Origin of the sequence: Streptomyces nogalater, from assembly GCF_039532885.1 — a bacterium.
In the GTDB taxonomy this organism is placed as follows: Bacteria; Actinomycetota; Actinomycetes; order Streptomycetales; family Streptomycetaceae; genus Streptomyces; species Streptomyces nogalater.
This window is the reverse complement of the sequence record NZ_BAAASM010000059.1, coordinates 1-53,832: the sequence shown is the minus strand read 5'-3', so window position 1 is coordinate 53,832 and position 53,832 is coordinate 1. Positions and strand designations below refer to the sequence as shown.

The 53,832-nt window shown below is 73.1% G+C and carries 50 protein-coding genes and 2 pseudogenes; 21 read left to right on the top strand and 31 right to left on the bottom strand.

Translation table 11 applies throughout. The annotated features are described in order from the left end of the window. Positions 1 to 58: 58 nt before the first annotated feature. From ABD350_RS31555 to ABD350_RS31505, 11 genes are all read right to left on the bottom strand, one after another. The gene (locus tag ABD350_RS31555) at positions 59 to 1,261 is read right to left on the bottom strand and encodes a 3-hydroxybenzoate 6-monooxygenase (RefSeq protein ID WP_344352353.1); all 1,203 of its coding nucleotides are present in this window, start codon (positions 1,259 to 1,261) and stop codon (positions 59 to 61) included. Positions 1,262 to 1,309: 48 nt separating this feature from the next. Next, positions 1,310 to 2,605, bottom strand: coding sequence for a 3-phosphoshikimate 1-carboxyvinyltransferase (aroA, locus tag ABD350_RS31550; RefSeq protein ID WP_344352352.1), 1,296 nt, complete (start codon positions 2,603 to 2,605; stop codon positions 1,310 to 1,312). Positions 2,606 to 2,694: 89 nt separating this feature from the next. Next, positions 2,695 to 3,210, bottom strand: coding sequence for a shikimate kinase (locus ABD350_RS31545; RefSeq protein WP_344352351.1), 516 nt, complete (start codon positions 3,208 to 3,210; stop codon positions 2,695 to 2,697). A gap of 462 nt (positions 3,211 to 3,672) precedes the next feature. Beyond that, complete coding sequence (locus tag ABD350_RS31540) at positions 3,673 to 4,014, bottom strand: hypothetical protein (RefSeq protein WP_344352350.1); 342 nt, start codon at positions 4,012 to 4,014, stop codon at positions 3,673 to 3,675. Next, on the bottom strand, positions 4,002 to 5,894 hold the full coding sequence (locus ABD350_RS31535) for an anthranilate synthase family protein (protein WP_344352349.1): 1,893 nt from the start codon (positions 5,892 to 5,894) through the stop codon (positions 4,002 to 4,004). The genes ABD350_RS31540 and ABD350_RS31535 overlap by 13 nt, the downstream gene beginning before the upstream one ends. A gap of 29 nt (positions 5,895 to 5,923) precedes the next feature. Next, complete coding sequence (locus tag ABD350_RS31530) at positions 5,924 to 6,583, bottom strand: isochorismatase family protein (protein ID WP_344352348.1); 660 nt, start codon at positions 6,581 to 6,583, stop codon at positions 5,924 to 5,926. Between the two features lie 22 nt (positions 6,584 to 6,605). Beyond that, a complete protein-coding gene (locus ABD350_RS31525; protein ID WP_344352347.1) occupies positions 6,606 to 7,376 on the bottom strand; it encodes a 2,3-dihydro-2,3-dihydroxybenzoate dehydrogenase in 771 nt (256 codons plus the stop codon). A 56-nt stretch (positions 7,377 to 7,432) separates the two neighbouring features. Next, a complete protein-coding gene (locus ABD350_RS31520) occupies positions 7,433 to 8,608 on the bottom strand; it encodes a 3-deoxy-7-phosphoheptulonate synthase (protein ID WP_344352346.1) in 1,176 nt (391 codons plus the stop codon). Positions 8,609 to 9,023: 415 nt separating this feature from the next. After that, positions 9,024 to 9,338 carry a response regulator transcription factor gene (locus tag ABD350_RS31515; protein WP_344352345.1) on the bottom strand — a complete coding sequence of 105 codons (315 nt, stop codon included), beginning with the start codon at positions 9,336 to 9,338 and terminating at the stop codon, positions 9,024 to 9,026. A 105-nt stretch (positions 9,339 to 9,443) separates the two neighbouring features. Further along, positions 9,444 to 10,022, bottom strand: a complete 579-nt coding sequence (locus tag ABD350_RS31510) for a TetR/AcrR family transcriptional regulator (protein WP_344352344.1) — start codon at positions 10,020 to 10,022, stop codon at positions 9,444 to 9,446. 124 nt (positions 10,023 to 10,146) lie between these two features. Then, positions 10,147 to 11,367 carry an MFS transporter gene (locus tag ABD350_RS31505; RefSeq protein ID WP_344352343.1) on the bottom strand — a complete coding sequence of 407 codons (1,221 nt, stop codon included), beginning with the start codon at positions 11,365 to 11,367 and terminating at the stop codon, positions 10,147 to 10,149. A 280-nt stretch (positions 11,368 to 11,647) separates the two neighbouring features. On the opposite strand from ABD350_RS31505, the gene ABD350_RS31500 reads away from it, so the two are divergent. From ABD350_RS31500 to ABD350_RS31490, 3 genes and pseudogenes are all read left to right on the top strand, one after another. Continuing rightward, positions 11,648 to 12,448, top strand: a complete 801-nt coding sequence (locus ABD350_RS31500) for an arylamine N-acetyltransferase family protein (RefSeq protein WP_344352342.1) — start codon at positions 11,648 to 11,650, stop codon at positions 12,446 to 12,448. 29 nt (positions 12,449 to 12,477) lie between these two features. Beyond that, positions 12,478 to 13,437, top strand: coding sequence for an amidohydrolase family protein (locus ABD350_RS31495; protein WP_344352341.1), 960 nt, complete (start codon positions 12,478 to 12,480; stop codon positions 13,435 to 13,437). A gap of 190 nt (positions 13,438 to 13,627) precedes the next feature. Then, a pseudogene (locus ABD350_RS31490) lies at positions 13,628 to 13,926 on the top strand (zinc-binding dehydrogenase); the annotation flags it as partial. A gap of 97 nt (positions 13,927 to 14,023) precedes the next feature. Here ABD350_RS31490 and ABD350_RS31485 read toward each other — a convergent pair. From ABD350_RS31485 to ABD350_RS31475, 3 genes are all read right to left on the bottom strand, one after another. Further along, positions 14,024 to 14,602 carry a TetR/AcrR family transcriptional regulator gene (locus tag ABD350_RS31485; RefSeq protein ID WP_344352340.1) on the bottom strand — a complete coding sequence of 193 codons (579 nt, stop codon included), beginning with the start codon at positions 14,600 to 14,602 and terminating at the stop codon, positions 14,024 to 14,026. A 50-nt stretch (positions 14,603 to 14,652) separates the two neighbouring features. Continuing rightward, on the bottom strand, positions 14,653 to 15,063 hold the full coding sequence (locus tag ABD350_RS31480; RefSeq protein ID WP_344352339.1) for a RidA family protein: 411 nt from the start codon (positions 15,061 to 15,063) through the stop codon (positions 14,653 to 14,655). Positions 15,064 to 15,128: 65 nt separating this feature from the next. After that, on the bottom strand, positions 15,129 to 16,100 hold the full coding sequence (locus ABD350_RS31475) for an alpha/beta hydrolase (protein WP_344352338.1): 972 nt from the start codon (positions 16,098 to 16,100) through the stop codon (positions 15,129 to 15,131). 962 nt (positions 16,101 to 17,062) lie between these two features. Between ABD350_RS31475 and ABD350_RS31470 the strand changes: the two genes are divergently transcribed. Further along, positions 17,063 to 17,857 (top strand): helix-turn-helix domain-containing protein, encoded by a 795-nt coding sequence (locus tag ABD350_RS31470; RefSeq protein ID WP_344352337.1) that lies wholly within the window; start codon positions 17,063 to 17,065, stop codon positions 17,855 to 17,857. 141 nt (positions 17,858 to 17,998) lie between these two features. Continuing rightward, positions 17,999 to 19,228, top strand: coding sequence for a Cmx/CmrA family chloramphenicol efflux MFS transporter (locus ABD350_RS31465; protein WP_344352336.1), 1,230 nt, complete (start codon positions 17,999 to 18,001; stop codon positions 19,226 to 19,228). Between the two features lie 154 nt (positions 19,229 to 19,382). Here ABD350_RS31465 and ABD350_RS31460 read toward each other — a convergent pair whose 3' ends face one another. Beyond that, positions 19,383 to 20,144: an SDR family NAD(P)-dependent oxidoreductase gene (locus tag ABD350_RS31460; RefSeq protein WP_344352335.1), complete on the bottom strand. Its 762-nt coding sequence runs from the start codon at positions 20,142 to 20,144 to the stop codon at positions 19,383 to 19,385. Between the two features lie 269 nt (positions 20,145 to 20,413). Here ABD350_RS31460 and ABD350_RS31455 point away from each other — a divergent pair, with 269 nt between their 5' ends. After that, positions 20,414 to 20,896 carry a cupin domain-containing protein gene (locus ABD350_RS31455; protein ID WP_344352334.1) on the top strand — a complete coding sequence of 161 codons (483 nt, stop codon included), beginning with the start codon at positions 20,414 to 20,416 and terminating at the stop codon, positions 20,894 to 20,896. Positions 20,897 to 20,974: 78 nt separating this feature from the next. Here ABD350_RS31455 and ABD350_RS31450 read toward each other — a convergent pair whose 3' ends face one another. After that, positions 20,975 to 21,121, bottom strand: a complete 147-nt coding sequence (locus ABD350_RS31450; protein ID WP_344352333.1) for a hypothetical protein — start codon at positions 21,119 to 21,121, stop codon at positions 20,975 to 20,977. A 147-nt stretch (positions 21,122 to 21,268) separates the two neighbouring features. Between ABD350_RS31450 and ABD350_RS31445 the strand changes: the two genes are divergently transcribed. From ABD350_RS31445 to ABD350_RS31435, 3 genes are all read left to right on the top strand, one after another. Next, on the top strand, positions 21,269 to 21,868 hold the full coding sequence (locus ABD350_RS31445) for a TetR/AcrR family transcriptional regulator (RefSeq protein ID WP_344352332.1): 600 nt from the start codon (positions 21,269 to 21,271) through the stop codon (positions 21,866 to 21,868). Positions 21,869 to 22,677: 809 nt separating this feature from the next. Then, complete coding sequence (locus tag ABD350_RS31440) at positions 22,678 to 23,298, top strand: hypothetical protein (protein ID WP_344352331.1); 621 nt, start codon at positions 22,678 to 22,680, stop codon at positions 23,296 to 23,298. After that, positions 23,295 to 26,714, top strand: a complete 3,420-nt coding sequence (locus ABD350_RS31435; protein ID WP_344352330.1) for a hypothetical protein — start codon at positions 23,295 to 23,297, stop codon at positions 26,712 to 26,714. The genes ABD350_RS31440 and ABD350_RS31435 overlap by 4 nt, the downstream gene beginning before the upstream one ends. Before the next feature lie 285 nt (positions 26,715 to 26,999). On the opposite strand, the gene ABD350_RS31430 is transcribed toward ABD350_RS31435, so the two are convergent. Continuing rightward, positions 27,000 to 27,191 (bottom strand): hypothetical protein, encoded by a 192-nt coding sequence (locus ABD350_RS31430; protein ID WP_344352329.1) that lies wholly within the window; start codon positions 27,189 to 27,191, stop codon positions 27,000 to 27,002. An 83-nt stretch (positions 27,192 to 27,274) separates the two neighbouring features. Between ABD350_RS31430 and ABD350_RS31425 the strand changes: the two genes are divergently transcribed. From ABD350_RS31425 to ABD350_RS31410, 4 genes are all read left to right on the top strand, one after another. Then, positions 27,275 to 28,669, top strand: coding sequence for an ATP-binding protein (locus ABD350_RS31425; protein ID WP_344352328.1), 1,395 nt, complete (start codon positions 27,275 to 27,277; stop codon positions 28,667 to 28,669). Positions 28,670 to 28,758: 89 nt separating this feature from the next. Further along, positions 28,759 to 29,559, top strand: a complete 801-nt coding sequence (locus tag ABD350_RS31420; RefSeq protein WP_344352327.1) for a GNAT family N-acetyltransferase — start codon at positions 28,759 to 28,761, stop codon at positions 29,557 to 29,559. 238 nt (positions 29,560 to 29,797) lie between these two features. Then, positions 29,798 to 30,178, top strand: coding sequence for a hypothetical protein (locus ABD350_RS31415; protein ID WP_344352326.1), 381 nt, complete (start codon positions 29,798 to 29,800; stop codon positions 30,176 to 30,178). A gap of 115 nt (positions 30,179 to 30,293) precedes the next feature. Beyond that, positions 30,294 to 31,262, top strand: a complete 969-nt coding sequence (locus tag ABD350_RS31410; protein WP_344352325.1) for an ATP-grasp domain-containing protein — start codon at positions 30,294 to 30,296, stop codon at positions 31,260 to 31,262. 34 nt (positions 31,263 to 31,296) lie between these two features. On the opposite strand, the gene ABD350_RS31405 is transcribed toward ABD350_RS31410, so the two are convergent. Together ABD350_RS31405 and ABD350_RS31400 are read right to left on the bottom strand one after the other, a co-directional pair. Next, positions 31,297 to 31,905 carry a 2'-5' RNA ligase family protein gene (locus tag ABD350_RS31405; RefSeq protein WP_344352324.1) on the bottom strand — a complete coding sequence of 203 codons (609 nt, stop codon included), beginning with the start codon at positions 31,903 to 31,905 and terminating at the stop codon, positions 31,297 to 31,299. 229 nt (positions 31,906 to 32,134) lie between these two features. After that, positions 32,135 to 32,599, bottom strand: coding sequence for a winged helix-turn-helix transcriptional regulator (locus ABD350_RS31400; RefSeq protein ID WP_344352323.1), 465 nt, complete (start codon positions 32,597 to 32,599; stop codon positions 32,135 to 32,137). Between the two features lie 96 nt (positions 32,600 to 32,695). Between ABD350_RS31400 and ABD350_RS31395 the strand changes: the two genes are divergently transcribed. Further along, on the top strand, positions 32,696 to 33,937 hold the full coding sequence (locus tag ABD350_RS31395) for an MFS transporter (protein WP_344352322.1): 1,242 nt from the start codon (positions 32,696 to 32,698) through the stop codon (positions 33,935 to 33,937). Between the two features lie 354 nt (positions 33,938 to 34,291). After that, positions 34,292 to 35,131: a phenylalanine 4-monooxygenase gene (locus ABD350_RS31390; RefSeq protein ID WP_344352321.1), complete on the top strand. Its 840-nt coding sequence runs from the start codon at positions 34,292 to 34,294 to the stop codon at positions 35,129 to 35,131. 61 nt (positions 35,132 to 35,192) lie between these two features. On the opposite strand, the pseudogene ABD350_RS31385 reads toward ABD350_RS31390, so the two are convergent. Next, positions 35,193 to 35,642, bottom strand: a pseudogene (locus tag ABD350_RS31385) (NADPH:quinone reductase); the annotation flags it as partial. Positions 35,643 to 35,840: 198 nt separating this feature from the next. Continuing rightward, positions 35,841 to 36,272, bottom strand: a complete 432-nt coding sequence (locus ABD350_RS31380; protein ID WP_344352320.1) for a hypothetical protein — start codon at positions 36,270 to 36,272, stop codon at positions 35,841 to 35,843. Positions 36,273 to 36,360: 88 nt separating this feature from the next. Between ABD350_RS31380 and ABD350_RS31375 the strand changes: the two genes are divergently transcribed. After that, positions 36,361 to 37,017 (top strand): HD domain-containing protein, encoded by a 657-nt coding sequence (locus ABD350_RS31375; RefSeq protein ID WP_344352319.1) that lies wholly within the window; start codon positions 36,361 to 36,363, stop codon positions 37,015 to 37,017. A 106-nt stretch (positions 37,018 to 37,123) separates the two neighbouring features. Here ABD350_RS31375 and ABD350_RS31370 read toward each other — a convergent pair whose 3' ends face one another. After that, positions 37,124 to 38,257, bottom strand: coding sequence for an FAD-dependent oxidoreductase (locus ABD350_RS31370; protein WP_344352318.1), 1,134 nt, complete (start codon positions 38,255 to 38,257; stop codon positions 37,124 to 37,126). 152 nt (positions 38,258 to 38,409) lie between these two features. Between ABD350_RS31370 and ABD350_RS31365 the strand changes: the two genes are divergently transcribed. Continuing rightward, the gene (locus tag ABD350_RS31365) at positions 38,410 to 39,096 is read left to right on the top strand and encodes a TetR/AcrR family transcriptional regulator (protein ID WP_344352317.1); all 687 of its coding nucleotides are present in this window, start codon (positions 38,410 to 38,412) and stop codon (positions 39,094 to 39,096) included. Positions 39,097 to 39,264: 168 nt separating this feature from the next. After that, positions 39,265 to 40,101, top strand: coding sequence for a nucleotidyltransferase domain-containing protein (locus ABD350_RS31360; protein ID WP_344352316.1), 837 nt, complete (start codon positions 39,265 to 39,267; stop codon positions 40,099 to 40,101). Positions 40,102 to 40,138: 37 nt separating this feature from the next. Here the strand turns inward: ABD350_RS31360 and ABD350_RS31355 are convergent, their stop codons facing one another. After that, on the bottom strand, positions 40,139 to 42,076 hold the full coding sequence (locus ABD350_RS31355) for an AfsR/SARP family transcriptional regulator (protein WP_344352315.1): 1,938 nt from the start codon (positions 42,074 to 42,076) through the stop codon (positions 40,139 to 40,141). Between the two features lie 137 nt (positions 42,077 to 42,213). Between ABD350_RS31355 and ABD350_RS31350 the strand changes: the two genes are divergently transcribed. Then, positions 42,214 to 43,089: an alpha/beta fold hydrolase gene (locus ABD350_RS31350; protein ID WP_344352314.1), complete on the top strand. Its 876-nt coding sequence runs from the start codon at positions 42,214 to 42,216 to the stop codon at positions 43,087 to 43,089. A 264-nt stretch (positions 43,090 to 43,353) separates the two neighbouring features. Here ABD350_RS31350 and ABD350_RS31345 read toward each other — a convergent pair whose 3' ends face one another. Together ABD350_RS31345 and ABD350_RS31340 are read right to left on the bottom strand one after the other, a co-directional pair. Next, entirely contained in the window at positions 43,354 to 44,046 is a 693-nt protein-coding gene (locus ABD350_RS31345) for a hypothetical protein (protein ID WP_344352313.1), read from the bottom strand. Then, positions 44,043 to 44,567: an RNA polymerase sigma factor gene (locus tag ABD350_RS31340; RefSeq protein WP_344352312.1), complete on the bottom strand. Its 525-nt coding sequence runs from the start codon at positions 44,565 to 44,567 to the stop codon at positions 44,043 to 44,045. The genes ABD350_RS31345 and ABD350_RS31340 overlap by 4 nt, the downstream gene beginning before the upstream one ends. Before the next feature lie 440 nt (positions 44,568 to 45,007). Here ABD350_RS31340 and ABD350_RS31335 point away from each other — a divergent pair, with 440 nt between their 5' ends. Further along, positions 45,008 to 45,208 (top strand): SCO3870 family protein, encoded by a 201-nt coding sequence (locus tag ABD350_RS31335; protein WP_344352311.1) that lies wholly within the window; start codon positions 45,008 to 45,010, stop codon positions 45,206 to 45,208. Between the two features lie 355 nt (positions 45,209 to 45,563). Further along, positions 45,564 to 47,693 carry a cellulose binding domain-containing protein gene (locus ABD350_RS31330; protein ID WP_344352310.1) on the top strand — a complete coding sequence of 710 codons (2,130 nt, stop codon included), beginning with the start codon at positions 45,564 to 45,566 and terminating at the stop codon, positions 47,691 to 47,693. Between the two features lie 53 nt (positions 47,694 to 47,746). Here the strand turns inward: ABD350_RS31330 and ABD350_RS31325 are convergent, their stop codons facing one another. From ABD350_RS31325 to ABD350_RS31300, 6 genes are all read right to left on the bottom strand, one after another. Next, positions 47,747 to 49,021, bottom strand: coding sequence for an NAD(P)/FAD-dependent oxidoreductase (locus tag ABD350_RS31325; protein WP_344352309.1), 1,275 nt, complete (start codon positions 49,019 to 49,021; stop codon positions 47,747 to 47,749). Next, complete coding sequence (locus ABD350_RS31320; protein ID WP_189991444.1) at positions 49,018 to 49,212, bottom strand: ferredoxin; 195 nt, start codon at positions 49,210 to 49,212, stop codon at positions 49,018 to 49,020. The genes ABD350_RS31325 and ABD350_RS31320 overlap by 4 nt, the downstream gene beginning before the upstream one ends. Positions 49,213 to 49,258: 46 nt before the next feature. Then, on the bottom strand, positions 49,259 to 50,482 hold the full coding sequence (locus ABD350_RS31315; RefSeq protein WP_344352308.1) for a cytochrome P450: 1,224 nt from the start codon (positions 50,480 to 50,482) through the stop codon (positions 49,259 to 49,261). Between the two features lie 207 nt (positions 50,483 to 50,689). Further along, the gene (locus ABD350_RS31310) at positions 50,690 to 51,349 is read right to left on the bottom strand and encodes a TetR/AcrR family transcriptional regulator (RefSeq protein ID WP_344352307.1); all 660 of its coding nucleotides are present in this window, start codon (positions 51,347 to 51,349) and stop codon (positions 50,690 to 50,692) included. Positions 51,350 to 51,623: 274 nt separating this feature from the next. Beyond that, complete coding sequence (locus ABD350_RS31305; protein WP_344352306.1) at positions 51,624 to 52,409, bottom strand: alpha/beta fold hydrolase; 786 nt, start codon at positions 52,407 to 52,409, stop codon at positions 51,624 to 51,626. Positions 52,410 to 52,645: 236 nt separating this feature from the next. Next, complete coding sequence (locus tag ABD350_RS31300) at positions 52,646 to 53,776, bottom strand: hypothetical protein (protein ID WP_344352305.1); 1,131 nt, start codon at positions 53,774 to 53,776, stop codon at positions 52,646 to 52,648. Positions 53,777 to 53,832: the final 56 nt, after the last annotated feature.

The following is a 53,832-nucleotide window of genomic DNA, read 5'->3' as shown; positions in this document are numbered from 1 at the left end:
AGCGTCGCGACAAGTGCGGGACCGTGCGATTCCCCCGCGGTCAGCCAACGCAGCCTGCTCAACGCTCTCCTCCGGTGCCGCTGTCGGTGAAGGCCCGGTCGCCGTGCAGCCAGGAGACCTTCTCGTACATGTCCCGCTGGGACAGGGCGGAGAGCATCGCGTTGCGCTCCCTGGCCCGCTCGCCCGCCGGGTGGTACAGCTCGCTGCCCATGCGGCGGGCGACGAGCTGGGTCCGTCCCGCGCGTTCGCGGCGCAGGGCGTTGTACTTCTCCAGGCGCTGCACCAGATCGTCCTCCCGCGCGGTCTCGGTCACCTCGCCGAGGACCACCGCGTCCTCCAGGGCCTGGCAGGCGCCCTGGGCCGCGTACTGGAGCATGGGATGGGCGGCGTCACCGAGCAGCGCGACCCGGCCATCGGTCCAGGTGGGTACGGGGTCACGGTCGCACAGCACCCATTCGCGCCAGCCTTCCCCGAGTTCGAGCAGCCGCCGGGCGGTCGTGCCGATGCCGGGGAACTGGTCGAGCACCTGGGCGCGGTCGGCCTCCCGTCCGGCCACCGGCACCGTGGCGCCGTTGTCGCGGGTGACCGCGAGGTTGAGGTACCGGCCGCCGCCGATGATGTAGTGAACGAAGTGCCACTTGGGGCCGGCCCAGAGGGTGACCGTGTTCCAGCGCAGTTCCTCGGGCACCTTCTCGATCGGTATCACCGAGCGGTAGATGGTGTGTCCGGACACCCGTGGTTCGCCGTCGCCCAGCATCTGCGCGCGCACCGTGGAGCGGATGCCGTCCGCGCCGATCAGCGCCGCGCCGTGGAAGGCCCGCCCGTCGGTGGTGTGTACCGTGACGCCCGCGGCGCTGTGCTCGTAGCGCTTCACCGAGGCGTCGGGGACGAGTTCCACGGCGTCCAGGCCCTGGCAGGCGGTCAGCAGCGGCTGGTATAGGTCGCCGCGGTGCACCACGGCGTAGGGGTTGCCGAACCGGTCGCGGTAGGCCCGGGTCAGCTCCATGCCGGCGACCTTCTCGCCCGTGGTGCCGTCCATGAAGCACAGTTCGTCGGTGAACACGGCCTGTGCGCGCACGCCCTCGCCCACGCCCAGGCGGTCCAGGGCGTGGAAGGCGTTGGGCCCGAGCTGGATGCCGGCACCGATCTCGGCGAAGGTGTCACGGCGTTCGAGCACGGTGACCCGGTGACCGTTACGGGCCAGCGACACAGCCGTGGCCAGCCCGCCGATGCCGCCCCCGGCAATCAGTATGTGTGTCATTGTGATCCTCGAATTCCTTGGAGTGCCAGGTGGTTGGTGTCCTGTGGGCTAGGCGGAGGTGCGGGCCGGGGCGGTCGGCAGCGGATGCCCGGGGAAGAGCCGGTGGAACTCCTCGTGGAAGCCGGGGAAGGTCTTGGCGACACAGCCGGGGTCGTCGAGCGTGAGGTTCCCCGTGCGCAGATTCAGCACCGAGAAGGCCATGGCGATGCGATGGTCACGGTGACAGGCGATCCGCGCGGGCGAGGTGCCGCCGGGGTGCACCGTGATCCGGTCCCGGCCGGTGTCGGTGCGCACGCCCAGCGCGCCCAGGTTCCGGGCGACCGCCTCGATCCGGTCCGACTCCTTGAGCCGGGCATGGCCGATACCGCGGATGGTCAGGGGCGCGTCGGCCAGCGGGGCGATCGCCGCCAAGGTCATGAACGTGTCGGAGATGTCACCCATGTCCACGTCGAAACCGCCCCTGAGCGTGCCGGTTCCGGTGACCGAGACGGCGTCCTCGGTGCGCGTCACCCGGGCTCCGGCCCGCTCCAGCACCTCGGCGAACCGCACATCTCCCTGGAGGCTGCCGTGCCCCAGACCGCGTACGGTCACCGTGTGCCCGGTGACGGCCGCGGCGGCGAGGAAGTACGAGGCGGTGGAGGCGTCCGGCTCGATCCGCAGATCGGCGGCCCGGTAGCCGGTGGGACGCACGGCGAACCCGCCCGGGGCGTCCTCCGCCACGTCGGCGCCGAAGTGCCGCATCAGCGCGAGCGTCATGTCGACGTAGGGACGGCTGACCAGTTCGCCCGCCCTGAGCAGCAGGCCGCCGCGCAGCAGTGGGGCCGCCATCAGCAGCCCGCTCAGGAACTGGCTGCTGAGGCTGGAGTCGACATCCAGCGCGCCGCCGTCCAGCCCCTCGGCGCGCACCCGCAGCGGCAGGGTGCCCCCCGGCCCGGTCTGCACCTCGGCACCCAGGCGGCGCAGTGCGTCGGCGAGCGGTGCCACGGGGCGGGCCGTGAGCTGGTCGCTGCCGGTGAAGAGGAAGTCGCCGTGGCCCGCGGCGGCCAGCGGCGGCAGGAACCGGGCGGCGGTCCCCGCGTCCGCGCACCAGATACGGCCGGTGCCCCGTGGGCCGCGCCCCAGCCCGGTCACCTGCCAGGCGCCGTCGTCCTCCGACGGCCGGATCCGCACGCCCAGGTCGCCGAGCGCCTGGCGGAAGGCCATGGTGTCGTCGCTGATCAGCGGGGCGGTGAGCACACTGGTCCCCTCCGCCGCGGCGGCGAGCAGAAGCGCTCTGTTGGTCAGTGACTTCGAGCCGGGAATACGGGCGTGCAGCGCCTCGGGCGGCGGAGAGACGGTGGTCATGGCTGTCCTTTGTCGAGTGCGGCCGGCATCGGGAGCGGCGCTGATGGTCTGCGACGGCACGGGGACACCGGGAGAGGTGTTCCGTACGGTCAGCGGGCGGCGGTAGCGAGCAGGACGGCGATCTCTTCGGCGATCTCGCGCGGACCGCGGTGTTCGGCGCGCACCGACACGACCGCCAGCCCCTGGTACAGGGGCAGCCGGGCACGCATCAGCTGCGTGAGCCCGGCCCGGGAGTCCCCGTCGAGCAGGGGCCGGTCGCCGTCGGCCCGGACCCGGTCGGCGAGCGTGTCCAGACCGGCCCACAGGTGCACCACACGGCACCCGCGCAGCCGGGCCCGGGTGCCCTCGTGCAGCACCGCGCCGCCGCCCAGCGCGAGCACGCCGTCGTGCTCGGCCAGGGCCGCGGTGACCGCCTGGTGCTCCAGGAGACGGAAGGCCGGCTCGCCCCGCTCCCGCAGCACCTCGGGAGCGGGCTTGCCCGCCAGCCGGGTCACGTCCTCGTCGGTGTCACGGAACGAGACGTCCAGCAGCCCGGCCAGTTCCCGGCCGACGGAGGTCTTTCCCGCTCCGGGCATGCCGATCAGGACGGCCGCGGGTCCGGTCATGGGGTGCTGCCTTTCGGATTGGGGGGCATCGGGCCCACACCGGGGAGGGTGGGCACGGGGCCTGGCCGCGCTGCCGGGGAGGGCTCGCGGGGCCGGGGACCTGCGCGACGGGGCTCGTGGGCCGGGGGACTTGTGCGTGGGCGGCGGGTCATGGGTGTCGGGATGCGGCCACCTGCCGACGGCGCCGCCCGCCGCACAGGGCCCGACTGCGTCCGGCTTTTTTGTGCAACGGGGGCCGGCTCCGCCGGGGTTCCGCCGTAGGGGGACTTCCGGCGCGCCGCGGATCCGTGGCTGGTCGCGGACCTGCGGCGGCAGGAGGTTCCCGCCCGCCGCCGGAGGAGGTGTGGTCCGGCGGTGCGGGCGGGGTCGGGGGACGGGCCTCGCGCGGCCGTGCCGGCGTGGGACCGGGAGGTCCCGGCCCGGGTGCGTCGCGCGGCCCCGCGGGGGTGGAGTCGCGGCCGGTCAGCCGGCGGCCGGGGTGAGCGCCAGGCCCCGGCCGGAGAGCGCGGCGAGGGCGAAGTCCCCCTCGACGGTGGCCTCCACGTCGAAGGCGTGCCGCTCGGTGGGCGGATAACCGATCAGCTCCGCCGCCCGGTTCGGCAGGGGAGCGGTGGCCGCCTCGCGCGACTCCCACAGCAGCACCGCCCCCCACCGGTCGGTGGCCTCGTCCGAGATCCAGAACTTCAGCCGCAGGCCGGGCGTCCGGGAGAAGCGGTCCACCGCCTCGTCGCGGAGGAAGTCGCGCAGGGATTCGATGGTCTGCCGGGAGGGGCCCAGGTCCCACCACACGATCACCGCGTGCATGCGCCGGCCACCTCCGTCAGGAGCGAGCCGATGATGCGCGGCCCGTCCACGGTCAGCACGGACTCGGCGTGGAACTGCATCGAGGCGAAGCCCGGCGCGCGCAGCGCGTGCACCTCGCCCGTCGCCGGGTCCCGGCTCACCTCGACCGTCCCGTACTCCGGGTGCGCGAAGCGGTCGGCGTCGCTGTGGGCGGCGAAGGTGTTGTAGAAACCGACCCGCTCGGGGCGGCCGAAGAGGTCGATCACGTGCTGGGCGCCCTGGTTCGGGGCCGGGCGGCGCCGCAGGTCCAGGCCGAGGAGCATGCTCAGCACCTGGTGGCTCAGGCACACCGCGAGGAACGGCCGCCTCTCCGCCAGGAGCTGGGCCACCGCCGCCCGCAGGTGGGCGATCTTCGGGTGCGCCGTCTCGCGCGGGTCGCCCGGCCCCGGGCCCATCACCACCAGGTCGTGGGCGTCGAAGTCGTACGGCTCGTCGAAGCGCCGTACCGCCACCTCGCACCCCAGCGAGCGGATCTGATGGGAGATCATCTCGGTGAAGGTGTCCTCGGCGTCGACGATCAGCACCTTGCGACCGGCCAGCGGCCCGCCGTGCCCGCCCGGTCCGGCCGGCTCCTGGAGCCAGAACCGCGCGATGCCGTCGTTGCGGGAGTCCAGCGCCTCGCGTACCGCCGGGTGGGAACCGTACCGGGTGGGCTCGGTGTCCCCGAGCGCGGCCAGCAGGCCCGCGGCCTTGGCGCGCGTCTCCTGCACCTCGGAGGCGGGGTCGGAGTGGCGCACCAGGGTCGCTCCCACCCCGATGCGCATCCGTCCGTCCGCGTCGATGTCGGCGGTGCGGATCAGGATCGAGGAGTCCAGCGTGCGACCGCCGGCGGCGTCGCGTCCGATGAGGGCGGCCACACCGCTGTAGTACCCGCGCCCCTGGGGCTCGTAGCGGCTGATGACCCGGGCCGCGCTCTCCAGCGGGGAGCCGGTCACCGTCGGCGCGAACAGGGTCTCGCGCAGGATGTCGCGCACATCGCGGTCGGTGCGGCCCTCGATGAAGTACTCGGTGTGCGCCAGGCGCGCCATCTCCTTCAGGTACGGGCCCCGCACCCGGCCGCCGGCGGGGCAGATCCGGCCCATCATCTTCAGTTCCTCGTCGACGACCATGTACAGCTCGTCGGCTTCCTTCTCGTCGGCGAGGAAGTCCAGTACGCCGTGCAGGTCGGGGCCGGAGGACGGGTAGCGGTAGGTGCCGCTGATGGGGTTCATCACGGCGTTGCCGTCGTGGACGCTGATGTGCCGCTCGGGGGTGGCGCCCACCAGCGTGCGCTCACCGGTGTGGATGAGGAAGGTCCAGTACGCGCCCGCTTCCCGCTCCACCAGCCGGCGGAAGAACGACAGGGCGGCGGCGCTGTCGAAGTCGGGCAGCAGAGCGGTGAAGGATCGTTTCATCACGAAGTTGGCGCCCTCGCCGGAGCCGATCTCGTCGGCGACGACTCGGCGCACGGTCTCGGCGTAGGCGTCGTCGTCCACGTCGAAGCGCTCCTCGGCCATCTTCACCGGATGGTCGGGCAGCAGCGCGAGCGTCGGGCGCAGCGGCAGCGCGGCCTGCTCGCGGACGCGCATCGCCAGCAGCGGGGTGCCGTCGTCGGGGGCGGTGAAACCGCGTTCGGCCAGCTGCCGGTACGGGACGAGGGCCAGCAGCTCCTGGTGGGCGCCGGTGCCCGCCGCCTGCCGGAGCTCCAGGTCGGCGAGCGTATCGGCCCGCGTCACCTCGCCGGTCAGCAGCTCCAGGGTGTCCGGTCCCGCGGTCTCGGGCCGGTGCAGCAGCGCGAACGCCCCCGCCGACCCGTCGAGGATGCGCGCCAGCAGGCGCTGTGCGTCCCCGTTCCTTGCCATGGTGTGGGTCCTTTCGCCGGCGGCGGCCGTCAGTGGGCCGCGGCTCTCGCCGCGTCGAGTTCGGTCAGTACCGCCTGGGATGTGACGACCTTCGCGGCCCGCTCGGCGGCGTAGGTGAGGGCCAGCCGGTGGTAGTGGGCGGAGAAGTCGGCGACCGCGTCGGCCACGAGGAACGTCTCGATGTCGTTCGTGTACGCCTCCACCGCGGTCATCAGCACGCCCACATGCGCGTACACCCCGCAGACGATCAGCTGGTCGCGGTGGTGGGAGCGCATCCGCTCCAGCAGGTCCGACTTGAAGAAGGCGCTGTAGCGCCACTTGGTGAAGGCCCAGTCGTCACCGTCCGGCTCCAGCGGGGAGACCACCTTGCGGTGCTCGGGCGTGGCCCGCATACCGGGGCCCCAGAAGTCCTTGAGCAGACCGCGCTGTTCGGGGGTCATGCTGCCGGGCTGCGCGGTGTAGGCGACGGGGACGCCCAGCGCCTTGCACAGCGCCCGCAGCCGCGCGGTGTTGTCCACCAGGTCCCGGCCGAGCGCGGTGTCGCGGGGGAACGGCTTGAGGAAGTACTCCTGCATGTCGTGCAGGAGCAGTACCGCGCGCCGCGGGTCCACCCGCCAGCCGACGGTGTTCTCGGGCAACTCCTCCGCGGTGGGCATGGGGTAGGGCTCGACAGGGGGGATGCCGGGCATCGTCCGGTGGGTCCTTTCGTCGTCAGACACCGAGGGTGGCTCCGCCGTCCACGGTCAGTTCGTGCAGCGTGATGTGGCCCGCGTCATCGGAGAGCAGGAAGGCGACGGCCCGGGCGACATCCTCGGGAAGGGCGACCTTGCCCAGCGGGATGCCCACCCGGTACTGCTCCGGACGGCCCGCCACGGAGGCCTGGGCGGCGGTCTCGGCGGTGTGCATGCCGCGCAGCATCGGGGTGTCGGTGGAGCCGGGGGCCACCACGTTGCAGCGGATGCCGTACGACGCCACTTCGAGGCCCAGGCACTTGGTGAACGCGGTGGCGGCGGCCTTGGAGGCCGCGTAGGCCGCCATCTCGGCGCGGGCCGTGCCGGCCGCGTTCGAGGCCACGGTGACCACGGCGCCCCGGCGGCGCCCGATCATGCGGTCGACCACGGCCCGCGACACGTGGAACACACCGGTGGCGTTGACGGCGAAGGTGGCGTTCCAGTCCTCGTCGGTCAGGGTGTGCGCCGGGCCGAGGCGCAGCACACCCGCGGCGTTGACCAGCTGGTGCACGGGCCCGAGCCGGGTCTCGACCTCCTCCACGAGCCGTTCCACGGCACTGCTGGAGGTGACATCGGCGGCGAACCCGGTCACCGCGAGGCCTTCCTTGCGCAGCAGGGCGGCCGTCTCGGCCAGCCGCTCGGCGTCGCGGTCCACGGCCGCCACCGTGGTGCCCTGCTCGGCCAGCAGCCGGGTGACGGCCTCTCCGATGCCGCCGGCCGCCCCGGTGACCAGGGCGAGGGTTTCTTGCACGGTAAGAACCTCCGTACGTGGTGTGTGTCGGTGGGTGACGACGGGCGGAGGGGGTCTCAGCCCCGCCAGGCCGAGGCCGCCTCGACGGCCTGGAGCGGGTTCAGCCGCGGGTCGCAGAAGCTGAGGTACTTGTCGCCGATGCGCTCCAGGCTGATGTCGTGCGAGACGCACTCGGTGACCGCCTCGGGCGTGGTCTCCAGGTGCAGGCCGGCCGCGACACCGCCGTGGGCGCGTACCGCCTCCTGGAAGGCCTGGATCTCCTGCACCACGGTCTTGACCAGGCGGGTCTTCAGGCCCTCGGGGCCGGTGACGGTGTTGCCGTGCATCGGGTCCGACAGCCACAGCAGCGGGTACCCCTCGCGGGCGACCGCCTCGACCAGCGCCGGCAGCTTCTCCGCCGCGTTCTGGGCACCCATGCGCGAGATCAGCGTCAGCCGGCCCGGGCGGCGGTGGGGGTCCAGCTTCTCGCACAGGGCGAGGATCTCCTCGGCCGTCATGCTCGGCCCGACCTTGACGGCCACCGGGTTGGACACGGCGGCCAGCAGCGCGATGTGCGCGCCGTCCAGCCGGCGGGTGCGCTCGCCCACCCACGGCCAGTGGGTCGAGGTCAGCAGCAGCGAGCCGTCGGGCTCCCGCCGCAGCAGGGGCAGCTCGTAGTCGAGCAGCAGCGCCTCGTGGCTGGTCCACACGGGTGCGCCGAACTCCGGGCGGCGCCCCGCCGAGCCGAGCCAGCCCAGGTAGTGCATGGTGTCGCTGGCGGCGCGGTAGCCGGTGAGCAGATGGCCGGGGTCGGGGCGGCGCAACTCGGCGTCCGGTTCGGGCCGGTTGACCATGTGGCCGCGGTAGACGGGCAGTTCGACCCCGTGCACGATCTCGGTCGGCTTGGAGCGGGGCTTGCCGAACTGGCCCGCGATCCGGCCGACCCGCAGCACCGGCTTGCCGGAGGCGAGCTTCATCGTCCCCGCCAGCATGTCCAGCAGCGCGGTCTTGCGGGCGACGTCCTCGGGGGTGGCCTCGGCCGGGTCCTCGGCGCAGTCACCGGACTGGACCACCTGGAGGTGGCCCGCGGCGGCCTCGGCCAGCAGCGCGTGCAGACGGCGTACCGACTCCAGGTCCACCAGGGCGGGCATCCGGGCCAGGCACGTACGGACGTCGGCGAGGCGGGGGTGGTCGGACCAGTCGGGCTGCTGGAGAGCGGGCAGGGAACGGAGCTGGGACTCAACGTCGATCATCAGATTCCCTCGGCAGAGCACGCCGGAGCGACTCCGGCTGATGGTGGGCGTGATCGTTCGTGAAACAACACAGAGCGCACGGGCACCGGCCCGGTAGACCGCCCGGTGTTTCATCCGGCAGCGGCTCGTGTACGGCGCTGAGACCGGGATGGTGGGGGTGGGGCGCCGGCATGTGCTCGGTGGCGCCCCCGTCGTGGACACCACTGTCCGGGACATGTGTGCGGTTCGGCAACGCCGCGATGCGTAGTCTGTCACGTACGGGGAAGGGGGCGGGGTTGCCCGTGCTGCCTCTCAACTCCCTTTGTTACGTGGTGAGTTGGGGCGGCCCTGTCCATGGCTGGGATGCCTTCCGGGCTGTCGGCGGGCGCCTCGTCGCGCACGCTGCCCGGAAGGTCCGGGGACTGTCGCGAAAGCTCTAGCGGTCGCTCGGTTCGTCGGCCCTGATGTGGTCGTGGATCAGGGCGAGCCGGGCCAGGGCGACCCGGCTGGAGATGCCCAGCTTGGCGAAGGCGTGCCGCAGATGGCTGTCGACCGTGTGCGGGGAGATGCACAGACGCTGGGCGACGGCACGGTTGGTCAGCCCCTCGGCCACCAGGCGCGCCACCCGCAGCTCGGCGGGGGTCAGGCTCGCCCAGCCGGGGTGGACCGCGGCCGTGCGCCGGGAGGGGCCCACCGCGGTGGCGGGGGAGTTCGGGCGGGTGTACCGGTCGGCTGCGATGGTGTAGGTCACCCGGAAGACTCTTTCCGCCGGACCCGGGGGCGGCAACGCCGCGACGGTCAGTCCGTCAGGTTCCGGTACGGGCGCCCGGACCGGCCCGCCCGCCGGGGACGCGGGTCACAGCTTGGCCAGCAAGGTCTCCACCACGTTCAGCAGGGCCGTACGGTCGGGCTGGACGCGCGCGAGCACCCGCAGACCGTAGTAGCTGGAGAGGACGTGATGGGTCAGTGTGGCAGCGTCCTGGTCGCGGGTGATCTCGCCGGTGCGCTGTCCTTCGGCGAGCGCGGAACGCACCGCCTGTTCGACGGCGGTGAAGTGGCGTCGCACCTCCTGCGCCACCTCGGGGTCGGTGTTGGCCATTTCCATCGAGGCGTTCATGATGAGGCAGCCCGAGGAGGGCGGGTCCGCGAGGTCGATGTCGATCGCCTGCACCATCAGGTTCCGCACCCGGTCCTTGACCGGGCCGGGCTGTTCCAGGAGCTCTGTCTGCACGGCGGTGTTCGTCTCGTAGTAGCGGCGCAGCGCACGCAGGTACAACCGGCGCTTGTCGCCGAAGGCGTTGGACAGGCTCGACAGGCCCATGCCGGTGGATTCGGCCAGGTCACGGGTGGAGGTCGCCTCGTACCCACGCTGCCAGAACGTGTGCATGACCGCGGTGAGGGCGCGCGTCTCGTCGAACTTCCTGGGCCTCCCCATGGAATCAACCTAACCGTATTGGATCGGTTGCGCAAAAATCCGGGGCAGGGCCGTCGGCGACGACCGGGGCGGGCGGAGGGCCGCGGCGTCACCGCCCGCCCCCCGCCGCCGTGGAGGGGCGTGGTCATACACGCGACGCGGACTCCAGCTCCGCCGGGGCGGAGGCGGGGCGGCCGCGCTCCAAGCGGTGCCGGTCGGTGATCCGCGCGAGGAGGAGGGTGGCCAGCGCGCCGAGCGCCAGCAGCGCGCCGGCCCACATCGGGGCGCGGTAGCCGAAGGCGTCGATGCCCACGCCGGCCAGCCAGGTGCCGAGGGTGATGCCCGCGCAGACGGCCGCCGTGTTCATGGTGTTGACCAGAGCACCGCTGTTGGACAGGCTCATGACACGCGAGGCCATGGCCGGGTTGAGCGGCAGCCCGGTGAAGCCCAGCAGGAACAGGGCGACGAGGGAGAGGGCCCGGTCGCCCGCCACGAGCGCGTACCCGCCCAGGAGCGCCACCAGGACCGCGCCGCCCAGCCACAGGATGCGCATCGTGTGCGCGTCGGCCAGACGCCCGAGGACGATGTTGCCGAGGACGGTACCCACGCCGTACAGCACGAACAGCATCGGGACGATGCCCTCGGAGAAGCCCGCCACCTGGGTCAGCACCGGAGAGAGGTAGGCGAAGGTGGCGAACACGCCGCCGATCACCAGGGCGTTGGTGGCGAAGGCGCCCCAGAGCCGGCCGCTGCGGAAGACCGACAGCTCCGACCGGACGTCCAGGCCTTCCGGGGCCGGGGCGCGCTCGATGGTGAACAGGACGAGTACGAGGCACAGGGCGACGAGGATGTCCACGGCCCAGAAGGCGGCCCGCCACCCCATGAGCTGGTCGATGAAGGTCGCGAGGGGCAGACCGAAGACGTTGGCCACCATGAAGCCGCCGAAGACGACGGCCAGTGCCCGGCCGGTCCTGTCCGGGGGGACCAGGCCGGCGCACACCGAGGCGGCGAGCCCGAAGAAGGCCGCGGTGGCCAGGGCCGTGACGACGCGGGCGATCACCATGGCCCAGTAGGCGGTGGCCAGGGCGCCGAGGGTCTGTCCCACCAGGAACAGCACCATCATCAGGACCATCGCCGTCTTGCGGGGCGCCCTCATCAGGGCGAGCGTCAGCAGCGGACCGCCGACGACCATGCCGAGGGCGAAGACGGTGACGAGGTTGCCCGCGGCGGTGATCGAGACGTCGAGGCCGTCCGAGAGCGACGGGAGCAGCCCGGCCACCATGACCTCCGTCGTGTTGAGACAGAAGATCGCGAGGCCGAGGACGAAGACGGCGACGGGCATCAGCGGGCCGCCTTCCGGTCGCATGTGGCTGTCGGCATTGCGGAACCTTTCAAGTCGGCGGGGAGGTACGGACGTTCACTCCCGGATGAACGATACACGTTTTTTAGTTCACGCGATCCAAAAACGATTCGGCGGCCGTTCCCGGAAGCGGCCGGCCGGATCTCGCCCCGGACATCGCGCAGACACGTGATGCGGAATCCGTCCGTGCCCGCTGGAATGTCGGGTGACTCACCTGTCGAGAGGACATCACCTTGCGTACGGCGCCACCGCACAGCACCTCCTACCGTGCACAGGAGCGGGTCTGATGCTCGACTCAGCGACCGTCGACGCCTATCTGGAGCGCATCGGAGCCAAACGCCCCGAGCGTGCCGACGCCAGGGCCCTGGCCCATCTGCACGAGCGGCATGTGCTCAGCGTCCCGTTCGAGAACATCGACTTCGCGTACGGCAGGCCCAGCCCGCCCATCGGCCTCGGTGCCCCCGCCCTGGAAAAGGTCATCGGCCGCAACCGCGGCGGCTGCTGTTACGAACTCAACGGCGCCTTCCACGAGTTGCTGCGCAGCCTCGGTTTCGACGTCGCACCGCTGGCCGCCCGGGTCATGGAGGACCACGGCTTCACCCCGCCGTTCGGGCACATGGCCCTGCGTGTCCTGACCGAGGACGGCGAAGGACCGTACCTGGCCGACGTGGGCTACGGAAACGCCTTCCGACACCCGCTGCGCCTGACCGAGCGGGGCGAACAGACCGACGCGCAGGGCACCTTCCGGCTGGCCGAGGCGGACCACGGCGACCTGGACCTGCTGCGGGACGGTGAACTCCAGTACCGCTTGGAGCCACGGCCGCGCCAACTGGCGGACTTCACCGCCATGACCTGGTGGCTGCGCAGCAGCGAGGACTCCCCGTTCCTCGCCCGGCAGGTGTGCACCCTGCCCACCGCGGACGGCCGCGTCACGCTGGCCGGGCGCACCCTCACCCGGACCACGGGCGACGGCAAGACCAAGGAACACCTCGCCGACGACACCGCGCTGCTGGCCGCCTACCGCACCGTGTTCGGTATCGAGCTGGCCTCCGTCCCGCCGACGGCCGACGCCCACGAGCACTCCTGACGTTCCACCGATCCACGGAGACACCCACCATGACGCAACAGCCGACCGGTCTCATCGACGTCCACCACCACGCGATCCCGCCCGCCTACGCCAAGGCGCTGGGCGACCGTGTCGCCATCCCCGGTGTCGACTACCCCACCTGGAGCGTCGAGGCCAGCCTCGACGTGATGGACCGTCACTCCATCGCGGCCGCCGTGCTGTCCATCACCGCCCCCGGTGTCACCTTCGCCGAAGGCGACGAGGCCCGCCGGCTGGCCCGTCAGGTCAACGAGTTCTTCGCACAGACCGTGGCCGCCCACCCGGACCGCTTCGGCGCCTTCGCCATCCTGCCGCTGCCCGACGTCGCCGCCGCCAAGGACGAACTGGCCTACGCCGTCGACGAACTCGGCCTGGACGGGATCGGGCTGCTGACCAGCTACGGAAACCGTTACCTGGGCGATCCCGAGTTCGAGCCGCTGCTCGCGGAGATCGCCGAGCGGGGCCTGCCGGTCCATGTCCACCCGGGCACCCCGCCCGCCAAGGACCTGGCGACCTTCGATCTGCCGCCGTCGCTGTACGAGTTCACCTTCGAGACCACCCGTACCGTGGTCAGCCTGCTCTTCAACGGTGTGCTCGGGCGCCTTCCCCACCTCAAGCTGATCGTGTCCCACGCGGGCGGCACCCTGCCCTTCCTCGCCCAGCGCCTCACCTACGGGCCCACCATCGGCAAGTACCTCACCGACCGTGCCCCCGCCGACGTGATCGGCCAACTGCGCGGTATCCACTACGACATCGCCATGTCCGCCAACTCCTACGCGCTGCCCGCGCTGACCGAGCTGGCCGCCCCCGACAAGATCCTCTTCGGCAGCGACTACCCGTTCATGCCGGCCTCCCACACCACCGAGAACGTCGAGGGCTTCACCCGCTACCCGGGCTGGAACGACCAGCAGCGCACGGCCATCGGCCGCACCAACGCGCTCGCTCTGTTCCCCCGCCTCGCGGGGGCCTGAGCCCACCGCGGGCCGACGGCCGTACCGCCTGTACGGCGGCGCCCGAGGAGTACGCCCCCGACCCGCGGCGCGCACAGAGCGGCAGGGCCCGCCCCGACGCCGGCACCGCGCCGCGCACAAGGGCACGGGGGAGAGTTCGGCCCGGCAGGCGGAGTGGCACTTGCCGGGCGGTTCGCGGCACGATCAACGCGGCCAGGCCGACGTCGCTGTCGACCTGGCCGCTCCGGCGTACTCCGCGAGTCGGCCGAGCTGACCGGGGAGCCATGGAAGGTGGTGTCCGTCGCGGGCTTCGGCGCGCAGGAGTCCGGTGTCCGGTTCTCCGGCGTGCCCGGCAGCATGCCGGAGGCGCTCGCCGGGACCGTCCGTCTCCTCGCGCGCGGCAGGCGCCGCATCCCGGCCGACAAGTCGTACCCGCTCGCCGAGGCCGCGGCGGCGCACGGCGACAGCCAGGCCGGTCACACGCGCGGGCGCCGCGTCCGGATCGTCTGACGGCAGTCCGACGCGCCGCCCACGAGCGGACTTCCGAGCCTTGGGGTGGCAGAGAGAGGCGCCCCCGGCCGGGAGGGCGGTGCGGTGCGGGCGTCGGTCAGAGGGCGGAGACGGTGCTGTCCACGATGCCGAGCAGCGCGTTCCGGTCCTTCTGGATGCGGGCGAGCACACGCAGGCCGTAGTACGTGCTGAGGATCTGGCGGGCGAGAGTCCCGGCACTCCGCTCCGGGGAGATCTCACCGGAACGCTGCCCCCGCGCGATGGTCTCGGCCAACGCCTGCTCCACCGTGCTGAAGTGCCGGCTGACCTCCTCCCGGACCTCGTCGTCCGAATCGGCTTTCTCCACCGACGCGTTGATGGTGAAGCACCCGGAGGCCTCGGGGTCCGCCAGGTCGGTGTCGATGGCGTGGACCATCAGGTCCCGCAGCCGCTCCTTGACCGGGCCGGGCCGGTCGAGGAGCGCGGTCTGCTCGGCGGTGTGCGTCTCGTAGTAGTGGCGCAGGGCCCGCAGGTACAACTCCCGCTTGTCACCGAACGCGTTGTACAGACTCGACTGGCCGAGGCCGGTCGAGTCGGACAGATCCCGGGTCGAGGTGGCCTCGTACCCCCGCCGCCAGAAGGTTTCCATGGCGGCGGTGAGGGCGTGCGTCTCGTCGAACTTCCTGGGCCTGGCCATACCCGCATTCTACGTATTTTGGAGCGAGCGCACGGAAACTCGGGGGCGGATCATCCCGCCACCGCTACGGCCTCGATCTCGATCAGCCAGTCCGGATCGGCGAGGGAGGAGACCTCGACGAAGGACTCGGCGAACGTGTGCGGGACGAAGTACTCGGCCCTGAGCCGCGCGAAGGCCTCCTGATCCCGGGCGATGTCGGTGACGAACACGGTCGCCTTGACGACCTGGTCGAGACCGGAACCGGCGTTCTTCAGGACGAGCGCGAGGTTGGCCAGCGCCTGCCGGGCCTGGGCCTCGAAGTCACCCTTGCCGACCGTCGTACCGTGCTCGTCGATCGGCCCCTGACCCGAGGTGAACACGAGGTCGCCGACGCGGATGCCGAGCGCGATCCCGGCGGGGGCGTACCAGTCGGGATCGGCGGTGACGCGGACACGCTGCGGGGCACCGGATGCGTCGGACATGGGACTCCTCCTTGGAGCGAGGGAAGCGGGGGAGAGCTGACGGAAGCCGAGTCTAGGCGGACCGGTCAGCCGCCCAACGCCTCCTGGACGGCGAGCACCAGCTCGTCGATCGACCGTTGACCGGACTCGGTGCCGAAGGAGTCGAAGATGTGGAAGGCGCCGGACCACTGGTGGAGCGTCACCTGGACGTCCGCCTCCAGCAGCCGCTGGCCGTAGCGGAGGCCCTCGTCACGCAGCGGGTCGTACTGGGCGGTCACGATGTGCGCGCTCGGCAGTCCGCCGAGGTCGTCGGCGCGGTTCGGCGCCGCGTACGGCGAGGTCTCCCGCTGCTCGTGCCCTTCGCCGAGGTAGTGGCGCCACATCGCCTCGGACTGCGGCGTGGACCAGACGGGGGTGTCGTGGAAGCTCCGCGCGGACGGAGTGTCCATGCGGTCGTCCGTCACGGGGAAGGTGAGCAGCTGGAGGGCGAGCCGCGGGCCGTTGCGGTCGCGCGCCATCAGGGCGACGGAGGCGGCGAGGGCACCGCCCGCGCTGCAGCCCGCGACGCCCAGGCGTCCGGGGTCGACCCCCAGCTCGTCGGTGTGGGCGGCGAGCCACCGCAGGGCCGCGTAGCAGTCCTCCGCGCCCGCGGGGAAGGGGTTCTCGGGCGCCAGCCGGTACTCGACGCTCACGACCACGACGTTCGCGCGCGAGGCGAACCACACGCACTGGTTGTGCTCGGTCTCCAGGCTGCCCATGACGAAGCCGCCGCCGTGGATCCACAACAGGCCGCCGTGCGGACCGGCCGTCCTGGGGATGTAGACGCGCACGGTGACGTCCGGTGCCCCCTCGGGGCCGGGGATGATCCGCTCGGTGACCGTGAGGGCGCTCGTGTCGGCCGGCTCCCACTGGGCCTCAAGGTCCTTCAGGGTGCGGCGGGCGACGTCCGGCTCGGCGACATCGAGGTAGGGGATCTGCTCGACGAGCGGGGCGAGATCGGGGCGGAGCGTCATCCGGGTGGGGGCGGGCGTGGCGTCTCTGCTGGTGGCGTCACTCATGGGGTCATCGTGTCCCGGGGGCAAGGGAGTTCGCCGCCGACACCCGTCGCGATTTGGCGCGTTCGGTCCGCCGATTGGTGTGCCGACCTGACGGAGTGCCGTACGGGCGAAGGTGCCGGTGCGCCCCCCGGATCTAGCCTGCGCGGGTGTACGAACTGACGCCGAACCCCTCACAGCCGCCCGCCGGGCGCTCCGCGGCGAACCCTGAACACGGCTCCCTGCCGGGCTGCGCCGTGGACTCCGGGCGTGGCTCGCTGCCGGGCTCCGCCGTGGGCTACGGGGGTGGCTCGCTGCCGGGCTCCGCCGTGGGCTACGGGGGTGGCTCACTGCCGGGCTCCGCCGTGGGCTCCGGGGATGGCTCGCTGGCGGGCCCCTGCGCCGATATGGATCCTTCTGCCTGCCCGGATTGCCTGCCGGGTCCTTCTGCCGGTCGGGGTTGCCCGCCGGGTCGTTCTGCCGGTCGGAGCTGTTCGTCGGATCCTTCCGGCGGTCGGGGTTGTCCGCCGGGTCGTTCTGCCGGTCGGAGCTGTCCGTCGGATCCTTCCGGCGGTCGGGGTTGTCCGCCGGGACCCGCCTCTGGTCCGGGCTGTCCGCCGGCGCCCTCCGCCCGTCCGGGGCGTGGCTCGCTGCCGGGACTCTCCGAGGATCCCGGGTGGGGCTGGCCGCAAGGATCCTCCACCGGTCCGGGGCGGGACTTCCCGTCGCGATCCTCCGCCCCCGGCTGGGCTGACTCGCCCCGCCACCCGTCCGCCGGACTGCCCGCCGAGCTTTCCGCCGGGCTATCGGCCGGACTGCCCGCCGGGCCAACGGCCGGACCGTCCGTCGGGCTCTCGGCCGGGCCGTCCACCGCGCCGTCCGTCGGGGGGTCGGCGGACGCCGTATGGGGTCTGGCGGCCGGGCCCGTGTCCGGGCGCGTCGTGGATCCCGTGCGGGGCCGGGGGGCCGGCGCCGGGGTGGGAGCAGTGGCCGGCGGTCCGTCCGGTACCGGGCTGGACGACGATCTCTGGCGGCCGGGCGGGCTCGGGGACCCGGCGCTCGTCCAGGCGGTGCTCTCGTCGGCGATGCCCGAGGCCCAGCGGTCCCGCGCGCTGTACCTGCTCGGTCTTTCCCTGGGCGGCCCGCTGCGGGCCGCCGCCGTGGTCGTCGCCGAACCCGCCGCCCTGCCCGAGGCGTTGCGCGCCTGCGCGGCGGGTCTGCTCGCGCCGTCGACCCGGGCGGGCGGCCCGGCACCCCAGGCGGCGCTGTGGCCCAGGGTGGGCGTCCTCCTGATGCCCGCGGCCGGCACCGCCCGGCGGCCGGCCTCGGTGCCTTGCGGCGTGGCCGTCGGCCTGGGCCCGGCGGTCGCCCCGGAGCGGTTGCCGGAGTCGTGGGCCGAGGCCCGGCGCGCCGCGCGGTTCGCGGGCCTGGGCCCGACCTGGCCGCGGCTGGCGGACGCGGCGGAACTGGGAGCCGAGGCCCTGCTGGCCGACATACCCAGGGACACGGCGCTCGCGCACCCGGACGTGGTGGCGCTCGCCCGCCTGGACGCCGAGCCGGACGGGGCGCAGCTGCTGGCGACCTTGGAGACCGTCTGCCGCACCCGATCGCTGCGGGAGGCGGCCAAAATCCTGTGTCTGCACCACAGTTCCGTCGCCCACCGGGTGGCGCGGGCCGAACGCGCCCTGGGCATCTCGCTGAGCGATCCCGCGCAGCGGCAGCGGGCCTACACGGCCCTGCTGCTGTGGCGGCTGAACGCTCCGGACAACTGGCGCGACTGACACGTCACTTCGGCGTGCGTCTCACCGATCCCGAGTTTTGAAGCAGTCGCTCCGAAATGTGCTAGCGTCGCTCCCGAGGACGCCGTTCCGCTCACGGCCGGTCGCAACACCGGTCCGCATCCCCGCATTTGGAGGCACTCCATGCCCCTTGCCGTCTATATCCTCGGCTTGGGAATCTTCACCCAAGGCACATCGGAGTTCATGCTCTCCGGCCTGCTCCCCAATCTGGCCGATGACCTGGATGTCTCCATCCCCGATGCCGGGCTGCTGATCTCGGCGTTCGCCATCGGCATGGTGGTCGGCGCACCGCTCCTCGCGGTGGCCACGCTCAAGTGGCCCCGCCGCACGGCCCTGGTCGCCCTGCAGGCCGCCTTCATCGCCGCGCACATCGTCGGCGCCCTCGCCCCGGGCTACGGAGTCCTGTTCGCCACGCGTGTCATCAGCGCCCTCGCCTACGCGGGCTTCTGGGGCGTCGCCGTGGCCACCGCCGTCGCCCTCGTCCCGGCGAACGCCAAGGGCAAGGCGGTCGCGGTCGTCGCCAGCGGACTCACCCTCGCCACCATCATCGGCGTCCCCGCGGGCACGGTGCTCAGCCAGTTCGCCGGCTGGCGCGCCGCCTTCTGGGGCGTGGCCCTGCTCACCCTCGTCAGCCTCGCCTGCTCGGTGTTCGCCATTCCCGGCGGGCGGGGATCCGCGGAGGAGGCGCGTACCGTCCGCTCCGAACTGCGGGCGATGGCCCGGCCGCAGCTGTGGCTGTCGTACGCGGTGACGGCGTTCTCCTTCGGCGCCGTCATCGTCACCTTCAGCTACCTGGCCTCGCTGCTCACCGACGTCACCGGACTGGCCGACGGCTGGGTGCCCGTCCTGCTGGCGCTGTTCGGCGTCGGCGGCCTGCTCGGCATGGTCATCGGCGGCAGGACCGCGGAGGCCTATCCGATCCGCACGCTCGCGCTCGGCACCGGCGTCCTCGCCGTGACCTCCGCGCTGCTCGCCGTCCTGGCGGAGAACACCGTCGTCACCGTGGTCCTGGTCTTCGTCCTCGGTATGGCGGGATACGTCACCAACCCGATCCTGCAGTCCCGGGTGTTCGTCGTCGCACCCGGCGCACCGACCCTGGTCGGCGCCACCAACACCTCGGCCTTCAACGTCGGCAACACCCTCGCGCCGGCCCTCGGCGGCATGACCATCAACGCCGGGTTCGGTTTCGCCTCGGTGGCCTGGGTCGGGGCGGCGCTCGCCGCCGCCGGTCTCCTCGGGACGCTGTGGGCGGGACACCTCCAGTACCGCTCCCGCCCGGTCAAGGGCAGCGTGGTCGCGGGCGGCGGCAGCGGCACCCGCCAGGGCCAGGAGCGGACCGAAACCCCCGTATGACCCTGCTCCCCGCCCCCTGAGCCGCCCGCGCCGACAGCGGGCGCAGCCGAGCCCGCGCCGACAGCGGGCGACCCGAAAAGCGCCGCACCCCGGTCCGTTGCCTCCCCCGCCGACGGACCGGGGTTCGGTCATCCCCGCGACTTCCCGGCGGCGGTCAGGCCGTGATGCCGCCGTCGATCACCAGATCGTGCCCGAGGGCGAAGCCCGACTCCGGCGAGGCCAGGTACAGCACCGCTGCCGCCCCCTCCTCCAGGGAACCGATCCGGCCGAGCGGGAACATGCCCTTGGCGCGCTCCACACGCTCCGTCGGCGTCTCGTTCTCCAGCAGGGACATGGGAGTGTCCATCGAGGACGGGCTGAGCGTGTTCACCCGGATCCCGTCGGCGGCGTACTCACGCGCCGCGCTCCGCCCGAGCGCCGCGATCGCCGCCTTGCTCGCCCCATAGGCGCCGGCCCCCGGAATCGTCAGGTGCGCGCCGACCACGGAGCCCACGTTGACGATGACACCGCCGCCGTGCGCCCGCATGTGGCGGATCTCGTGTTTCATCGACCGCCACGTCCCCAGCAGGTTGATCTGGAGCGTCTGTTCGAAGACCTCCTCGGCGAGCTCGGCGAGCCCGGCCGGGTCGGGCAGGTAGCCGGCGTTGTTGACGGCGACGTCCAGGCCGCCGTGCCGTTCCACGACCGTGCTGACCAGCGCCTCGACATCCGCCTCGACGGCGATGTCGGCCGTCACCCAGCTCGCCGCGCCGCCGTCCTTCTCGATCAGCTCGACCGTCTCGACCAGCCGGTCGGGGGTGCGTCCGGCGACCACCACGGTGGCACCCTCGCGGGCGAAGGCCACGGCGGTGGCGCGGCCGATGCCGGATCCGCCACCGGTGACGAGCGCCACCTTGCCGGTGAAGCGATCAGTCATGTCTCTCATCCCATCGTCGCTGCCTGCGTGCGCGCGCACGTCGCACGCGCCGCGCACGCACCACGATGGGCGCAACCGCCGCCTGTGCCATCACGTGATCACCTGGTTCTCGCGCCAGGCGGAGCCGGTGCGCGCGGTCCGCCGCCCCGCCGGTCGTCGAGGGGAAGAGGGGAGGCCGCCGCGATACCCCGTGATCACGTGATGCCGGAAAGGCGCGCCGCCCTGTGGAGTTGAGCGTGCACGCGTACACCCGCGAAGAAGGGAAAGCCTTGAGCTTCGAGGAATTCGAGGGCATCGTCCACATCCCGCCGAAGACGGGACCGGCACGCTGGGTGTTCGGGGACCACTACACGATCAAGGCGGACAAGGAGAACACGAACGGCTCGCTCGGCCTGATCGAGGCCATGGTGCCGCCGGGCGGAGGACCGCCGCTCCACATCCACCACGACAGCGACGAGGCCTTCTACCTCATCGAGGGCGAGCTGGAGATCTCCAACGAGAAGCGCAGGCAGATCGTCGGGACCGGCGCGTTCGTGTTCGTGCCCAAGGGCAAGGTCCACGCGTTCAAGAACGTCGGCGACGAGCCCTGCAGGATGCTCATCATCTTCACGCCCGCCGGCTTCGAGCGCTTCTTCACCGAGCTGGGCGTCGCCGCCGAGGAGGGCATGCCCGCCCCCGAGGCCGCGCAGTACGCGGCCGATGTCGAGAAGGCCCAGAACATCGTGGCCCGCTACAAGGCGGAGTACGTCTGACAGCAGACGGCAGACCCGTGGCCCGTCCCACCCGCGCGCATCCCGGCCAAGTGGCCCGAGCGCCCCGAGCGCCCGTGCTCACAGCGTGGTGAACGGCCGGTGGTCCGCCAGGGCGAGTGCGCGGACGAAGTCGGCCAGCCGGACGGCCGTACGGGCGAGCAGACGGGGGAGCGGGCGGGCCTGGGGGCCGTAGGCCGCCGGCCACAGCGAGGGTATGCGGTACATGCCCCGTAGCATGCGCCCCGAGCCGCACCCGCACGGCATATCGTGGACGATTCCGGACGCCGCCAAGTCCCGCCGAGGACGGCGGCGTTCGCCGTTCCCGGGCCCCGGAGTATCCTGGAACCACGATTCCAGGATGGCGGGTGGGGCATGCCGGACATCAAGCACTTCGACCCGGACGCGGCCCTGGACACCGCTGTGCGGCTGTTCTGGCGCCAGGGCATGGCCACGACCGGGATCCAGGACATCGTCACCGCGACCGGCCTGAACCGCTCCAGTCTGTACGCCACCTTCGGCGGCAAGCAGGAGCTGTACCTCGCCGCGCTGAACCGTTATGTGCGACTGCGCTCCCGGCCCAGGTACCGCCGGCTCGCGGAGGACGGCCGCGGACTGCCCGCCGTCACCGACTTCTTCGAGGGCCTGATAGCGGCCCGGTGTTCGGGCGAGTACGCCGGCTGGGGCTGCATGGTCGTCAACGCCCAGGCCGGCGCCGAGTACGGCGACTCCGCTGTGCGCGCCCTGCTCGAACGGCACCACCAGGACCTGCGGGACGCGCTGCACGCGGCGCTCGTCGCGGCCGAGGAGCTGGGGCAACTGGCCCCGGGCGTCGACCCCCGGCCCACCGCGGACGTGCTGGCCCTGCTCGCCTACGGCGTGAACCTGCGCTCCCGCGCCGGAGCCGACGCCCGCGCCCTGCGCGCGACCGTGACCGCCGCGCTGCACTCGATCGGACGCCCACCCGCCACCTGAGCCGTTGACCCGGACGAGCCGGTGCCGGCCGACCAGCGGTCTTCGCCTGGCGCGGATATCCGTTCACGGATACGTGCTCGACAGGGCGCCGCCCCATGCGGATCCGGCCATGTTCCGCCGAGAAGCGAAGCTTCTGTGAAACCAAGTCCACGTCAACTGATACATCGTTAGGTTTGCTTGCGCGTAAGACCTTGCGGCGGGTGCGGAGCGTGCGGAGGAGGCCGGATGCTTTCGGGGGCCGAGGGTGCGCTGTACGGCGCCGGCGGCGGGCTGGTAGTGGAGGCCGTCGTGACGTTCGGGCGGCTGCATGCCTGGCAGCAGGCGCGGCATGCGGCGCGGGCGACTGCCGAGGTGCTGCCGAGACTCGGTGCGTATATCGATCTGCCCGCGGATTCGCTGGCGGCGCTGTTCCGGGTGGTGCTGGGATGCGCCGCAGGATGGTTACTCCACGCAGAGCTGGACGGGATGGTCGCGGCAGTCGCGGTAGGGGCTTCGGCGCCTGCGGTGCTGGCACAGATGGGGAGCGTCACGACGGTTACCGAGGCGTTGCAGCTGGGGGCCACGCCTGGCGCGGGAGCGGGAGCAGGGGTGGGACCCGCAGCGCCGGCGGCGCCTGCCCCGGCGATCGTGCCTCCTGCTTCGGCCGCCCCCGGTTCCCCAGGCGCGTCCGCAGCGCCAGCCGCTCCCACCAGCCCGACCTCTTCCTCCCCCACCTCCGGGGAGGTCATCCCGTGACACGTGGATCGGTCGTCCGGCGCTCCTGGTCGTCCCTCACTACCGGTCGCCGTGCGGCTTCACCGCGCACGGGGATGCGCGGTCGCGCCGGGTACGCGCTGTGGCAGCGTGCCTGGGCCTCGTTCACCGGGATCAATCTGCCCCCGCGTCCCGGGCACGCGCCGGGCACGGCTCCCCGCCTCACGCCTGCACCGCGCACGCAGGCAGCCGCCACCGCGGGCTGGTTCGCTCTGCCCTCGCTTCCCGAGGCCGGCGCGCTGACCGCTTCCGGAAGCGACACGGTGGTCCTGGAGGCGTCCTCCCCCGACGGCCGTGCATTCTTCGTACTGCGCCGCACCGACGGGCAGACAGCCGAGTTCGCCCTTGAGCTGGTCGTGCGAGACACCGTGGACCAGCCGGAGCTGGCCACGGTCACGTACACCGGGCCGGACGGCGAAGAGCGCACGCTCCTCATCCCCGTATCCCCCTCCCGCTTCGGCCCCGCGGCCTCGTTCGTCGGCCTCGACGGCTTCGCAGCAGGCTCGACGTGGCAGGCCACCGGCCCGGCACCCGTCCCCGAGAACCCTGGCTGGCCCTCCGCCACCGTCACGCGCTCTGTCCGTGCCGCACGCAACGAGGCGACTCGCGAGGCATGGCGTCGGGTCAGAGAAGGCGCGGGCCAGGAGATGCGCGACACCATCAACGGGGCGCTGTGACCGCGACCGGGAGCACGTACCGCACCGCTCTGGACGCCGTCCTGCGCGAATCCACCCCGCAAGGAGCGGTCCACGAGCTCCTGGGCGAGCGGCAGTTGTGGTGGAAGTCCTGCAGTGAGGCTGCCCGCACCGACCCCGCCTGGCTGGCCGAGGGGCCCGTCGAAGCCCTGGCGGACTGGATCGACGCCAACGTCCCGGACCGCGAGCCCCTCACCCTCACCCCCGCCCGGCACGCCTACCTCCTGGCCCGCGCCCTGGCCTTCCCGCCGGAACGGGATGAGGCGCTGGTCTCCCTACGCACCATGTGGGCAGACTCCGGTCTGCTGTCCGCCAACGCCGCGCCCGGCCCCGTGCGACCGTCCGGCCGTGGCCTGGACGCCGTGCCGGAATCAGCCGCCGCGCGCCTCGACGCCGTACTGGAGCGCATCCCGCACCTGCCCGGGGCGGCAGCCCTCGCACCCGACAGCATGCTGGTGGCCGCCGCCCTGCTGATGGCGGGCTGCGAGCCGGGCCGCTGGGTGCAGATCCCCGTGGTGTTCGGCGCAGCGGAGCGTCCTGGGGAGCCGGGCGCCACCGGCGTGCTGGAGCTCCGCGAGTTCCCCGCCGGGCCGCCCGGTCTCTACCCCGATCCGCGGTACATGACCGGACTGCGCAGCTCGGACGGCCAGTTCGCGACCGCGCTGGGCCGGGCGTGGGCGGTGGCCGGCCGCTGCCGGGGGGCGCGCTGCGTGCTGTGGCGGCTGAGGTTCGCCGACCACGCGCCCACCCGTATCGAAGGCCCCTCGCTGGGTGCCGCCTTCGCGCTGGGGCTGCGGGAACTCCTGCGGTATCCGCAGCGGCGGCGTCCCAGTGTGGCCTGGCTGCGCGGTGTGTTCTACGGTCTGCGCCCGCGCACGGCGGTGACCGGCGCACTGGGGCACGGCGAGCAGTTGGACGGGGTCAGCTGCATGGAGGACAAGCTGCTGGCCGCCCGTCGCAAGGGGCTGCGCCTGGTGGCGCCTGCCGCGAACCGGCCCGACGCGGCGCACGCACCCGAGCCGGCGGACGTGAAGTTCGCCGAGACGCTCCGTCAGGCCGACCGGTACGCCCGCCGGTTTCGTACCGGCCGTCTGGTCACCGCGGTAGTCCTGGTGTCAGCGGTGGCGGCGTCCGGGGCGGTGGTGCAGTACCGGCAGGCCACGGCCCGGGAGCGGATGACGCAGGCGCACCGGCTGGCGGAGGTGTCGGCGGACCTGCTGTCCACGGACGTCACGCTGGCCGGGCTGTTCGCCGAGCGCGCGTACCGGCAGCATGCCGACCCGCAGACCCGGAAGGCGCTGTTTCGCGCGGTGACGGCGAGCCCGCATCTGACCGGTTCGGTACGGACCGCCGGTACCGTCTCGGCGGTGGCGGCGTCGCAGAACGGCGGGCGGGTGTTCAGCGGGAGCCGCGGCGGTGACGTGGAGGCGTGGGGCCTCAAGGGCGGGCGTTTCACCGGATACCACCGGCGGATCGGCCGTCTGCCCGGTCCGGTGGAGGCGGTCGCCTCGGATGCCGACGGCCGCGTCGTGGCCGCCTCCGACGACCGGACGGTCAGCGTCTGGGCGGCCGGAGAAGGCTCTCCGGCGCCCCGCCTGCCCGAGGGACAGACACCCGCGGCCGTTGCGGTCTCCCCGTCCGGCCGCTTCATCGCAGTCGCTACCGCGTCCCTGGTGTTCGAGGTCCCGGGCACCCTGTCGGTGCTGGACCGGGTCTCCGGCCGCACCAAGCGTCTAGAGCTCGCCGACCTGTCCTCGGGTCCCTCCGCCCTCGCCTTCGACGGGGACGGCGAACTGGTGGTCATCGAGTTCGCGTACGGCGGCTGGAACCGTATCTCCGTGCCGCAGCTCAAGCGCACCGCCGGCAGCACCCTCGGCTTCGGCATACACAACTCGGCTGCCGCAATCGCCCCGGACGGCAGCCACTTCACCTACAGCAACAAGGGCTCCCCCCTGCCGGTCTGGCCCTCCCGGGGCAAACCCGATATCGACAAACCGGAGCTGGTCGCAAGCACAGAGCCGGGGCTGCCCTCGGCGCTCGCGGTCAGCCGGGGCGGTACGCACACAGCGGTGGCGATCGGCTCGACGCTGCGCGTGAGCCGGACACACGGGCGGGCGGAGAAGGGCTCCGGGCCGCTGGTGCTGCCGGGAGCCGGGCCGGTGCCACCGGGTACGCTCGCCTTCATCGGCTCCGGCGGTGACCGGATCCTGTCGGCCTCCTCGGACTCGCTGAGCCTGTGGGACCTGCGGCAGCACACCCGGATCGCCTGGGAGAGCAAGGTCGACATCCCCGGCTCCTGTCTGAGCTGCGTGGCGCCGCAGGTGGCGGTGGCCCCGGACGGGCAGGACGCGGCGATCCTCGACAGCCTGGCCCGAAGGCTGGTCCTGCAGCGGCTCGGCCCGCCCGCCACGAAGCCGCGGGGCCATGAAGGCACGCTGCGGATCCCCGGGTTCTCGGCGCTGCTATGGCGGCCGGACAGCAAGCGGCTGACCGTGCTGGCGCCCGACGGCAGCGCGCAAAGCCTCGCACGGGGCGAGGTGTGGCAACCGGTCGGCTCCTGGCCCGCGGTGCCGAACCCACTGCGGCTGTCCGATCCGCCGGCGCGGGCGCGGTACCTGCCCGGGGGCCGGAAGGTGGCCGTGGTCCACATGTCCGGCACCGTCTGGGTCCGGGACGCGGAGTCGGGGAAGCCGCTGCGAAAAGTGGACGGCCCTCGGTCGATGGCGCCGACCGCCGACGGCTACGAGCATCCGGCAGCGACCAAGGTGGCGTTGCACGAGCGAGGTTCATACGCGGCGGTACTGGACGAGCAGGTCTTCGACAACCCCGGCAAGGCCCGCGTGCACGTGATCAGCACGGCTTCCGGCCGCGTCCGTACGATCCCGGCGGCCGACGCCCGTGGCCTCACCTACAGTGGCGACCACCTGCTGATCCAGCACGGCAGCGGCACGATCGAGGTGCGGTCCGCCGCCGGCGACCGGCGGCTCGGCACTGTGGAGGGCGTGGACGATCCCGCGGTGGGCCCGGTGACCGACGGGAAGTTGCTGGCCGGCACCACCGTCGAGGATCAGGCCGTCCGCCTCCTCGACCTCGCGTCGCAGACCAGCCTGGGCACCCTTCCCCTGCCCGAGCACAATTTCGCGAACTCCACCGGCCTGGCCCTGACCCCGGACGGCACCGGGCTGGTCACCGCCACCGAGGCCGACTACTCCGAGACCGACTCCCCCGAACCCGACGGCCCCACCACCGACCCCCTCGGAACGCTCATCCAATGGAGGCTCGATCCACGTGAATGGATCCGCACGGTCTGTGCGACCGCCGGGCGTGAACTGCGGCCCCGCGACTGGGAGCGGCACATGGACGCGCCGGCGCCGGCGTCACTGCGGTGCGGGGAGTAGGACGTCCGCGGCTGTGCTCCGACGCGCTCAGCCTCGGGCCGGACGGCACCGTCTGGTACGAGCACTCCGATGCCGGACGCAAGCTCTTCAGCCGCATCGATGTCAAGCGGGGGCCAGTCCTGATCACCCGGCTGGACACTCGGTTCAAGGTCGTCGCCATGACCCTCGGGCCGGACAGGGCAGTGTGGTTCACCCAGCGCGAGGAGTACGACGCAAAGCAGCGCGAAGGCATCGGCCGCCTCACCACCAAAGGCCGTATGACCCTGTGTGGCTCTGCCGCATCGGTCACCGGAGTGGCCGCAGCTCCCCGTAGACCCCGCCGGGCCGGGAGGCGATGTCCCGGTTCCGCTTCGTACTCAGCCGCCCCGTGTACCAGCGGAACGTCCGCCACGGCTCGGCCGCGTACAGCATCTGCAACGGCGCCGACTCCCAGGCGAGGCCCTCGCGCACCTCGTCCTCGGCGAGCCGAACACACACCTATCTTGAAACAGTCGTTCCAAGATATTGTTCGTGGCCCAGGTGGTCCAAAAGGCCCACGTGTCCGACGGGGGAGGATGGCCGTGCCGCAGGGACCGGATCCGGGAAACGCCCGCACGCTGGACGAGTTCATCGGCGAGCTGCGGCTGCTGAAGGTGTGGGCGGGCGGTCCCTCGATCACCGAGATCACCCGCCGCGTACACCAGGACTGGCGCCGCGCGGGCCGCCCGCGCACCGAGTGGCCGGCCCGCTCGACCGTCGGGAACTGCTTCCGGCCGGGCCGCCGCCGGCCGAACTCCGACCTGCTGCTGGCCGTCGTACGGGCCCTCGCCGGCGGCGACGAGGCGACCGTCGCCCTGTGGCGGCAGGCGCTGCGCACGGTCCTCGGGGAAGCCGAGGCGGCCGCCCGCGTCCGCGCCTGCGGCCGGCTACCCGCCGGGCCGTCCCCGCTCCTCGGCCGGAGCCGGGCGGCGTCCGCCGCCGAGGCCGCCCTCACGGCCGCGGGGCAGCCGGGCGTGGTGGTGCTGGAAGGCGCCGCCGGTGTCGGCAAGACCTCGCTGGCCCTGCACGTGGCCCGCGGCGTCGCCGCCCGGAGCGCCGCCGACGCACCCGTGCTCTTCGCCCGCCTGCGCGGATTCGACCCCACCGGCCCGGCCACCGACCCCGCCGCCGTGCTGGAGACCTTCCTGCGGCTGCTCGGCGTCGCCGGGGACCGCATCCCCTACGGCGTCACCGCCCGCGCCGCCGTCTACCGTCAACTCCTCGCCGGAACCGGAGCGTTGGTGGTCCTCGACGACGCGGCGGACGCCGAGCAGGTACGACCGCTCCTGCCCGGCGACCCGGCCTGCCGGACACTGGTCACCAGCCGCCGCATGATGCGCGGGCTGCCCGGTGCCACCCGCCTCACCCTCGAACCCCTGGCCCCCGACGACTCGGTGGCACTCCTGCGGCAGACGGCGGGAGCCGGTCCCCGCAGCGCGGACACCGCCGCCCTCCGGCGGATCGCCGACGACCTGGGACACCTCCCGTCGGCCCTGACCCTCATCGGCCGGCACATGCGACAGCACACCGGATGGACCCTCGCCGACTACCACCGCGAGACGGTCGTGCCGCTCGCACTGGAGGAGGGCGTCCGCGCAGCGATCGCGGCCTCCGACGCCCGAACCGCCCCGGGTGCCCGCACGTTGCTACGGCTCCTGGCCCTCCACCCGCTGGACCGCACGGACACCGCCCGGGCCGCGGCGCTCGCCGGGGAGGACGAACAGGCCGTACGGGGACATCTCGACGCGCTGTGCGCGGCCCACCTGCTGACGGAACCGGAACCGGGCCGGTTCCGCATGCCCGCCCTGGTCCGCGCCTACGCCGAGGAACGCGTCGGCCTCGACGTGCCGGGGACGGCCATCCGCCAGGCCCTCCGCCGCGTGCCGGCGCCCACCGAGCCCGCCGGCGCCGCCGCGGCGCGTGTCCTCGCGGCATGACTGGATCCGTGGCCCGGGTGCGCGACACACACGTCCAAGTGGCGTATTAGTGGGTGGGCTTGTCCCATTCCACCACCCGAGGAGCCCGGATGACGGACCGTACGGAGTCGATCGAATCGATGGAGCAACTCGCCCTGGTCTGGCGCGCCATGGTGCTCGACCGCGATCCGTCCGCCGATGTGCGGGACCTGCCGGGCATCGCCGTCCGCTGGGCCGACTGCCGGTTCGCCTTCTGGAACTGCGTCACGCTGACCGAGGTCGACGCGGACCCGGCGCTGGTCGAGGAGCGCCTGCGCCAGGCGGCGGACATCATGCGCGCCAAGCGGCATCCGGGATTCCTGTGGCTCTTCGAGGACCTCCTCGGTGCCGAGGCCCGGCCCCGGGTCCGGGCGGCGGCCGAGAAGGCGGGGCTGGAGTACGCCTTCCCCGGCACCGGCATGGCCGGAGACCTCCTCCCCCTCCCCGAACCGGCCCACCCGGAGCTGACGTTCGTCCGCGTGACCACCGACGACCACCTCCGGGCGTACGCCGACCTGAACTCGCGCGCCTACGGCTTCCCGCTGGAGGACGGCCGCGACGGACTCCTCGGATCCGCCCTGTGGAGGAACCGGGCGCACGCCTACCTCGGCCTGCGCGACGGCGTCCCCGTGACCTGCGCCGCGACGGTGGAGGCGGACGGGCGGCTGTTCGTCGTACTCGTCGCCACGGCACCGGAATGGGAACGCCGGGGCTACGGCGAGACGGTGACGCGCAAGGCCCTGTACGAGGGCGCCCGCGCCACCGGCCTGACCCGCGCCACCTTGCACGCGACGGCGGCGGGGGCGCCGGTGTACCCCAGGATCGGCTTCCGCCCCAACTCGCCGATGGGCTTCTACAGCCTCAAGCAATGAGGTCCGGCCGGGCTGCCGCCCTGCCCCCGTCGCGGGTCCGTGTCCCGGCAGCCCTGGGGCCCGACTGCGAACGGTGCGCGGGCCCGGGCCGCACCTGGCCGGGCACCGCGAGGTCGTATCCGGGCCGGAGACCGTCACGAAACGGACGGCGTCATTCTGCCCCCGCCCTCCTCGAATGCGTTTACGATCAAGCGGCGGCCTCGGGAAACACCCGACGGCCGGGGAACGAGGGGGAGTCATGAGCAGCATTTCGAGGCGGTCTCTGATCGGCTACTCGGGGACGGCCGCCGCCGGCGCGGTGATCGCCGGCACGGCCTCGGCGTCGCCGGCCCAGGCCGCCCAGCCCGCGCAGGCCGCCCAGGCCGCGCAGACCGCGTCGACGGGTACGGCGGCCGCCTTCCCGGCCGGGACGCTCTTCGACGGCCGGGTGGACCGGCCCACCGGCGGTGAGACGCCCGCCGAGCTGCGCATCAAGTTCAGCGTCATGAACCAGGAGGCCCCGGAGTCCTACGTCGTGACCCCGGAGGAGATCGCCGCCGCGCTGAACGAACTGGCCGTCTCCCGGGGCTGGCCGCCGCTCACCTTCTACGGCACGCCGGCCCCCGCGCCGCTGAACTGACCCGAGCCGGCACAGACGCCCCCGACGCACCCCCCGTGACACCGCGATCACACGGCTGCGAGACTGGCCCGCGAGCGCCCACGGGGGTGCGCGGCGAGGCGGGGGAGGAGCCGGCGTGATCGATCAGCACCGGGCCGTGCCGGGGGCCGTGGCGCCCGCCGACGTGTGGATGCTGGTACGGCACCGGCCAGCCGTACCGCGCCGGTCCACCCGGGAGCTCGCGGCGGCGCTCGCCGACGCCCATGGCCCCCGCTTCGCGGTCTGGCACACCGACGAACTGCTCTTCGGTGTCCGGGGCGGGCGGCTGACGCTGCGCACCCTGGGCGGCATGGAGCTGCCCGCTCCCCGGGTGGTGTGCGTACGCCAGGTCGCCGGCCCCATGCGGGACGACCGCGAGGTGACCCTGCTCCGCCACCTCACGCGCATGGGCAGCACCCTCGTCAACACGCTCGACGCCCAGCTGAAGTCCCGCAACAAGATGTGGCAGTTGCAGGAACTGGCCCTGGCCGGACTGCCGGTGCCCGACACCCTCTCCTACGCCACGGCCCCCCTGGAAGGCGTCGTCCGCAGCCGGGACCTGGACACGCCGTGCGTGGTGAAGTCGGTCGGCGGCGCCAAGGGCGGGCAGGTGTTCCTCGCCCCCGACCCGCGCCTGCTGCGGGAGGTGGCCGGCAGTCTCGCCCAGGAGTCCCCGTTCCTCTTCCAGGAACACGTGGCCACGTCGCACGGCCGTACCCTGCGGGTGATCGTGGTCGACGGCGAACCCGTGGGCGCCGTCCTGCACACCTCCCGCGACGGCGCCCTCGCCGCCAACATCGCCAAGGGCGGCTCCGCGACCCCGTGCACGGGCCGCCATCCGCGGGCGGAGGAACTGGCGGTGCGGGCGGCCGGTGTCCTGGGCCTGGACATCGCCGGAGTGGATCTGCTGTTCGCCGCCCGGGACACCTACACCGTCTGCGAGGTGAACGCCGTACCGGGCTGGCGCCCCGAGCTGACGGCGGTCGTCCCCGCCATCACCGCCTGCGTCGCCCGGCGCCTGGCCACCGGCGGCTCCACCGGCCCGCGCCCGCCGTCCTCGCCGTAGCCGCACGCCCTGACGCGGCCGCCCGCGCGCACCCTCAGCCGTACCCAGGGCAGTCCGGATCCTCCCCGGGCCACCGGACCTCGCCCGTACCCAGCCCGATCACGAGCCGGGGCCGCATGGGCCCCTCGCCGCGCCGGGACAGGACGACCACCTCCTCGACCGCAGCCGACAGGGCACCGAGCCGTACGGCGCACTCGGCGGCCAGGCGCCCGGGATCCCGGGTGCGGCCGAGCGACAGATGCGGGGTGAAGCGCCCGCCCCGCCCGCGGCACAGCGGGAACCGCGGCTCCAACTCCCGGTACAGGCGCGTCCAGGGTGCCGGTCCGCCGGCGGCGGGATCGAGCCAGACCGTGGCGTAGTGGCGATGCCGGAAGAAACGCACGCCGGACAGCCGTGCGGTGAACGCCGGGGTGTGCGCCGCCGCGGCGCCGAGCAGCGGCACGGCCCGGGCGAACTCCTCCTCCGGCACGAATCCGAACAGCACGTTCACATGCGGCGGCCACCGCCGTACCTGCGGATCGTGCTGCAGGCGGATGTCCTGGATCGGAGGCCAGAGCCGTGGAGGCGGCAGCCACGCCACCGCCGTGCGGGGAGTCGACGCCACCGCGAGCACGTCCGACGGTTCGGCCCCGTTGAAGGCCATGGGCTCGTGGGCTTCCGTGTCCCCTTCGTCCCGCACCGCCGCCGTACCGCCCCTCGCTCGTCCGTCCCCGAGGCCGGGTGCGGCCTTGAGACGGCCGGATCGTGCGGGCGGTGGTCCCGCCGCATCGCCGGTACGTTCAGGGAACCCCCGCGGGCCGGGCCGGCGCAACCCGCCTCGCGGGCGCCCGTCGGCGGCGCCCGTCGGCGGGACCGGTCGGGGGGCCGGTGCTCTAGCGGGTGCCGTCGGCGGGGTCGAGCTTTTCGACGACCGTCTCCTCCGGGCCGATCGGGCGCCCGTCGCCGGAGCGGATCTCCAGCGGACTGAGCGGGCGCCGGTCGCGCCGGTCGAGGAGCCGCGAGTGCGCTTCCCCGGGGGCGAAGCAGTGGGACTCGCCCCACTGGCGCAGGGCGACGATCACGGGGAAGAGGGCGCGGCCCTTCTCCGTGAGCACGTACTCCTGGTAAGGACTGCCGTCGGAAGCCGGCACGGTCTCGATCACCCCGGCCCGCTCCAGCGCCCGCAGCCGAGTGGTGAGGATGTTCTTGGCGATCCCCAGGCTGCGCTGGAACTGGCCGAAGCGGCGGCTGCCGTCGAAGGCGTCGCGCACGATCAGCAGCGACCACCAGTCGCCGATCGCGTCGATCGACCGGGCGACGGGGCAGGGGTCGGCGTCGAGCCGGGTGCGGGCGACCATCGGGCTCCCCTCCTTCACTTCTGGTTGCAACATGCTACCAGCGCGGCCTAGAGTCCGGCAGGTAGCAACTTGCAACCACCATGGGGAGGGTGCCGTATGCCGAGTGACTGCTCCACCGCGAGCGGACGGACGGCCCGGGACATCGTGCTCGCACCGACCGGAGCGCCGCCCGCGCGCCTGGTCCTGCTCTTCGCCATCGCCTGCGGCAGCGCGGTGGCCAACGTCTACTTCGCCCAGCCGCTGCTGGTCACCCTCGGCGAACGGTTCTCGCTCGGCTCCGGCCTGCTCGGCGCCATCGTCACCGTCACCCAGGCCGGTTACGCGGCGGGCCTGTTCCTGCTCGTCCCGCTCGGTGACCTGGCCGACCGCCGCAGACTGATCACGCTCCAGCTCGGCCTGCTCGCCGCCGCCCTGCTGGCGGTCGCCCTGGCACCCGGGACCGCCGCGCTGCTCGCCGCCCTCGCGATGGTCGGCGCGCTCGCCGTCGTCGCCCAGACGATGGTCGCCGCGGCGGCCCACCTCGCCGCTCCGGCCTTCCGGGGGCGGGTCGTCGGAGCGGTCACCAGCGGGGTGATCACCGGCATCCTGCTGGCCCGCACGGTGGCGGGCGTCCTGGCCGACCTGGCCGGATGGCGGGCCGTCTACTTCTTCTCGGCCGCCGTCACCGTCATCCTCGCCGTGCTGCTGCGCCGCGCCCTGCCTGCCGGCCGGCCGCCGGCGGCCCGGCTTCCGTACCGGCGTCTGCTGGCATCCACCGTCGCCTTGTTCGCCCACCACCGCCTGCTCCGGGTGCGCGGCGCGCTGGCGCTCCTCGTCTTCGCCGCCTTCAGCACCCTGTGGAGCAGCGTCGTCCAGCCCCTCAGCAGCCCCCCGTGGTCGCTGTCGCACACCGCGATCGGCGCGTTCGGGCTCGCCGGGGCGGCCGGTGCGCTGGCCGCGGGCATCGCCGGCCGGTGGAACGATCGCGGGCTCGCGCAGCGCACCACCGGCACCGCGCTGGTCCTGCTCGCGCTGTCGTGGCTCCCGCTGGCCCTCACCCGCCAGTCGCTGTGGGCGCTCGCCGTCGGAACGGTCCTGCTGGACTTCGCCGTCCAGGCCGTGCACGTCACCAACCAGACCCTCATCCATGCGGTGCGCCCGGACGCGGGAAGCAGGATCATCGGCGGCTACATGGTCTTCTACTCGGCAGGCAGCGCCCTCGGCGCCACCGGTTCCTCACTGGCGTACGCGGCGGCCGGCTGGACGGGCGTGTCCGTCCTCGGAGCGGCCTTCAGCTGCGCCGCCCTGCTGCTGTGGGCGACGACGACCCGCACCCTCACCGGCGCACACGGACGGTGATGCGGGGCCGGCACCGCGTACCACCGTACGGCGCCGGTGGCCGAACGGCCGCGCTGAGAGGAGACTGTCCACGGAAGGCGTGCGCCACGCTCGATGCACTCGAACGAGTGATCCAGCTGAACAGTCGGTCCGGGACTCGTCGCCGATCGGCCCGGGCCCGCGGGCCCGGGCCGTCGTGCGTGGCGGCCACGAGAACCGAGACGCCTCAGGCGGTGCCCGGGGTGACCACGAGGGTCCGCGCCCGGAACACTGGTCCCGCGCACGGTCACCCGCGCCCGGTCACCCGGCCGGGGCCACCCCTCCGCTGCCACGAGCACCGCCTGACCGACCAGGACCGGGAAGGAATGATCGGTCATGAGTGGCATCCAGGTGCGAACGCCCGTCGCGGCCGACGGCCGACTGGGCGAGGCCGGCGAACACCCCGGGCTCAGCGATCCGGACTACCTGCTGCGCCGCGGGGCGATCGCCGCGCGGGCCCGCGGTCACCGGGTCGGTGACCCGTCCCCGCCGGTGGACTACACCGCGGCCGAGGAGAGGACCTGGCGCACCGTCCACCGGGCGCTGTGGACCGCCCAGGAAGAGCACGCCTGCCGTGCCGCCCTCGACGCCAGAGAGCACGCCCCGATCCCCGCCGACCACATCCCCCAGCACGCCGAGGTCGGCGCACACCTGCGGCGGCTGACGGGCTTCGACTTCACCCTCGCCGGGGGAGTGGTCGAGAACAAACGGTTCCTGGGATCGATGGCGGACGGCTACTTCCACGCCGTGCAGTTCGTCCGGCACCCCGCCGTACCGCTGTTCACCCCGGAACCCGACGTCATCCACGACGTCTTCGGCCATGGAATCCACCTCGCCTCGCCGGCGTTCGCCCGTATCTACCGCCTGATCGGGAAGGCGGCGATGCGGGTGGAGCGCGCGGACGTGTTGCAGATGATCAGCGACGTGTACTGGTTCACCCTGGAGTACGGCGTCCTCGACGAGGGCGGGATACCCAAGGCGTACGGCGCGGCCCTGCTGTCCTCCTACGGCGAGATCAGCCGGCTGCACGCGGCCGACGTCCGCCCGCTGGACATCGGCACCATGCTCGCCACCCCGTACGACATCCGCGGCTACCAGCCGGTCCTCTTCAGCGCCCGCACCCTGGACGAGGTGGCCGACACCCTGGCCGGCTTCCTGGAGGACCTGGACGACTGACGGCCGGCCCCGGACGGAACGGGTACGGCCGTCGGCCACCGGGCGGGCACGCGCAGCGGGTTCAGCGGCGGGCCTCGGCGACGGCCTTCGGATCGCGCAGCCATGCTTCGAGACTCCGGCGCAGCAACTCGCTTGCGGTGGGGACGCCCGCGTCGACTGTCGGGCGTCGGGTGTCAGGTCCCAAGAGTTCGGTGAGATCGGCGCGCAGGCGGGCGCGGAAGCGGTCCTTGCCCCACGCCCGGCCGGCCCGGATGTTGTAGAAGTGGGCGCGGCGGCCGTTGGGCAGGGTGTTCCAGAGCCAGGTCCGGGCGACGATCTTCAGTACGGGCCACCGCTTCGGCCCGGTGTCGTCGCGGGTGGAGGTGGTGCCGTAGGCGACGAGGGTGCCGCCGGGAACGAGCAGTCGCCAGGAGCCGACGACGCTGCGGCCGGCGACGTGGTCGAAGACGGCGTACACGCCGCCGGGGACCAGCTGCCGGACGCGGGCCGGCACGTCTTCGGCCCGGTGGTCTGCTGCACCGAGCGGCCCGCGAGCGGCGGCGTGGGCCCATCCTGGCCCAGCTCGCCCGCGCGGCCGGTGTGCGGGTGATCGGCACGGCCTCGCCCCGGCACCATGACGCGCTACGAGAACTGGACGTCACCCCGGTCGGGGTCCGCGCGACCCCCTTACGGCAAGCCGCCGCCCCCTTACGGCAGGCCGACGGCCCGCTTACGACAGGTCGCGGCGCCCCAGCCAGGCCGGCTTGACCGGCACTCCGTCGTCGTAGCGCTCGACTTCCCCGGTCATCGTCTCCGGCGCACCCGGGGCCATCGACGTCGCGGTGACGGCCCTGTTCGCGACCGGCGCGCCGGAGTTCCCGACCGGCGCGTCGGAGTCCTCCAGCAGCTCCGCCACGGTGAAGCGGGTGAGGAACGACTGCATCGCCCCGTCGACGACAAGGAGGAACCCGTCACCGTCCCGCAGCAGTCGGCGGCGCTTGGGGAACCTCGGATGCTCGGGAGAGTAGCTCCGGGCCCGCCGTTCCAGCTCCGCGAGCGCCTCCGCGCGGGACCCGATGAAATGCACCAGCACCCGGACCTCGGTGTGCTTGCTTTCCCCCGAGCCCGTGGTCGTCTCGGTGATCAGCCCCCATGTGGTCATGCTCCCCGCCCTTTCGTTCGCGTAGAGCCTCTCACGGTAGGGGGTGTGCGGACCGGCACGGCCCCACCCCTCGTGCCACGATGGGCACATGAGCGATGAACGGCGAAGCCTCCTCGCGGAGAAGACGCCCTTTCCCGACGACCTCGACGAAAGACTGCGCGCCCAACTCACCTTCCTGGTGGAGGTGGATCAGCTCAAGACCATCCTCCGGCAGTCCCCCCTGGCGGCCGCGGACCGCCGCGAGAACGACGCGGAGCATTCGTGGCGCCTGGCGATGATGGTGGTGATCCTCGCCGAACACGCCGACCAGCCCATCGACGTCGGGCACACGGTCCAACTCGTCCTGCTGCACGACCTGGTGGAGATCTACGCGGGCGACACCCCGCTGTACGACAGTGCCGCGGGTGCCGGTCAGCGGGAGCGGGAAGTCGCCGCCGCCGACGAGCTGTTCGGCCTGCTTCCGGCGGACCAGGCCCGACGGATGCGCTCCCTGTGGGACGAATTCGAGGAACGCCGCACCCCCGAGGCCAGGTTCGCCAAGGCCATGGACCGGCTCCAGCCACTCCTGCTCAACTGGATGGCCCGGGGCGGCACATGGCGTACCCCGGGCGTCACCGCGGACGATGTCCGCGCCCGCAAGGCCGTGATCGGGGAGGCGTCCTCCTCGCTGTGGCGGGCCGGGCGACGCCTCATCGACGAGGGGGAGGCACGCGGCTGGTCGAGAAGCGGCGCGCCCCGGCCCTGACCGGGTCCTTTCGTGGACGGTCCGCGGGAGCGGGGGCCCGGCGCCGCGGCCGGAGACCGGGGGAAACGGGTGGGCGCGACACCCCGCCGTCGAACGGCGGGGCGGTTCACTCGGCCCGGCCGTGGCCGGTGAAGAAGTCGACAAGGCTGTGCGGGGCGTTGTCGTCCAGGCACAGGGTGTGTATGCGGGAGGCCTCGGCGGCAGCGGCGGCACCGCGGGGGAAGAGGGCCTCCTCGTACGAGGCGAGCGCGGCCTCGGTGTCGTACGGGTGTGCGGCGAGGGCGTTGCCGAGTTCGGCGCCGTCGTACATGGCGAGGTTGGCCCCCTCGCCGGACGGGCACATCAGGTGGGCGGCGTCGCCGAGCAGCGTGACGCCGGGCACGCGGTCCCAGCGGTGGCCGATCGGCAGGGCGTGGACGGCACGCGGGACCGGCGCGGTCTCTCCGTCCGTGATCAGGGCGGTGAGTTCCGGGGCCCAGTCGCGGAACTCGGCGGCGACACGGGCGGTGACGCCGGCGGCGTCGCCGAAGTCGATGGAGTCCATCCACTCCTTGGGCTTGCGGAGCGTCACGTAGGTGTGCAGGACGCCGTCCGGCTCGCGATGGGCGGAGATGCCCCTGCCGGGGGCGAGCGCGAAGAGCGAGCCGTCGCCCACGGCCCGGGCACTGGCCGGATGACGGGTGTCGCAGTCGTACAGGTAGGTCTCGACCAGGCATGTCCCGACGTACTCGGGCCTGGCCTCGGACAGCAGCGGACGGACCCGTGACCAGGCTCCGTCCGCGCCGACGAGCAGGCCGGCCGTCACGGTGGCCCCGTCCGTGAACGTCACCTCGTGCCGGCCGCCGCCGAGGGACCGGACCGCGGTGACCTTGCGCCCCCATCGGACCGTGCCGGCGGGCAGCGAGTCGAGGAGGATCCGCCGCAGTTCGCCGCGGGGCACCTCCGGACGCCCGCCGGTACCGTCGTCCGGCTCGTCCAGCAGGACCTTTCCGTCCTTGTCGAGGACCCGGGAGGCTTCGGCGCCCTTGTGGATGATGCCGAGGAACTCCTCGTACAGGCCGGCGGACCTGAGCGCGAGCTGCCCGTTGTGCTCGTGGATGTCCAGCAGGCCGCCCTGGGTACGGGCCGTCGGCGAGGACTCCGCTTCGTAGACCGTCGCCGGGATGCCGCGCACGTGGAGAACGCGGGCGAGCGTGAGGCCTCCGAGCCCCGCTCCGATGATCGTGACAGGAGTGGTCATGGGTGCTTCCCTTCGGATCGCGGACCGTCGGGCGGACACCCGGCGGCTCGGCCAAGCACGACTGGAACGCCGTTCCAGCGATGCCAGCCTGGAACGGCGTTCCATGCCTTGTCAAGCTGGAATGGCGTTCCACCGCGCCTAGACTGGGGGCCATGGCAAGCAGCAAGCGTCGTCCGGAGCGACGGCAGGAACCCCTCTCCCGGGAGCGCATCGTCGCCGCCGCCGTCGGACTCCTCGACACCGTGGGCGAGAGCGGTCTGACGTTCCGCGCACTGGCCGAGCGCCTCGCGACCGGCCCGGGAGCGATCTACTGGCACGTCACGGGCAAGACCGAGCTCCTCGTCGCCGCCATAGACGCCGTCATCGCCCCCGCCCTCGCCGGCGACGACACCGGCACCACGCCGCGGGAAGCGATCCGCGCGCTGGCGCTCGGGGTGTTCGACGCGATCGACGCCCACCCCTGGGTCGGCACCACGCTCGCCCAACTCCCCCGCACGGGGCAGTCGCCGATGCTGCGGGTCTTCGAACGCGTCGGACGCCAGGTGCGGGCGCTCCACGTGCCCGAGGCCGCCCAGTTCACCGCCGCGTCCGCGCTGTTGAGCTACATCCTCGGAGTGGCGGGCCAGAACGCCGCCAACACCCGGGCGGCCCGGCCGGACACGGACCGGACCGAGTTCCTCGACGCCGTGGCGTCCGCGTGGGGGGAACTGGACCCCGACGAGTACCCGTTCACCCGCGACGTCGCCGGGCAACTGCGCGAACACGACGACCGGGCGGAGTTCCTCGCCGGCATCGACCTCATCCTCACGGGCATCACCGCCGGCCGGACCCGTTCTTGAGGGCCGGAGTCCGACATGAGGGCCGGAGACCGACTCGAGGGCCGGAGTCCGACATGAGGCCGACTGCACCGCATCGCACTGGTCCGGCACCGAAGAGGGGGAACCCCTCACGCCCGCGGCCGGGTAATTCGGTCGCGGAGGGCGCTGTGCCCCAGCAGACTGGGCACGGTGGAGCGCCTGACGGAGATCGCGAACCGGCTGGCCGATGTCGGCGGCGTCGTCGGAGTGTGCCTGGGCGGTAGCCGGGCCAGAGGAACCCACGGCCCCGACTCCGACTTCGACCTGGGCCTGTACTACCGGCCGCCGCTCGACACCGCCGCCCTGCGCCTGCTCGCGGCCGAGCTCACCGGCGGGCCGGTGGAGGTCACCGAGCCGGGCGGCTGGGGACCCTGGGTGGACGGCGGTGCCTGGCTGACCATCGACGGCCACCGCGTCGACTGGATCTACCGGAACCTGGACCGGGTGCACCACGTCTGGCGGCAGTGCCGCGCCGGGCGGTTCGAGATCGGCGCCCAGCCCGGCCACCCCCTGGGCGTGTACTCCCACTCCTACGCCGGCGAGCTGGCCCTCGGCCGCATCCTCGCCGACCCGGACGGCGAGCTTCGCAGCCTGCGGGAGCAGACGCGCCGCTACCCCGAGCCACTGCGCGAGGCGCTCATCGACAACGCGCGCTGGGAGGCGCCGTTCATCCTGGCCGGCGCCCGCAAGGGGGCGGCCCGCCAAGACGTCTTCTTCGTCGCCGGCTGTCTCTTCCGCGCGGTCGGACTTCTCGTCCACGCCCTCCACGCCCACGCCCGGTGCTGGGTCCTCAACGAGAAGGGCGCGGTGCGCGCCGCCGGAGAACTCGCCATCGCCCCCGTGGACTTCGCCCGGCGGGCCCACGCGCTGTTCGCCGCCCTCGGCACGACTGCGGAAACGCTCACCGCCGCACTCGACGAGGCCGACAGACTCACCGCCGAGGTGTGCCGGAGGCTCACGGAGGGCGAGACGAACCCCCGGTCATGACCGTCGGGCATGCGCCGGCAGGGCCCGCCGGCCATGGTCAGCCCCTGCCGGCGCATGCCTCCGCCTCCGCCAGGTACCGCGACACCGGCCCCAGCGTCAGCATTCCGCTCGCTCCGCCCGCGTGTTCGGTGCGGGCGGCACGCAGGGCCGTCGCGGCGCGGGCGGCGATCGGCTGCTCGCCGAGGCGGGCGGCGGCGTGGGCGGTCAGGCACCAGAGTGCCTCCTGCATGTGGTCGAAGGGCGGTTCGGGCGCCGCGGCCAGCGCGGTACGGGCCTCCTCGACACGGTTGCGGGCGAGCAGCACCAAAGGACGGGTCCAGGGGAGGTACGGGCCCCAGTCGAGGGCGGGATCGGTGGGCGCGGGCCGGTCGTGGAGGAGACGCAGGCCCAGAAGGGCGAGGGCGAACAGGCCCCGGTGCAGCCCCGGCATCCCCGCCGTCCCGGCGAGGGCGTTCTCGGCGGCGCGGTAGTGCGCCGCGGCCGTGGCGGCGGTCGGTCCGCCGGGTTCCGCGCTGCGGGCGGCCGTGGCCCGGGCCTGGAACCAGCCGGTCAGGACGGGGACGAGTGAGGCTTCGGTGCTCACGGCCAGCTGCTCGGCGGCCCGGGCGTGTGCGGTCGCGGCGTCCAGGTCGCCGAGCGCGGAGGCGGACTGGAGGCGGATGAGCCGGCCGAGCACGGCGAAGTTCGGCAACGCGTGCCGGGTGGCCAGGTCCAGGATCTCGGCGCCGGTCACCTCCCGTGCCGCCGCGAGCCCGGGGCGGGTGAAGGACTGCAGGAACACGCCGTTGAGGGCGAACACCAGCAGGGCGGGATCGCCCAGCTCCCGGGCCAGCGCCTCGGCCTCGCGCGCCGCCTGCCCGGCGCGCCTCAGCCCGGTGCCGGACAGATCGGCGCTGCGGCTCTCGACCGCGATGGCGGCCAGCAGGCGGGCGCGCAGTCCGGCGGGGCCGTCGGTGCCGAGGGCGGCGAGCGTACGCTCGGCCGCCGTGACGACGGCCCGGGACTGCCCGGGATCGTCGGCCCGGCTCCAGAGGGCTGGCACGTCGTAGGCGCCGATGACGCGGGCGGTCAGGGCGATGTCTCCGGTGCGCTCCGCCGCCCGCACCGCGGCGAGGCGGTCGCGCCGCGCGTGGACGAGGGCGTCGCCACCCGCGAGGGCCAGGGTCCGCGCCAGTTCCACGGTGGTGCGCGGGCCCAGCCGTACGCCGGCGGGCCACACGGTACGCGCGGGCCCAAGCGCCGTGGCCCCTCGCAGAATGTCCGTCTCCAGACGCTGGAGGTCGGCACCCGGATCGAGTCCGAGCCGGTCCACGAGCATCTCCCGGGCGCGCCGGAGAGCGGCCAGCGCGTCCGCCTGGCGGCCCGCCCGGTGCAGGGCGCGGGCCAGCAGCCCCCAGGCCGGCTCGCGCCAGGGGTGTTCGGCGACATGGGCGCCCAGCTCGGCGACCAGCTCGGCCCCTGAACCGGAGTCGAGGAGGAGACGGGCGCGCAGCTCCGTCCCCTCCAGCCTCAGCTCCTCCAGCCGGGCCCGCTCGCGCCGGGCCCACGCGGAACCGGTCACATCGGCGTAGGCGGGGCCGCGCCAGGCCGCGAGGGCCGCGTCCAGGTCGGCCAGCGCCTCGGGTGTGCGCCGGGCGCGCGCCAGGGCGTCCTCGAACCGGTGGACGTCCACGTCGGCGCGCGGCAGACGCAGCGCGTAGCCGGGGCCTTCCGTGACGAGGACGCGCGGCGGAGTGCGGGGCGGCCGGCCGGGTTCGAGGGCGCGGCGCAGCGCGGCGACGAACGTACGCAACGCACCCACGGCGCGCACCGGCGGCTCGGTCCACAGGTCGTCCACGAGGGTGTCGGTGGCGACCATCCGCCCCCCGGCGGCCACGAGCCGGGCGAGTACCTCGCGATGGCGCGGTCCGCCCAGCTCAACCGGGGTGCCGTCGTCGCGGAGGGCCCGCACGGCACCGAGCACGTCGATTCGCATGCCCTCCATCTTCCCGGTGACGGGTCCACGGCGACGAAGCGTACTGATCGGCTGCTGATCGCCGTCGTCCACGCTGCTCCCGTCACTCCCCGGACCAGGGCTTTCGCCGGTCCCCCGACCCCAGGAAAGGGCCTTTCATGACGCTCACCATCCCCGGTTTCGACCACGTCCGCCTGCCCGGCGCGGACGGAGTGGAACTGGCCGCCGCCGTCGGCGGCGGCAGCCCGGTCGTGCTGCTGCACGGCTTTCCCCAGACCCACCTGATGTGGCGGCACGTCGCCGAGCGGCTCGCCGGCGAGCACACGGTGATCTGCCCCGACCTGCGCGGCTACGGCGCCAGCGACAAGCCGGCGGCCACCGGCCCCGAGGTGTACTCCAAGCGCGCCATGGCCGCCGATGTCGTCGCCCTGGCGGCGGCGCTCGGCCACGAACGCTTCGCGCTGGCCGGCCACGACCGGGGTGCCCTGGTCGCCTTCCGGGCGGGGCTGGACCATCCCGAGACCCTCACCCACCTGGGCATCCTCGACGTCGTGCCGACGCTGGACATGTGGAACGTGCTGCACGGTGTGCCGGCGGCGGTCGGCTACCACCTGTTCCTCATGGCGCAGCCGCCGGGACTGCCGGAGACGATGATCGCCAACAGCGCGGACGCCTACTTCGGCTCCTTCCTCGACGCCTGGGCCGGGGACCCGGCCGCCCTGCCGGAACCGGTGCGGGCCGAGTACCTGCGGGCGAGCGCCGCGGCCGTGCCGTCGATCGTCGCGGACTACCGGGCCTCGGCGGGCATCGACGTCACACACGACCAGGCGGACCGGGACGCCGGTTCCCAGCTGGCCATGCCCGTGACGGTCGTCCAGCAGGACTGGGGCGCGCGACTGGGCTACGACGCCGCCGCGGTCTGGCACGCGTGGGCGCCGGACCTGGACCACCGGCTGACCGGGGCGGGGCACTTCATGGCCGAGGAGGCGCCCGACGAGATAGCGGGGGCGATCCGCGACCTGCTGCTCCGCTGAGCCACCACCCGGCCCCGCAGCGGTCCACGGCCGTACCCCCTCCTGCGGGCGGGGGCGGGACGAGGCGTCACAGGGCAGGCCGGGGCTCGTCGGTGGGCCGGTGGCAGACCTGGACGCGCGTGGAGTGACAGGGCGTCGCGCCACTCGATGACGACCGGTTGGGCCCGCCGACGCGTGACGGCGTGGGCGGGCCCACCGGCGGAAGGACGAGGCGGTGGCGCGGTGGTGCCTTTGGGCCCGGACTCCCTGTCGATGGCGGGGCGGTCAGTGGCTGGTGAGTTCCCGCAGGCGGTCCGCCAGGCGGCGGTCGGGACGGCACAGCAGGCCGCCGTCGTCGTGCAGGTCGGCCAAGCGGTCCACCTCCGCCTTCAGACCGCCGATGGGGACGGCCCGATGAGCACCGGTACGGGCGCTGTAGCCGGCGAACTGCTCCAGTATCTCGATCAGCTTCGCCGGTTCACCGGCGTCGAGATCGGCGCCGCCGGAGTCGGTCAGGATGTCGCCGACCTGCTCCCACCAGTGCTTCGCCTCCCTCAGCTCCCCGCTGATGAGATGGTGGAGATACAGACAGTACGCCGCCGCGCCGTGGCCCGCGCCCGCGGCGAACTGCCACCAGAACCGGGCGCTTTCGGGATGGTTGGCGAGATGGAGGGAGCAGGCGAAGACGTGGATCCCGACGATGTCGAGATCATCGGTCCACCCTTCGAAGGTGGTGCCGGGAGTGTCGATGATGTCGGTGAGACCCTTCATGTGCGCCGCCGCGCCGACCTGGGTGACACCCCAGACGGTGACGGCCTCCAGCCGGCGCCGGGCCGCCGTGCTCTCCGGCCGTTCCGCGGGGGGTGGCGGCAGATATCCGGCGTCCTGGGCCAGACGGCGCAGGCCGGAGGCTACGTCGAAGGGGCGGCGCGGCTCGCACGTGGAGGCGCCGGCCAGGCGGTCTTCCCAAGTGGTCACGCGTTCTCCTCCCGTTGGGACTTCAGGATCCTGCGGTGGATCGGGGAGAGCCGCTCGCGGGCCTTGCGGCAGTGGTAGTCGACGGTGCTCTGGGTGACGCCCAGGTACCAGCTGATGTGTTCGGTGTCGTGGCCGCCGATGTACCGCAGGACCATGACGTCGAACTGGCGCGGGGGAAGGGAACCGAGCGCCGCGTACAGACCGGTGCCGCTGTCCAGGGCCGCCATCCGCTCACGAAGGGACAGCAGCCCTTCGGATATGACGGTACGCCGTACGATCGCCCATATCTCCTGCTGCAGGTCCTCGCTCTCCTCGCGGAGCCGGTCCCAGTGGCGCAGGATCTCCAGGAAGGCCCGGTGGACGGCCTGTTCGGCGGCGTCGTTCGTGCCCAGGACGGCCAGGGCCAGGTCGTGGAACGCCTCCTGGTTCAGGACGTAGAGCGCCTCGAACTCCATGGGCAGCGGGAGAGGGGCTTCGGCCACGGGCCTCCGGCCGTCGTCCTCGCCGACTTCTTCGGTCATCGGTCCTCTTCGTTGAGGGTTCAATGGGCCCGGTGCGGAGTGCGCCGGGCGTGAACTACTCAACCGGTCGAGAGCCCCGAACACGCATACGCCGACGCGCGATTTCTACGGTCCGAGAGCAACCGGCTGCCCATGGTGACGGGCGTGGATCCGTGCGGTGCCTTCTGATCAGGCACTTCAGGTCACCTCTCGTGACATGAAACTGACAGTCCGCTGTCGATATGTGACGAAGAACACATGAGGCTCCGGTTTATCGTGCGTCGGGTCGCAACTCGTACGGGTGAAGCGCGCCAAATTCTCTTCGCTGGAGGCCTTTTGGTGCTACGGCGGCGGAAACCCGTGCGTCCGGCGTCGGCCGGCCCTCCGTGTCGCGGTGGCGGACCGGTGATGCGGGTAGTCTCGATCTTGGTCGATAGTCTCGTGACTTGGAGGAAGTACCCATGACGAAGGGCCCGTTCGTCGCCATGTCCGTCGCTACCGCGGGGCTTGGCACCGCGCTCGGCTCCCTCGCGCTTCACCTGCGCGCGCAGGGCTACGAGCAGTACGTCGAATCCGTCACCACCTTCAGCGTCCTGATGTACATCACGGCTGCTCTCGTGCTGACGACCTGGGTCCGGGACGGCCGGCCGCACTCGAACTGAGCCGGACCGGTCCCCGGTGACCGGAAGGATCCGGTCATCCGCCCTGGCCCCGCCCCGCCTCGCCCGGTGCCGCCCGGGCCGGGGCGGGGCAGGCCGGTGTGCGGGCCCGGGGGCCGCCTCGATCCTCCCTCCTGTACAGGCGTTGACACGGCGTCACACCCCTCTCATCATGGGAGCGCTCCCATAGAGGTGTCCCGGCCGCCCGTACCGCCCCGCACGCGCACGCTCGCACCCGCACCCCCGCTCCGCTTCCATGTGCCCGGCGCGGAACGTCCTGCTGCCGCGCCGGCACTTCGCCTGTCCGGCGGTCCCGGCCGGCCTCTGCCGTGCCGCCGGACCCATGAGGGAGGACCCCATGCCACCACTGCACAGACCCGGCCGACCGGCCGGCTCCGGGGGCCCCGGCGCCCTCGCGCGCGGCGCCTTCGTGCTGGCCGCCGCGCTCGCCCTGCTGACCCCGCTCGCCGGCGTCGCACCCGCCGCCCCGCGGGCGGCGGCCGTCGCGGACGCTAACGTCCGGGTCAACGCCCAGGCGGCACTGGGCCGGCTGTCCGACACCGCCCGGGGCGTCAACACCGCCATCTGGGACTCCCACATGAACGATCCCGAGGTCGCCCGCCTGATGAAGGCGGCCGATGTCGGGATGATGCGCTACCCCGGCGGCTCGTACGCGGACATCTACCACTGGGAGACGCACACGGCGCCCGGAGGATACGTCGCCCCCGGAACCGGCTTCGACGCCTTCATGGGCACCGTCCGCGCCACCGGCGCACAGCCGATCCTGATCGCCAACTACGGCTCGGGAACGCCCGAGGAGGCGGCCGGCTGGGTCAGGTACGCCAACATCACCAAGGACTACGGCGCGAAGTACTGGGAGATCGGCAACGAGATCTACGGCAACGGCCACTACGGCAGCGGCTGGGAGCACGACGACCACGCCGACAAGAGCCCCCGGGAGTATGCCCGCCAGGTCCGCGCGTACGCCGAGGCCATGAAGGCCGTCGACCCGACGGTCAGGATCGGCGCGGTCCTCACCGCGCCGGGCGAGTGGCCGGACGGCGTGGTCGGCGAGGGAGATTCCGGCGACTGGAACAACACCGTGCTCGCCGAAGTCACCGACGTGATCGACTTCGTGAGCGTCCACTGGTACGCGGGCGGGTCCGACACCACCGCCCAGGACGCCATGGCCCGGCTGGCCCGGCTGCCCGGTGAACTGCGGGAGGTGCGCGCCCAGCTCGACCGGTACGCGGGCGCGGACTCACCGCGCATCGGCATCGCCCTCACCGAGATCAACACCAACACCGGCGGTGCCCGCCTCACCGCCCGCCCCAACGGCCTGTTCGCCGCCGACGCCTTCATGACGGCTCTGGAGAACGGCGTGTTCAACGTCGACTGGTGGGACACCCACAACGGCGCCGGCCAGATCACCACCGTCGACGGCGAGACCGACTACGGCGACATGGGGATGCTCTCCAGCGGCGGCTGCACCGGCGACGTCTGCGAGCCGGCGCCGAACACGCCGTTCCACCCGTACTACGGCATGAAGATGACCGGCGAACTGGGCACGGCGGGCGACACCATGGTGGCCGCCGAGTCCTCCACGCAGGACGTCTCGGCGCACGCCGTGCTCCGCCGGGACGGCCGCCTGAGCGTCCTGCTCGTCAACAAGGACCCGGACGCCGCCCACACCGTGAACCTGGACTACGCGGGCTTCACCCCGGCCGCCGGCGCGCCCGAGGTCCGTCGCTACGCGCGCGGCGACAGCGACATCACCGAGGTCACCGGCGAGGCGGCGGCCGCCTCCCAGGTCACCGTGCCGCCGTACGCGCTGCTCACGGTCACCCTCGCACCCCGGGCCGGCACCGGGCCCGGCGCCTCGGCGGCCGGGACCCCGGGCACCCCGAGGCTGGAGGCGGTGACCGACACCACCGCACGCCTGTCCTGGGCGGGTGCGACGGGCGCCGCCCGCTACGTGGTCCAGGAGCGCGACGGCGCGCACACCCGCCTGGTCGGCGAGACCACCGGCACCTCCATGACCCTGCGCAACCTGCCCCCGGGCAGCACCCACACGGTCAACGTGCTCGCCTCCGACGCCTCGGGACGGCTCTCCGCCCCGTCCGTTCCGCTGACCTTCACCACCGGCACCCCGCCGGACGCCACCTGCGCCGTGACCTATCACCGTGACACCGGCTGGGGCAACGGCTTCGTGGCCACGGTCACCGTACGCAACCTCTCGGACACGCCGATCACCGGCTGGACCATGGACTGGGACTGGCCGACCGGCGGCCAGTCGGTGTCCTCCGGCTGGAACGCCACCTTCCACCAGACCGGCTCCCACGTACGGGTGACCGCCCCCGAGGGCGCCGGGCCGCTGGCCCCGGACGGCGCGTCGACGGCCTCCTTCGGATTCGTCGGCGCCAACGACGGCCCCAACCCGGACCCGACGGTCTTCCGCCTCAACGGCACGGTCTGCTCGGGCGGTTGAGGTCCGGACCGCCCGGGGCAGGGGGTGGCCCCACCCTGCCCCGGGCGGTCCGGTCAGGCCTCCACCGTCTCCGTCAGCCGGGTGAGGGCCTCCGGCCAGGGCGTGGGCGTGGCGATCAGGGCACGCAGGGACCGGGTCGTGCGCGGTGGCAGACCGACCGTCAGGATCCCGGCGGCCCGGTCGGCGGTGCCGTACAGCGCGGCCAGGCGCAGCGGGTCCCTGCCCAGGGTGCGCACCTCGATCCGGTCGGCGCCGGCCAGTACCCCGTGGGCCTGGAGCTTCAGGTCGTACTGGTCGGACCAGAAGTACGGCACCGGGGTGAACGGGCGCCGCTCGCCGAAGCGTTCCGGGTCCAGTTCGGCCAGGAGGTTGCGGGCGGCGGCGAGGCCCTGCTCGCTGGCGTTCATCCGGTGCTCGATCCGCACTTCCCGGCCCAGGCCGGGGTGGTACCAGCGGGCGACGTCACCGGCACCGTAGAGCCCGGGGGCGGCGGCGCAGAACTCGTCGCAGCGCAGACCGTCCGACAGGTCCAGGCCCGCCGCCTCGGCGCCGGGGCCGCGCAGCCAGTCGACGGCCGGGACGGAGCCGACGGCCAGCAGCACGTCGTCGGCCTCCACCACGGTGCCGTCGGCGAGCTGGACACCGGTCGCCCGGCCGGCCTCGGCGCGGATGCCGGTGACCGGCTGTCCCGAGCGCAGGGTGACGCCGTGGGCGCGGTGGACGCCGGCGAGCAGTCGGCCGACCTCCGGGCCCAGCACCCGCCCCATCACCGTGTCCTCGGTGCCGACGAGCGTGACCTCGTGGCCGAGCGCACGCGCCACGGCGGCGGCCTCGGCGCCGAGCACGCCGCCGCCGACCACAACCAGCCGCCGCCCGGGCGCGGCGAGGCGCCGGCGCAGGGCGAGCGCGTCGTCCAGGGTGCGCAGCACGTGCACCCCCTCGGCCGCGTCCCCGCCGGGCAGGGTGCGGGGCACCACACCGGTGGCGGCGATGACACCGGCGCAGGTCAGCACGGTCCGCCCGGCGTCGCCCAGGGTGAGCGCGCGCCGTGCGGGGTCGTAGGCGACGGCACGGGTGCCCAGCCGCAGATCCAGGCCGAGCGCCGTCAGCTGGTCGGTGTCCCGCAGCGCGGTGCGCTCCGGCTCCCAGGCGCCGGACAGGACGTGCTTGGACAGCGGCGGCCGGTCGTAGGGCGGATGGGGTTCGTCGCCGATGAGGGATATCTCCCCGTCCCAGCCCAGGCGGCGCAGCCCTTCGGCGGCGGCCAGCCCGGCCGCCGCCGCGCCGACGACGGCGATACGGGGGCGGGGGGTGGGGGCGGCGCTCATTCGCGCACCTGGATGGCCGCGGCGGGACAGATGGTGGCGGCCTCGCGCACGGCGGCGTGCTGTCCGGCGTCCGGAGCGGCGTCCAGCAGGACGACGATGCCGTCCTCGTCACGCTGGTCGAAGACCTCGGGGGCGACCAGCACGCACTGGCCGGCGCCGCAGCACTTCGCCTCGTCGATGGTGATCTGCATCAGGATTCCTCCAGGGATTGGGTGGGGGTGGCCAGGGGTCCGCGGGTCACCAGGTGACCGGGAGGGCGTGGCAGCCGTAGATGACCATGTCCGTGCGGAAGGGGATCTCCTCGACCGGTACGGCGGGACGCATGCCGGGGAAGCGGCGCAGCAGCGTGGTGATCACCACCTGCAGCTCGGCGCGGGCCAGCGCCTGGCCGAGGCACTGGTGGATGCCGTAGCCGAAGGCCACATGGTGCTGGGCGTTGGGGCGAGAGATGTCGAGCCGGTCGGCGTCGGGGAAGGTGTCCTCGTCCCGGTTGGCGGAGGGTACGGCGACGATGACGCCCTCCCCCCGGCGGATGAGCTGTCCGCCGACCTCGACGTCCTCCAGAGCCGCGCGCCGGGGGCCGTTGCGGATGATGCTGTGGAAACGCAGCAGCTCCTCCACGGCGCCGCGGACCAGGGAGGGGTCCTCGCGCAGCCGGCCGGCGGTCTCCTGGTCGAGCATCAGCGACAGCGCGCTCAGGCCGATCATGTTGGCCGTCGTCTCGTGCCCGGCGACCAGCAGCAGGACGGCGAACGCCACGAGGTCCTCGTGGGTCAGTTCGCCCCGCGCGTACTGTTCGGTGACGAGCCGGCTGATGATGTCGTCGCCCGGCTCGGCCTTCTTGGCGTTCACCAACTCGTTGATGTAGGCGAGGAGTTCGGTGCGAGCGGGCTCGCGCTGCTCCTCGGTGAGGTCGCGGGAGAGCAGGGTGCCGGTCAGCCGCTGGAAGGTGTCGTGGTCCTCGTAGGGCACGCCCAGCAGCAGGCTGATGGCGAGCGAGGGCAGCGGCAGCGCCAGGGCCTGGACCAGGTCGACGGGGTGTTCGGAGCGGTCGACGCGCTCCATCGCGTCGCACAGTTCGTCGGTGAGCCGCTGCAGGGTGGGGCGCAGCGCCTCCACCCGCTTGACCATGAAGTCCCGGGTGACCATGCGGCGCAGCCGGGTGTGCTCCGGCGGGTCCATGCGGATGAAGCCCCGGGTGGCGCCGGGACGCGGGCTGCCACCGGTCATGCCGCTGACCGGATAGCCGGGGGCGGAGGTGTCGGAGCTGAAGCGCGCGTCGCCGAGGATCGCCCGGACGTCCGCGTACCGGGTGGCGAGCCATGCCCAGCCGCCGTCCTCCAGGGCGACCTTGGACAGGGGCTCTTCCAGGCGCAGTCGCGCGAGACCCTCGGGCGGATCGAAGGGGCAACCGGACGGCGGCCGGGTGGGCAGCGGCGGAAGCGGTGCGGTGGTGGTCATGCCACTCCTCGTGGGGGAAGACCTTCGACTAACACTTGTTAGCTTACGGCTGTTTCCTTAGGGCGGAGTGCGGCCTGGGCCGCAGGAGAGGTGAAGGAAATCGGGTGATGTGGTGGAGGGGCGCACGACTCAAGTCGGCGCGCGGCCACGGGGGATGGGGCCGCGGGAGGGGGGACGGGAAGGCGGGGGCGGCGCGCCGAGGGCGCGTCAGCGTTCCAGCAGCAGACCGAGCAGTTCGTCCACGAACCGGTCCAGCCGGGCGGTGTCCTTGCGGCGCGGCATGACCTGCCACAGCGTGACCCGGCCGTGCAGCGCGCACCACAGCAGGTACGGCGCTTCGGCGCGGGTGCCGCGCACCCGCCAGCCGGCCTCCTCGCAGTGGGTGAGCGCCTCGTGCAGCCCGCGCAGGAGCAGCCCGGCCGGGTGGCCGTGCAGCCGCTCCTCGTCCACCGGGGACTGCCAGGTCTCGCACATCAGGCGGTACTTGGCCGGATTGGCCACCGCGAAACCGCAGTACGCGCGCAACTGGTGCCGCAGCCGCTCCAGCGGGTCGCCCGCGGGCGCGGAGGCGTCGGCCTCGGCCATCAGCGCGGCCAGCCGCTCGTAGTGCTCCGCCAGCACCGCCCACACCAGTTCGGTCTTGTCGGCGAAGTGCCGGTAGATGCTCGGGGTGGCGATGCCGACCTCCCGGGCCACCGCCCGCAGCGAGAGGGCGTCCTCGCTGCCCACCTGCTCCAGCAGCCCCCCGGCGGCGCGCAGGATCTCCTCACGCAGCCGTTCGCCCTGTCCGCGGGGGTTGCGTACCCGCGCCGCCCGCTCCGGAGGAGCCCCGGCGGGGTCGTCTTCGCGCCGCTTCACCTCACCCACCGCCGTACACCTCCTTCGCACCGGGACATCCGCACCACCGCCGAAACCCGTGGTCATCCGCCGATCACCGCAGGGCAGCCGCCCCGAACCGTACACGACACCGGCCGTCACACCGGCACACGCCGACCGGGCACCGTGTCGGGGAGCGGGGGCGGAAGCGGTCGGGACGGCCGGCTGGGCGAGTTCACCGGCCCCTACGCGGCCGGGGTGGGCGCCGAGGGGGGTGGTCATCCGTGGCCGAGGGCCGCGTCGGGGGGAGGGGGAGCGGGTGCGGTCATCCCCACAGTTCCCGCAGGGCGGTGTTGACGGCGGCGGGTTGCCGGGTGTGCGGGTAGTAGCCGGGCACCCGGAGCAGGCGGGCGCCGAGGGCGTCGGCCACCGCGTCGGCGCAGGCGATCAGCGGTTCGCCGGCGTAGGTGCGGTACGGCTCCGGCGCGTCGTCCCAGGTGCCGCGGATCACCAGCGTCGGCCAGGGGGCGCTCCGCAACGGCTCCAGCGGCACCTCCGCCTCCCACACCGGGCGCTCGCGCATCGACGTGGCCACGGCGCGCAGCCGTCGCGGAGTGGGGTCGGGCAGGGGCATGCCCAGGCCCTCCGTGGAAGCGCGCAGATACTGCTCCGGCGTGACCGAGTCCGGGAGGGCCTCGGTGTCGCGCACCCTGCGCAGCATGGCCTCGACCACCGGATGGCCGGCGGCGGCCGAGAACGCGGACGGCTGGATCAGCGCGAGGGAGCGCACGAGGTCGGGGCGGCGGCCGGCGGCGAGCATGGCGGCCAGTCCGCCGTTGCCGTGGCCGACCAGGTGGGCGCCCCCCTCCTGGCGTGCCAGCAGTTCCACCAGGTCGTCGGCGTCGGTGTCGAAGTCGCTGCGGTCGGTGTCCGGGCTCCCGCCGTAGCCGCGCCGGTCCACGAGCAGCAGGCGGTAGCGGTCGGCCAGCGGGGCCTGCGCGGCGAACCCGTACGCCTCGTCATCGCCCCAGGTGAAGATGGAGTGCACGAAGACCGCGGGAACGCCCTCGCCGCCGGTCGCGTCCCACACCGTCACATGAAGGGAAGACATCGGCGATCGTCCTCTCGTCTCCGGCACCCCGCGCTGCGCGGCCGCCCGCCGTCGGAAACCCCGTCGGACAGCGGTGGGTTCCCATCACAGCACGTGTGCGCCCGGAGCGGAACCGACGAGCCGTGCCGCCTCCCGGGGGCTGGAGCCCTGGCGCTTGAGCGGGAGGCGGCACGGACGGGTCACGGTTCAGCTTGCCCCGGGGCCTTGTCGGTCAGGGCCGGCGGGACGCCCGGGTGTCAGACCGACGCGGTCTGCCCGGTGATGGGGCAGGTCGCGGCGGCTGCCGCCGCACCGAAGGCGGCGGTCTTCGCGGCCGGAGCCGTGCCGCCCACCTGCTGCAGGATCTCGTCCGACAGCAGGTCCTCCTTGCCCTTGAGGGCGTCGGCGACCTTGAGGTCGGTGTTGAACACCATCTCGGCCGCGACGTTGTCCTGGACGATGCGCGCCAGGTTGTCCAGGGCCACGGCGATCGGGTCCGAGGGGGTCTCCACGGTGGGCAGGTCGATCAGGTGGGTGTCCACCTTCGCCTGGTTCATGGTGCGGCGGATGATGATGGACGCCTGGTTGAGATCGGACGTCGTCCAGATCGACAGCACCGTGACGTACAGGTCGCTCCACGCGGCCTCACCGAGCAGCGTGCGCCACCGCTTCATCAGCGTCTCGATGCCGGTGATCTGCGCGGTGGCGGCGAAGGTCATGTTGACGCGGATCGACGGGTAGACGGTCGCGGCGAACCGGTTGTACGCCACCATGTCGAACGACTGCGCCTTGACGATGGTGTCGATGAACTTCATGGCCTCCGACAGGATCTTGGTGCAGGAGTTCTCCAGATCCAGCGGGAGGTTGGCGGTGGGCAGCTTCGTGTAGGCCGAGTTCAGCGTGGTGCGGAAGCTGTTGAGCGGAGTGATCCAGCCCTTGTCGCCCGGGGTCTTGAACGCGACCATGTCCAGGTCGTGCGGGTCGATGCGGTCCGCGTTGGGGATGTTCGGCACCTGGTCGCTGAGGTAGGCGGCGATCACCGAGTAGATGCCCAGCGGAACGTGGGCGATGGACTTGGCCAGTTCGAAGTACTCCGGGACCGGGTCGACCGTCTCGACCTGGACCCCGTTGTTGATGAGAGTGAAGCGTCCGCCGACGGCGTTGTTCTGGACGACGACGACCGGGCTGAGGTGCTTGACCAGCTCGGCCTTCAGGGACGCGTAGTTGGCGCGCATCCCGGCGTTGACGTTGCGTATCGCGTCCCGCGCCGCCTTCTCGTCGGTCGCCGCCGGTGCGGCCGACGCGGTGGTGGCCGCCTGCGTCTGGGTGAGGAAGGTGGCTGCCCCTGCTGCCGAAACGGTACCCAGAAATCCTCTACGAGTAGCCATGCCCCGTCTTTCCATAGTGAGTTCGGTGTTCTGTGGGGTTGGGGGGAAAGGCGTGG

Bases quoted from the DNA above. Each gene is read 5' to 3' on its own strand.
- aroA (WP_344352352.1), bottom strand. From the start codon at position 2,605: ATGACCACCGTCTCTCCGCCGCCCGAGGCGCTGCACGCCCGTATTCCC.
- ABD350_RS31480 (WP_344352339.1), bottom strand. From the start codon at position 15,063: ATGTCCGACGCATCCGGTGCCCCGCAGCGTGTCCGCGTCACCGCCGAT.
- ABD350_RS31530 (WP_344352348.1), bottom strand. From the start codon at position 6,583: ATGCCCGGCATCCCCCCTGTCGAGCCCTACCCCATGCCCACCGCGGAG.
- ABD350_RS31500 (WP_344352342.1), top strand. From the start codon at position 11,648: ATGCTCGACTCAGCGACCGTCGACGCCTATCTGGAGCGCATCGGAGCC.
- ABD350_RS31335 (WP_344352311.1), top strand. From the start codon at position 45,008: ATGACGAAGGGCCCGTTCGTCGCCATGTCCGTCGCTACCGCGGGGCTT.
- ABD350_RS31505 (WP_344352343.1), bottom strand. From the start codon at position 11,367: ATGCGACCGGAAGGCGGCCCGCTGATGCCCGTCGCCGTCTTCGTCCTC.
- ABD350_RS31365 (WP_344352317.1), top strand. From the start codon at position 38,410: ATGGCAAGCAGCAAGCGTCGTCCGGAGCGACGGCAGGAACCCCTCTCC.
- ABD350_RS31330 (WP_344352310.1), top strand. From the start codon at position 45,564: ATGCCACCACTGCACAGACCCGGCCGACCGGCCGGCTCCGGGGGCCCC.
- ABD350_RS31370 (WP_344352318.1), bottom strand. From the start codon at position 38,257: ATGACCACTCCTGTCACGATCATCGGAGCGGGGCTCGGAGGCCTCACG.
- ABD350_RS31540 (WP_344352350.1), bottom strand. From the start codon at position 4,014: ATGCACGCGGTGATCGTGTGGTGGGACCTGGGCCCCTCCCGGCAGACC.
- ABD350_RS31495 (WP_344352341.1), top strand. From the start codon at position 12,478: ATGACGCAACAGCCGACCGGTCTCATCGACGTCCACCACCACGCGATC.
- ABD350_RS31395 (WP_344352322.1), top strand. From the start codon at position 32,696: ATGCCGAGTGACTGCTCCACCGCGAGCGGACGGACGGCCCGGGACATC.
- ABD350_RS31555 (WP_344352353.1), bottom strand. From the start codon at position 1,261: ATGACACACATACTGATTGCCGGGGGCGGCATCGGCGGGCTGGCCACG.
- ABD350_RS31475 (WP_344352338.1), bottom strand. From the start codon at position 16,100: ATGAGTGACGCCACCAGCAGAGACGCCACGCCCGCCCCCACCCGGATG.
- ABD350_RS31545 (WP_344352351.1), bottom strand. From the start codon at position 3,210: ATGACCGGACCCGCGGCCGTCCTGATCGGCATGCCCGGAGCGGGAAAG.
- ABD350_RS31300 (WP_344352305.1), bottom strand. From the start codon at position 53,776: ATGGCTACTCGTAGAGGATTTCTGGGTACCGTTTCGGCAGCAGGGGCA.
- ABD350_RS31485 (WP_344352340.1), bottom strand. From the start codon at position 14,602: ATGGCCAGGCCCAGGAAGTTCGACGAGACGCACGCCCTCACCGCCGCC.
- ABD350_RS31375 (WP_344352319.1), top strand. From the start codon at position 36,361: ATGAGCGATGAACGGCGAAGCCTCCTCGCGGAGAAGACGCCCTTTCCC.
- ABD350_RS31325 (WP_344352309.1), bottom strand. From the start codon at position 49,021: ATGAGCGCCGCCCCCACCCCCCGCCCCCGTATCGCCGTCGTCGGCGCG.
- ABD350_RS31415 (WP_344352326.1), top strand. From the start codon at position 29,798: ATGAGCAGCATTTCGAGGCGGTCTCTGATCGGCTACTCGGGGACGGCC.
- ABD350_RS31305 (WP_344352306.1), bottom strand. From the start codon at position 52,409: ATGTCTTCCCTTCATGTGACGGTGTGGGACGCGACCGGCGGCGAGGGC.
- ABD350_RS31450 (WP_344352333.1), bottom strand. From the start codon at position 21,121: ATGTACCGCATACCCTCGCTGTGGCCGGCGGCCTACGGCCCCCAGGCC.
- ABD350_RS31405 (WP_344352324.1), bottom strand. From the start codon at position 31,905: ATGGCCTTCAACGGGGCCGAACCGTCGGACGTGCTCGCGGTGGCGTCG.
- ABD350_RS31440 (WP_344352331.1), top strand. From the start codon at position 22,678: ATGCGCGGTCGCGCCGGGTACGCGCTGTGGCAGCGTGCCTGGGCCTCG.
- ABD350_RS31445 (WP_344352332.1), top strand. From the start codon at position 21,269: ATGCCGGACATCAAGCACTTCGACCCGGACGCGGCCCTGGACACCGCT.
- ABD350_RS31380 (WP_344352320.1), bottom strand. From the start codon at position 36,272: ATGACCACATGGGGGCTGATCACCGAGACGACCACGGGCTCGGGGGAA.
- ABD350_RS31315 (WP_344352308.1), bottom strand. From the start codon at position 50,482: ATGACCACCACCGCACCGCTTCCGCCGCTGCCCACCCGGCCGCCGTCC.
- ABD350_RS31520 (WP_344352346.1), bottom strand. From the start codon at position 8,608: ATGATCGACGTTGAGTCCCAGCTCCGTTCCCTGCCCGCTCTCCAGCAG.
- ABD350_RS31340 (WP_344352312.1), bottom strand. From the start codon at position 44,567: ATGACCGAAGAAGTCGGCGAGGACGACGGCCGGAGGCCCGTGGCCGAA.
- ABD350_RS31460 (WP_344352335.1), bottom strand. From the start codon at position 20,144: ATGACTGATCGCTTCACCGGCAAGGTGGCGCTCGTCACCGGTGGCGGA.
- ABD350_RS31400 (WP_344352323.1), bottom strand. From the start codon at position 32,599: ATGGTCGCCCGCACCCGGCTCGACGCCGACCCCTGCCCCGTCGCCCGG.
- ABD350_RS31390 (WP_344352321.1), top strand. From the start codon at position 34,292: ATGAGTGGCATCCAGGTGCGAACGCCCGTCGCGGCCGACGGCCGACTG.
- ABD350_RS31420 (WP_344352327.1), top strand. From the start codon at position 28,759: ATGACGGACCGTACGGAGTCGATCGAATCGATGGAGCAACTCGCCCTG.
- ABD350_RS31355 (WP_344352315.1), bottom strand. From the start codon at position 42,076: ATGCGAATCGACGTGCTCGGTGCCGTGCGGGCCCTCCGCGACGACGGC.
- ABD350_RS31350 (WP_344352314.1), top strand. From the start codon at position 42,214: ATGACGCTCACCATCCCCGGTTTCGACCACGTCCGCCTGCCCGGCGCG.
- ABD350_RS31510 (WP_344352344.1), bottom strand. From the start codon at position 10,022: ATGGGGAGGCCCAGGAAGTTCGACGAGACGCGCGCCCTCACCGCGGTC.
- ABD350_RS31465 (WP_344352336.1), top strand. From the start codon at position 17,999: ATGCCCCTTGCCGTCTATATCCTCGGCTTGGGAATCTTCACCCAAGGC.
- ABD350_RS31320 (WP_189991444.1), bottom strand. From the start codon at position 49,212: ATGCAGATCACCATCGACGAGGCGAAGTGCTGCGGCGCCGGCCAGTGC.
- ABD350_RS31535 (WP_344352349.1), bottom strand. From the start codon at position 5,894: ATGGCAAGGAACGGGGACGCACAGCGCCTGCTGGCGCGCATCCTCGAC.